General features: G+C 71.8%; 53 protein-coding genes and 1 pseudogene (1 of these 54 only partly in view). 10 read left to right on the plus strand and 44 right to left on the minus strand.

All coding sequences use genetic code 11. The features are described 5' to 3' along the window. From dnaG to dusB, 3 genes are all read right to left on the minus strand, one after another. Positions 1-94, minus strand: the beginning of a protein-coding gene (gene dnaG / locus OVA02_RS12335) for a DNA primase (RefSeq protein WP_056047525.1). Its footprint begins 1,814 nt before the window's first position; 94 of the gene's 1,908 nt are visible here — the first part of the coding sequence; its start codon is at positions 92-94; the stop codon falls past the left edge of the window. Between the two features lie 112 nt (positions 95-206). Beyond that, positions 207-1,478: a deoxyguanosinetriphosphate triphosphohydrolase gene (locus tag OVA02_RS12340; RefSeq protein WP_082460243.1), complete on the minus strand. Its 1,272-nt coding sequence runs from the start codon at positions 1,476-1,478 to the stop codon at positions 207-209. 45 nt (positions 1,479-1,523) lie between these two features. After that, entirely contained in the window at positions 1,524-2,681 is a 1,158-nt protein-coding gene (dusB, locus tag OVA02_RS12345; protein ID WP_267658596.1) for a tRNA dihydrouridine synthase DusB, read from the minus strand. A gap of 15 nt (positions 2,682-2,696) precedes the next feature. Between dusB and OVA02_RS12350 the strand changes: the two genes are divergently transcribed. After that, entirely contained in the window at positions 2,697-3,221 is a 525-nt protein-coding gene (locus OVA02_RS12350) for an aminoacyl-tRNA deacylase (protein ID WP_267658597.1), read from the plus strand. Here the strand turns inward: OVA02_RS12350 and OVA02_RS12355 are convergent. From OVA02_RS12355 to OVA02_RS12375, 5 genes are all read right to left on the minus strand, one after another. Beyond that, positions 3,211-3,408, minus strand: coding sequence for a hypothetical protein (locus OVA02_RS12355; RefSeq protein WP_123570174.1), 198 nt, complete (start codon positions 3,406-3,408; stop codon positions 3,211-3,213). The genes OVA02_RS12350 and OVA02_RS12355 overlap by 11 nt on opposite strands. Further along, positions 3,405-4,073, minus strand: a complete 669-nt coding sequence (locus tag OVA02_RS12360; protein ID WP_267658598.1) for a DsbA family oxidoreductase — start codon at positions 4,071-4,073, stop codon at positions 3,405-3,407. The genes OVA02_RS12355 and OVA02_RS12360 overlap by 4 nt, the downstream gene beginning before the upstream one ends. Beyond that, positions 4,070-5,110, minus strand: coding sequence for a hypothetical protein (locus OVA02_RS12365; protein ID WP_267658599.1), 1,041 nt, complete (start codon positions 5,108-5,110; stop codon positions 4,070-4,072). The genes OVA02_RS12360 and OVA02_RS12365 overlap by 4 nt, the downstream gene beginning before the upstream one ends. Before the next feature lie 577 nt (positions 5,111-5,687). Then, the gene (locus OVA02_RS12370; RefSeq protein ID WP_056045637.1) at positions 5,688-7,073 is read right to left on the minus strand and encodes a glycine--tRNA ligase; all 1,386 of its coding nucleotides are present in this window, start codon (positions 7,071-7,073) and stop codon (positions 5,688-5,690) included. A 78-nt stretch (positions 7,074-7,151) separates the two neighbouring features. Beyond that, entirely contained in the window at positions 7,152-8,192 is a 1,041-nt protein-coding gene (locus tag OVA02_RS12375) for an aminotransferase class V-fold PLP-dependent enzyme (protein ID WP_267658600.1), read from the minus strand. 81 nt (positions 8,193-8,273) lie between these two features. Between OVA02_RS12375 and OVA02_RS12380 the strand changes: the two genes are divergently transcribed. Continuing rightward, positions 8,274-9,230: a LysR family transcriptional regulator gene (locus tag OVA02_RS12380; protein WP_267658601.1), complete on the plus strand. Its 957-nt coding sequence runs from the start codon at positions 8,274-8,276 to the stop codon at positions 9,228-9,230. A gap of 32 nt (positions 9,231-9,262) precedes the next feature. Next, a complete protein-coding gene (locus OVA02_RS12385; protein WP_267658602.1) occupies positions 9,263-9,934 on the plus strand; it encodes a hypothetical protein in 672 nt (223 codons plus the stop codon). Positions 9,935-9,945: 11 nt separating this feature from the next. On the opposite strand, the gene OVA02_RS12390 is transcribed toward OVA02_RS12385, so the two are convergent. Together OVA02_RS12390 and recO are read right to left on the minus strand one after the other, a co-directional pair. Continuing rightward, positions 9,946-10,743 carry an isoprenyl transferase gene (locus tag OVA02_RS12390; protein ID WP_056045644.1) on the minus strand — a complete coding sequence of 266 codons (798 nt, stop codon included), beginning with the start codon at positions 10,741-10,743 and terminating at the stop codon, positions 9,946-9,948. Beyond that, positions 10,740-11,483 carry a DNA repair protein RecO gene (recO, locus tag OVA02_RS12395; RefSeq protein WP_123570177.1) on the minus strand — a complete coding sequence of 248 codons (744 nt, stop codon included), beginning with the start codon at positions 11,481-11,483 and terminating at the stop codon, positions 10,740-10,742. The genes OVA02_RS12390 and recO overlap by 4 nt, the downstream gene beginning before the upstream one ends. Positions 11,484-11,517: 34 nt before the next feature. Here recO and OVA02_RS12400 point away from each other — a divergent pair, with 34 nt between their 5' ends. After that, the gene (locus tag OVA02_RS12400; protein ID WP_056045653.1) at positions 11,518-12,180 is read left to right on the plus strand and encodes a trimeric intracellular cation channel family protein; all 663 of its coding nucleotides are present in this window, start codon (positions 11,518-11,520) and stop codon (positions 12,178-12,180) included. 619 nt (positions 12,181-12,799) lie between these two features. On the opposite strand, the gene leuA is transcribed toward OVA02_RS12400, so the two are convergent. The 13 genes from leuA to hrcA form a co-directional block, all read right to left on the minus strand. Continuing rightward, a complete protein-coding gene (gene leuA, locus OVA02_RS12405; protein WP_056045657.1) occupies positions 12,800-14,560 on the minus strand; it encodes a 2-isopropylmalate synthase in 1,761 nt (586 codons plus the stop codon). A gap of 207 nt (positions 14,561-14,767) precedes the next feature. Continuing rightward, positions 14,768-17,272: a bifunctional lysylphosphatidylglycerol flippase/synthetase MprF gene (locus tag OVA02_RS12410; protein WP_267658603.1), complete on the minus strand. Its 2,505-nt coding sequence runs from the start codon at positions 17,270-17,272 to the stop codon at positions 14,768-14,770. Between the two features lie 145 nt (positions 17,273-17,417). Then, entirely contained in the window at positions 17,418-18,749 is a 1,332-nt protein-coding gene (locus OVA02_RS12415) for an alpha/beta hydrolase (protein ID WP_056045662.1), read from the minus strand. Positions 18,750-18,943: 194 nt separating this feature from the next. Then, entirely contained in the window at positions 18,944-19,636 is a 693-nt protein-coding gene (locus tag OVA02_RS12420) for a response regulator (RefSeq protein ID WP_369794374.1), read from the minus strand. Then, positions 19,633-20,895, minus strand: coding sequence for a sensor histidine kinase (locus OVA02_RS12425; RefSeq protein WP_123570181.1), 1,263 nt, complete (start codon positions 20,893-20,895; stop codon positions 19,633-19,635). The genes OVA02_RS12420 and OVA02_RS12425 overlap by 4 nt, the downstream gene beginning before the upstream one ends. A 136-nt stretch (positions 20,896-21,031) precedes the next feature. Next, entirely contained in the window at positions 21,032-21,970 is a 939-nt protein-coding gene (gene era / locus OVA02_RS12430) for a GTPase Era (protein WP_056045670.1), read from the minus strand. 61 nt (positions 21,971-22,031) lie between these two features. Next, positions 22,032-23,330 carry a hemolysin family protein gene (locus OVA02_RS12435; protein WP_052505052.1) on the minus strand — a complete coding sequence of 433 codons (1,299 nt, stop codon included), beginning with the start codon at positions 23,328-23,330 and terminating at the stop codon, positions 22,032-22,034. A 7-nt stretch (positions 23,331-23,337) separates the two neighbouring features. Then, positions 23,338-23,799, minus strand: coding sequence for an rRNA maturation RNase YbeY (gene ybeY / locus OVA02_RS12440; RefSeq protein ID WP_056045671.1), 462 nt, complete (start codon positions 23,797-23,799; stop codon positions 23,338-23,340). After that, the gene (locus OVA02_RS12445) at positions 23,796-24,788 is read right to left on the minus strand and encodes a PhoH family protein (protein WP_216844210.1); all 993 of its coding nucleotides are present in this window, start codon (positions 24,786-24,788) and stop codon (positions 23,796-23,798) included. The genes ybeY and OVA02_RS12445 overlap by 4 nt, the downstream gene beginning before the upstream one ends. An 82-nt stretch (positions 24,789-24,870) precedes the next feature. Then, the gene (locus OVA02_RS12450) at positions 24,871-25,248 is read right to left on the minus strand and encodes a histidine triad nucleotide-binding protein (RefSeq protein ID WP_056047543.1); all 378 of its coding nucleotides are present in this window, start codon (positions 25,246-25,248) and stop codon (positions 24,871-24,873) included. Positions 25,249-25,298: 50 nt separating this feature from the next. After that, positions 25,299-26,042 (minus strand): 16S rRNA (uracil(1498)-N(3))-methyltransferase, encoded by a 744-nt coding sequence (locus OVA02_RS12455; RefSeq protein ID WP_123570183.1) that lies wholly within the window; start codon positions 26,040-26,042, stop codon positions 25,299-25,301. Positions 26,043-26,044: 2 nt separating this feature from the next. Next, positions 26,045-27,160, minus strand: a complete 1,116-nt coding sequence (gene dnaJ / locus OVA02_RS12460; protein ID WP_159824840.1) for a molecular chaperone DnaJ — start codon at positions 27,158-27,160, stop codon at positions 26,045-26,047. 110 nt (positions 27,161-27,270) lie between these two features. Then, complete coding sequence (gene hrcA / locus OVA02_RS12465) at positions 27,271-28,293, minus strand: heat-inducible transcriptional repressor HrcA (protein ID WP_056045687.1); 1,023 nt, start codon at positions 28,291-28,293, stop codon at positions 27,271-27,273. A 180-nt stretch (positions 28,294-28,473) separates the two neighbouring features. Here hrcA and OVA02_RS12470 point away from each other — a divergent pair, with 180 nt between their 5' ends. Then, on the plus strand, positions 28,474-28,977 hold the full coding sequence (locus OVA02_RS12470) for a DUF4870 domain-containing protein (protein WP_236556798.1): 504 nt from the start codon (positions 28,474-28,476) through the stop codon (positions 28,975-28,977). Positions 28,978-29,129: 152 nt separating this feature from the next. On the opposite strand, the gene hemW is transcribed toward OVA02_RS12470, so the two are convergent. The 5 genes from hemW to OVA02_RS12495 form a co-directional block, all read right to left on the minus strand. Next, positions 29,130-30,356: a radical SAM family heme chaperone HemW gene (gene hemW, locus OVA02_RS12475; protein ID WP_267658604.1), complete on the minus strand. Its 1,227-nt coding sequence runs from the start codon at positions 30,354-30,356 to the stop codon at positions 29,130-29,132. 2 nt (positions 30,357-30,358) lie between these two features. Further along, positions 30,359-31,132, minus strand: coding sequence for a DUF1990 family protein (locus OVA02_RS12480; protein WP_267658605.1), 774 nt, complete (start codon positions 31,130-31,132; stop codon positions 30,359-30,361). 5 nt (positions 31,133-31,137) lie between these two features. Then, the gene (lepA, locus tag OVA02_RS12485; RefSeq protein ID WP_056045691.1) at positions 31,138-32,988 is read right to left on the minus strand and encodes a translation elongation factor 4; all 1,851 of its coding nucleotides are present in this window, start codon (positions 32,986-32,988) and stop codon (positions 31,138-31,140) included. 477 nt (positions 32,989-33,465) lie between these two features. Next, positions 33,466-33,774 carry a DUF4190 domain-containing protein gene (locus tag OVA02_RS12490; protein WP_056045693.1) on the minus strand — a complete coding sequence of 103 codons (309 nt, stop codon included), beginning with the start codon at positions 33,772-33,774 and terminating at the stop codon, positions 33,466-33,468. Between the two features lie 54 nt (positions 33,775-33,828). Continuing rightward, positions 33,829-34,980 (minus strand): pyridoxal phosphate-dependent aminotransferase, encoded by a 1,152-nt coding sequence (locus tag OVA02_RS12495; RefSeq protein WP_159824834.1) that lies wholly within the window; start codon positions 34,978-34,980, stop codon positions 33,829-33,831. Between the two features lie 243 nt (positions 34,981-35,223). On the opposite strand from OVA02_RS12495, the gene rpsT reads away from it, so the two are divergent. Further along, the gene (gene rpsT / locus OVA02_RS12500; RefSeq protein WP_043596189.1) at positions 35,224-35,484 is read left to right on the plus strand and encodes a 30S ribosomal protein S20; all 261 of its coding nucleotides are present in this window, start codon (positions 35,224-35,226) and stop codon (positions 35,482-35,484) included. Positions 35,485-35,601: 117 nt separating this feature from the next. Here the strand turns inward: rpsT and holA are convergent, their stop codons facing one another. The 6 genes and pseudogenes from holA to OVA02_RS12530 form a co-directional block, all read right to left on the minus strand. Next, the gene (gene holA / locus OVA02_RS12505) at positions 35,602-36,636 is read right to left on the minus strand and encodes a DNA polymerase III subunit delta (RefSeq protein ID WP_056047549.1); all 1,035 of its coding nucleotides are present in this window, start codon (positions 36,634-36,636) and stop codon (positions 35,602-35,604) included. Between the two features lie 660 nt (positions 36,637-37,296). Then, positions 37,297-38,730 (minus strand): annotated as a pseudogene (locus OVA02_RS12510) (ComEC/Rec2 family competence protein); the annotation flags it as partial. A 353-nt stretch (positions 38,731-39,083) separates the two neighbouring features. Then, complete coding sequence (locus tag OVA02_RS12515) at positions 39,084-39,788, minus strand: ComEA family DNA-binding protein (protein ID WP_267658606.1); 705 nt, start codon at positions 39,786-39,788, stop codon at positions 39,084-39,086. A gap of 103 nt (positions 39,789-39,891) precedes the next feature. After that, complete coding sequence (gene leuS / locus OVA02_RS12520; RefSeq protein ID WP_420709658.1) at positions 39,892-42,438, minus strand: leucine--tRNA ligase; 2,547 nt, start codon at positions 42,436-42,438, stop codon at positions 39,892-39,894. Between the two features lie 180 nt (positions 42,439-42,618). Beyond that, a complete protein-coding gene (locus tag OVA02_RS12525) occupies positions 42,619-43,575 on the minus strand; it encodes an anthranilate synthase component I family protein (RefSeq protein ID WP_267659703.1) in 957 nt (318 codons plus the stop codon). After that, positions 43,461-44,042, minus strand: a complete 582-nt coding sequence (locus tag OVA02_RS12530; protein WP_267658607.1) for a hypothetical protein — start codon at positions 44,040-44,042, stop codon at positions 43,461-43,463. Before OVA02_RS12530 ends, OVA02_RS12525 begins: the two co-directional genes overlap by 115 nt. Before the next feature lie 32 nt (positions 44,043-44,074). Between OVA02_RS12530 and OVA02_RS12535 the strand changes: the two genes are divergently transcribed. Then, on the plus strand, positions 44,075-44,902 hold the full coding sequence (locus OVA02_RS12535; RefSeq protein WP_267658608.1) for an aminotransferase class IV: 828 nt from the start codon (positions 44,075-44,077) through the stop codon (positions 44,900-44,902). Positions 44,903-44,935: 33 nt separating this feature from the next. On the opposite strand, the gene OVA02_RS18095 is transcribed toward OVA02_RS12535, so the two are convergent. The 5 genes from OVA02_RS18095 to OVA02_RS12555 are packed head-to-tail and all read right to left on the minus strand — an operon-like array spanning position 44,936 to position 50,815. Beyond that, complete coding sequence (locus OVA02_RS18095; RefSeq protein ID WP_324289742.1) at positions 44,936-46,108, minus strand: amino acid ABC transporter ATP-binding/permease protein; 1,173 nt, start codon at positions 46,106-46,108, stop codon at positions 44,936-44,938. Further along, positions 46,000-46,707: an ABC transporter transmembrane domain-containing protein gene (locus tag OVA02_RS18100; protein WP_324289743.1), complete on the minus strand. Its 708-nt coding sequence runs from the start codon at positions 46,705-46,707 to the stop codon at positions 46,000-46,002. The genes OVA02_RS18095 and OVA02_RS18100 overlap by 109 nt, the downstream gene beginning before the upstream one ends. Then, positions 46,704-48,347 (minus strand): thiol reductant ABC exporter subunit CydD, encoded by a 1,644-nt coding sequence (gene cydD / locus OVA02_RS12545; protein WP_267658609.1) that lies wholly within the window; start codon positions 48,345-48,347, stop codon positions 46,704-46,706. The genes OVA02_RS18100 and cydD overlap by 4 nt, the downstream gene beginning before the upstream one ends. A gap of 10 nt (positions 48,348-48,357) precedes the next feature. Continuing rightward, positions 48,358-49,359 carry a cytochrome d ubiquinol oxidase subunit II gene (cydB, locus tag OVA02_RS12550; RefSeq protein WP_267658610.1) on the minus strand — a complete coding sequence of 334 codons (1,002 nt, stop codon included), beginning with the start codon at positions 49,357-49,359 and terminating at the stop codon, positions 48,358-48,360. Between the two features lie 43 nt (positions 49,360-49,402). Beyond that, the gene (locus tag OVA02_RS12555) at positions 49,403-50,815 is read right to left on the minus strand and encodes a cytochrome ubiquinol oxidase subunit I (protein ID WP_267658611.1); all 1,413 of its coding nucleotides are present in this window, start codon (positions 50,813-50,815) and stop codon (positions 49,403-49,405) included. Positions 50,816-50,958: 143 nt separating this feature from the next. On the opposite strand from OVA02_RS12555, the gene OVA02_RS12560 reads away from it, so the two are divergent. Next, positions 50,959-51,627: a DedA family protein gene (locus tag OVA02_RS12560; RefSeq protein WP_267658612.1), complete on the plus strand. Its 669-nt coding sequence runs from the start codon at positions 50,959-50,961 to the stop codon at positions 51,625-51,627. A gap of 90 nt (positions 51,628-51,717) precedes the next feature. Here the strand turns inward: OVA02_RS12560 and OVA02_RS12565 are convergent, their stop codons facing one another. The 5 genes from OVA02_RS12565 to OVA02_RS12585 form a co-directional block, all read right to left on the minus strand. Beyond that, on the minus strand, positions 51,718-52,653 hold the full coding sequence (locus tag OVA02_RS12565; protein ID WP_235452495.1) for an ABC transporter substrate-binding protein: 936 nt from the start codon (positions 52,651-52,653) through the stop codon (positions 51,718-51,720). After that, entirely contained in the window at positions 52,650-53,390 is a 741-nt protein-coding gene (locus OVA02_RS12570) for an ABC transporter permease (protein ID WP_056045720.1), read from the minus strand. Before OVA02_RS12570 ends, OVA02_RS12565 begins: the two co-directional genes overlap by 4 nt. Then, positions 53,387-54,073 (minus strand): ABC transporter permease, encoded by a 687-nt coding sequence (locus tag OVA02_RS12575; protein ID WP_056045723.1) that lies wholly within the window; start codon positions 54,071-54,073, stop codon positions 53,387-53,389. The genes OVA02_RS12570 and OVA02_RS12575 overlap by 4 nt, the downstream gene beginning before the upstream one ends. Next, positions 54,070-54,906 (minus strand): ABC transporter ATP-binding protein, encoded by an 837-nt coding sequence (locus OVA02_RS12580; protein WP_056045726.1) that lies wholly within the window; start codon positions 54,904-54,906, stop codon positions 54,070-54,072. Before OVA02_RS12580 ends, OVA02_RS12575 begins: the two co-directional genes overlap by 4 nt. Before the next feature lie 128 nt (positions 54,907-55,034). Continuing rightward, positions 55,035-55,682 carry a TetR/AcrR family transcriptional regulator gene (locus OVA02_RS12585; RefSeq protein WP_056045731.1) on the minus strand — a complete coding sequence of 216 codons (648 nt, stop codon included), beginning with the start codon at positions 55,680-55,682 and terminating at the stop codon, positions 55,035-55,037. 115 nt (positions 55,683-55,797) lie between these two features. Here OVA02_RS12585 and OVA02_RS12590 point away from each other — a divergent pair, with 115 nt between their 5' ends. Then, on the plus strand, positions 55,798-56,526 hold the full coding sequence (locus OVA02_RS12590; RefSeq protein ID WP_159824822.1) for an SOS response-associated peptidase: 729 nt from the start codon (positions 55,798-55,800) through the stop codon (positions 56,524-56,526). Between the two features lie 62 nt (positions 56,527-56,588). After that, on the plus strand, positions 56,589-57,629 hold the full coding sequence (locus OVA02_RS12595; protein ID WP_056045734.1) for an App1 family protein: 1,041 nt from the start codon (positions 56,589-56,591) through the stop codon (positions 57,627-57,629). Positions 57,630-57,671 lie beyond the last annotated feature (42 nt).

The raw sequence follows: 57,671 nt of genomic DNA on the forward strand, positions 1-57,671 counted from the left end.
CCCCCTTGAGCGTGACGTGGTCGCCGACGATGTCGGCGATGTTGGTGCGCGACCGGACCTCGTCGATGTCGTTGCGTTTGATCAGGCCGGGCACGTGTCGATTGTAGGTCGAGCCACCGACCACGCCGACCCGGGAGGTCGGCCGCGGGAGGACGAGGAGGCGCGGTGCAGCCGGTCGGGACCCGCGCCTCCTCGGCGACCCGCCGTCAGCGGCCGGCGGTGAGCCGGTCGTGCCACGCCATGGCGCTCTGGTCGGTCAGCGAGGCGACCTGGTCGACGACGACCCGGCGCCTCGCGGCGTCGTCGTCCGCCGAGGCCCAGTCGGCGGCGAAGCCACGGTCGAGTTCTGACGGGCCCGCCTGCCACAGGGCGTCGGCGAGGCTCGTCAGGACCTCGCGCTGGCGCAGGTAGATGGGCTGCCGGTTGTCCCGCGTCATGACGAAGGCCGCGACGATGCCCTTGAGCACGGCGATCTCGCCGATCACGTCCGGGGCGACGACCACCGACGCGCCGAAGCGCATCAGGGCGTCACCGGGATAGGACTCACGCGTCGCCTGGGTGGCCGAACCGGCGAAGCGCCCGATCAGCTGGCTCGTGAGGTTCTTGAGACGGGCCTGCGCGAACCGGCTGCCGTCGTACGACTCGAGCCAGAACGGCAGCGCCTGCAACCGGTCGAAGGCCTCGGTCAACTCGTCGCGACTGAGCTCTCCGCCGACCCACTCGTGCATGGCCGTCACGAGCGAGTCGTGGTCGACCCGCGCCCCGAGGGCGGCGACGTCGACGTAGCCGTTGACCACGGCGTCCTCGAAGTCGTGGACCGAGTACGCGATGTCGTCGCTGAGGTCCATGACCTGGGCCTCGACGCACCGCCGTCGACGCGGGGCACCCCGACGCAGCCACTCGAACGCGGCCGTGTCGTCGTCGTAGAAACCGAACTTCATGCGACCGCCCGGGTCGGGGATGCCCTGGGCCGCGGGCCACGGGTACTTGCAGCTCGCGTCGAGGCTGGCACGGGTGAGGTTCAGCCCGAAGCTGCGTCCCGTCGCGTCGATGACCTTCGGCTCGATGCGGGTCAGCAGACGCAGGGTCTGCGCGTTGCCCTCGAAGCCGCCGATGTCGGTCGACCAGTCGTTCAGCGCCCGCTCGCCGTTGTGCCCGAACGGCGGGTGGCCGAGGTCGTGCGCGAGGCAGGCCGTGTCGACGACGTCGGGGTCGAGGCCGAGGCTCGTGGCGAGCTCGCGACCGACCTGCGCCACCTCGAGCGAGTGCGTCAGCCGGTTGCGGGCGAAGTCGAGGCCGGCCGTGGGGCTCAGCACCTGCGTCTTGGCCGCCAGGCGCCGGAGCGCGCTGGAGTGCAGCAACCGGGCCCGGTCGCGGGCGAAGTCGCTGCGCCGGTTGGAGTGCTGCTCGGGCGCCCAGCGCTCGGAGTCGGCGGGGTCGTACCCGGGGGTGGCGCTCGGCAGGGCTTCGGTGGACACCGGGGCCTCTCGGTCGGGACGGGAAGGGATCTCGGGAGGGGGTGCCTAGCCGCCGCTGTGGTGCAGCTCGGCCGCGGCGAGCTCGGCCTTGAAGGCCTCGTCGAGCTCGCGGCTCTCGAGCCACCGGTCGGGCAGGGCGGGCCGCTTCGGGCTGCCCGCACGGCCACGCGGCCCCTCGGCCGCCTCGCCGGGGTACTGCTCGTACGGGTCCATCGTGGCGAGCAGGTCGTCGATCTGCTGCAACGAGTCGGCCAGGGCGAGAGCCGCCCGGACCTCACCGCCCACGGGGTAGCCCTTGAAGTACCACGCGACGTGCTTGCGCATGTCACGGCAGGCGCGGCCCTCATCGCCCGACCAGAACTCGACCATGAGTTCGGCGTGGCGCCGGAAGGCCCGTCCCACCTCGCCGAGCGTCGGCTCGGCCTTGAGATCCTCGCCGCGGAAGGCCGCGGCGAGGTCGCCGAACAGCCACGGCCGACCGAGGCAGCCGCGACCCACGACGACGCCGTCACACCCGGTCTCGTCGACCATGCGCAGGGCGTCGGCCGCCGACCAGATGTCGCCGTTGCCGAGGACCGGCACGTCGGTCACGGTCTGCTTCAGGGTGGCGATGGCGGACCAGTCGGCGGTGCCCGAGTAGAAATCGGCAGCCGTGCGGGCGTGCAGCGCGATGCTCGCGACGCCGGCCCCCTGGGCGGCTCGACCGGCCTCGAGATAGGTGAGGTGGTCGTCGTCGATGCCCTTGCGCATCTTGACGGTCAGCGGGATGTCGCCGGCGGCCTTGACGGCACCCTCGACGATCTCGCGGAAGAGGCCGATCTTCCAGGGGAGGGCCGAGCCGCCGCCCTTGCGCGTGACCTTGGGCACCGGGCAGCCGAAGTTGAGGTCGATGTGGTCGGCACGGTCCTCGGCGACGAGCATGGTGACCGCCTCGGCCACCGTGTTCGGCTCGACGCCGTAGAGCTGGATGCTGCGCGGCGTCTCGGACTCGTGGTGCTGGATGAGGCGCATCGACTCGGGCGTGCGCTCGACCAGCGCCCGACTCGTGATCATCTCGCTCACGTAGAGGCCGGCGCCGTACTCGCGACAGAGGCGGCGGTACGCCGTGTTGGTGATTCCGGCCATGGGGGCGAGCACGACGGGCGAGGCCACGTCGATCGGTCCGATCGAGAGGCCGCGCGAGGGCAGGGTGGTGGTGGACATCGTTACGATTCTCCCATGAGCGACGGCGGGCTGACGAGTGGTGTGGACGACGCGGACGTCGGGGGCGACCAGGGTCGACCCGACGGCACGGACCGGGTGCGGGAAGACGCCGCTGCGCGCGGTCTCGCAATCGAGATCGTCGCGCGCCCCGCGGCCGACTCGCTCGAGGCCGCTGCTGCTCTGCTCGGGCTGCAACCGTCCGACATCGTGAAGAGCCTGGTGGTCAAGCGACACGACGGCTCGTTCCTGTTCGCGCTCGTGCCGGGCGACCGACAGATCTCGTGGGCGAAGCTCCGAGCCGTCGTGGGCGTCAACAAGCTGTCGATGCCGAGCGCCGACGTCGCCCTCGAGGTCACCGGATACGAGCGGGGCACCATCACCCCCCTGGGCAGCTCGACCGCGTGGCCCGTGGTCGCGGACTCCCGAATCGTGGGGAGGCGCGTCGCCCTGGGTGCCGGAGCCCACGGCTTCAGCGCCTTCGTCGAGGCCGACGACCTCGTCGCCGCGTACGACGCGACCGTGGCCGACGTCAGCGACTGACGCCGCGCCTCCCGGGCTCGGCGGCCGGGGACCCGACCGCGGACGTGCCCTCGGCGACCGGGGGGACGACCAGACAGGAGTCCCCCTCACAGGCGACGGCGTCCGGTGCACCGAGCATGGTCAACGGCGCGGACGGCGTCGCGAGCCCGGCCCCCGACCCGGCCCCGGCCTCGCGGGAATCGCTCATCGGGCCACCTCGGAGGCGACCTGCTCGAGGGCCTGGACGAACGTCTCGGGAGCCTGGGCGCCCGAGATGCCGTACTTGCCGTCGAGGACGAAGAACGGGACGCCGGTGATGCCGAAGGCCTGCGCCTGGGCCTGGTCGGACCGCACGTCGTCGAGGTGACGCCCGGTCTCGAGAGCTTCGCGCGCCTCCTGCTCGTCGAGGCCGACCTCGGCGGCCAACGTGACGAGATCGTCGACGCGGCCCACGTGGCGGCCCTCCTCGAAGTAGGCGTGGAGGAGGCGTTCCTTCATCTCGGCCTGACGCCCGTTCGCCTTGGCGAAGTGGAGCAGCTCGTGCGCCTTGACCGTGTTGGTGTGCTGCAGGTGCTCGAAGTCGTAGGCGAGGCCGACCTCGGACGCGATGCCGGCGACGGTGTCGAGCATGCCGCGGACCTGGTCGGCGGGCATGCCCTTGTGCTTCGAGAGGAAGTCGACCTCGTCGCCCTCGAAGTCGACCGGGGTGTCGGGCGAGAGCTCGAACGAGTGGTACTCGACCTCGACGGAGCCGTCGAAACGTCGCACGGCCTCCTCGAACTTGCGCTTGCCGATGAAACACCACGGGCAGGCGATGTCGGACCAGATGTCGACCTTGACGGTCGCGGACGGGGTGGCTGGGTCTGCGGTCACGGCAGGCCCAACCCTCGGCCGTGCCCCGCCATTCCCCGCGCCGTCCCTCCGCCCCCCTCAGGCGCCCCCTCCGGCTCCTCCCCTGTCGGCAACTCCTGCCTTGTGCGCTGCCCGAGTACGGCGAGCCGCCAGTTCCTGCGGCCTCGGGGGCCGAGCACCCGGGGCGTGCAGGAGTTGCCGACACGTGACCTGGGCGTGGGGCCACCCGCCGTGGCCACCAGGGCGTCGATCGCGGCCGAGGTGCGAGCCCACAGGTCACGCACCATGATCGTCCCCGCGCGGAACGGGACGAGCCCGTCCAGAGCGATGTCGGCGTCCTTGAGGCGGTCCTGGTCGAACCGCCTCTCGTGGTGCTCGCGACCGTCGGTCTCGAGACCGACGATGCCGTCGACGAGCATGTCGAGGACCTTGCCCGTGGTGCCGACGGGCACCTGCCGCACGACGTGGTGCCCGGCCAACCGGAGCCGCGTCCCGGCCGCCGACTCGAGGATGCTCTGTGCTCCCCCGTCGCTCCAGGCCACCAGGCCCACGGCATCGGCACGCTTCCGGGCGAGGACCTCGGCGGCGTCCTCGTCGTCGCCGACGAGGCCCATGCTGCGGGCCCAGTCGACCAGGATCACCGCGTCCTCGAGCGATGCCGCCTCGACGACCGCGCGGGCGAGGGCGTCACGTGGGTCCACCATCCAGGTCGAGCCGCGGGCTCCCAGAGCGACGGGGTCCCAGACCACCCGGACGCCCCGTCGACGTCGGAGGCGGGAGGCGGTCTCGGGTACCGAGACCGTGATCCGCGGGCGTCGCCACGACCAGGCGCCGAGTTGGTGCAGGGCAGCTGCCCCGATGAGCCGGCCACCCACGGCGACGGCGACGAACCTCGGGTCGCGGGGCGGCCACGTCGAGTACCAGCCACGTCGGGGACGACGGACCGTGCGGGCGCGCACGGCGACGGTCAGGTGGCGGTCCGTGGCACCCAGCGCGACCAGGTCACGCTTGTGCAGCAGGCCACCGGCATCGGAGACGAGTTCGGCGATCGTGGTCATGCCGACAGCGTGCCGAGCGGTGCCCCTCTCCCGGGGCGGCCGAGGGCGGCTTGGGGACGGTGGCCGCGCGTGGCTCCCCTGGGGCCGAGACCTCGTCGCGGGGACTGCGACTCGGGCGACGGCAACTCCTGCCCCGTGCCTCGTGGGCCCGCGACACGCCACGTGGGCGGCGCGGGTCGCGGCACGAGGCAGGAGTTGCCGACGCATCGCCCCACGAACGGACCGGGCGCGGAGGCGCAGGGCGGCACGGGTCGACGCGACCGGGCGCGGGGCGGCACGAGGGTGCGCGGAGTCCCCGGGCGATCGGCCGAGCACGGCGGGGCACGGAGGTAAAGGGCAATCGGCTGAGCACGACGGAGCGCGGAAGTGCACGGCGATCGGTTGAGCGCGAGGGGGTGCGGAGGCGCTGGGCGGTCGGCAACTCCTGCCCCGTGCCTCGTGGATCAGCGACACGCCACGTGGGCGGCGCGGGTCGCGGCGGGAGGCAGGAGTTGCCGACGACAGACGGGCCCCCGTCGTGCAACGCGTGCACGACGGGGGCCCGTCGCGGAGGGGCGGGCGCGAGGCGCCCCGGCGGCTACGCGCCGAGCAGCTGCTCGGCCAGGTAGGCGCGCAGCCCGGCCAGGGGGATGCGCTGCTGGGCCATGGTGTCGCGCTCGCGCACGGTCACGGCGTCGTCCTCGAGCGAGTCGAAGTCGACCGTGACGCAGAACGGCGTGCCGATCTCGTCCTGGCGGCGGTAGCGACGGCCGATGGCGCCCGCGTCGTCGAAGTCGATGTTCCAGTACTTGCGGAGGTCGGCGGCGAGCCCGCGGGCCATCGGCGACAGCTGCTCGTTGCGGCTGAGCGGCAGCACGGCCACCTTGATCGGTGCCAGGCGACGGTCGAGCTTCAGCACGGTGCGCTTGTCGACGCCGCCCTTGGCGTTCGGCGCCTCGTCCTCGGTGTAGGCGTCGACGAGGAACGCCATGAGCGAGCGGGTGAGACCGGCCGCGGGCTCGATGACGTAGGGGGTCCAGCGCTCGTTCTTGGCCTGGTCGAAGTAGGTCAGGTCTTTGCCCGAGGCGGCGGCGTGGGTCTTGAGGTCGTAGTCGGTGCGGTTCGCGATGCCCTCGAGCTCGCCGAACTCGCCGCCGGCGAACCGGAAGCGGTACTCGATGTCGACGGTGCGCTTGGAGTAGTGCGAGAGCTTCTCGGCCGCGTGCTCGTAGAGGCGCAGGTTCTCGGGGTCGATGCCGAGGTCGACGTACCACTGGAACCGCTGGTCGATCCAGTACTGGTGCCACTCTTCGTCGCTGCCGGGCTCGACGAAGAACTCCATCTCCATCTGCTCGAACTCGCGCGTGCGGAAGATGAAGTTGCCGGGCGTGATCTCGTTGCGGAAGCTCTTGCCGATCTGGCCGATGCCGAACGGCGGCTTGATGCGCGACGACTGCAGGATGTTGTCGAAGTTGGTGAAGATGCCCTGCGCGGTCTCGGGTCGCAGGTACGCCATGCCCTGCTCGTTGTCGACCGGGCCGAGGAATGTCTTGAGCAGACCGGAGAAGTTCTGCGGTTCGGTCCACGAGCCGGGCTGGCCCGTGTCGGGGTCGCGGACGTCGGCCAGGCCGTTCTCGGGCGGGTGGCCGTGCTTGGCCTCGTACGCCTCGAGCAGGTGGTCGGCGCGGTAGCGCTTGTGGGTGTGCAGCGACTCGACCAGCGGGTCGCTGAAGACCTCGACGTGCCCGGAGGCCTCCCACACCTGGCGCGGCAGGATGACCGCCGAGTCGAGGCCGACGACGTCGTCGCGGCCCTGCACCATGGTCTGCCACCACTGACGCTTGATGTTCTCCTTCAGGGCGACGCCGAGGGGCCCGTAGTCCCAAGCCGAGCGCGAACCGCCGTAGATCTCTCCCGACTGGAAGACGAAGCCGCGGCGCTTGGCCAGGGCGATGACGGAATCGAGACGGTTGGGTGCTGCCACGTGTGATGCTCCGATGAGTTGAGGCCCGAGCTGGGTGCCCGGTCGGTCGAGGTACCCGGCAACTCTACCGGCGGTGCGTCACCGGCCGAGCGCGACGGCGACGGCCTCGACGTCGCTCTCGTCGTTCCAGAGGTGGAAGGCCACGCGGACGCGACCGGCGCGCCCCGAGACCACGAGACCGGCGTCGCCGAGGAGGCGCTGGTCGCGTCCGTCGGGATCGGCCCAGGTCACGATCGCGCGGCTCTGCGCCTCGATCCCGAGCCGCGAGCAGAGCGCGTCGCCCGACCCGGCGGCGTGCGCCCAGGTCTCGTCGGGGTCGAGCGCGGCGAACGTCGTGAGCGCGGGCAGCGCCCCGGCCCAGGCCTGCCAGGCGGGCGACACGTCGAAGGCCCGCGCGTCCGTGGCGAGGCTCATGTCGGGGCCGTAGCACGAGGCCCACACGTCGTCGCCCGCGTACCAGCCGGCCTGGGCCGGGACCATGGCCTCCTTTAGCCGCTCCCCCACGGTGAGGAACGCCACCCCTCGCGGGCAGCACAACCACTTGTAGGCATGCGTGACGCTGGCGTCGTACCGCGAGGCGGCGACGGGCCGCACGCCGGCCGCCTGCGTGAGGTCGCACAGCGTCAACGCCCCGTGTCGGGCCGCCGCGGCGACGATGGCGGCGTCGTCGGCGACCTCGCCGGTGGCGGACTGGACGGCCGACCAGGCCACGAGGTGCGTGCCGGGCCCGACGGAGCCGGCCAGCTCGGCCAGCGGGACGCTCCGCACCCGGATGCCCCGCGCCTCCTGCACCACGAAGGGGTAGACGATCGAGCTGAAGTCGCCCGTGGGCACCAGCACCTCGGCGCCGTCCGGGACCGAGGCCGCGATGACGGCGACCATCGCCGACGTCTGCGACGCGATGGCCACGCGGTCGACGCCGACCCGGGCCAGCCGCGCGAAGGCCGCGCGCGCCTCCTCGACGACGGCGCCGTAGGCGGCCGGGCCGGCCCGACCGGACGACCACCGGTCAAGGTCGGCGCGCGACGCCTCGATCGTGGACCGCATCGGCAGGCCCATGGTGCAGGCGGCGAGGTAACCCGGTGCCGGGGCGAAGAGGTCGGGTCGGGGCGCGGTCATGTCCTCAGGCTCCCCCCGTCGAGACCGGAGGACAACCACCAGTGTCTGAGGCCGATCATCACCGCGGCTTATGATTCGACCGTGCCCGACGACCTCGACCTCGCGTCCCTGCGCGTCGTCCGCGCCGTGGCCGACACCGGCAGCATCACGGCGGCGGCCGCCCTGCTCGGCTACAGCCAACCCGCCGTCAGCCAGCAGCTGCGTCGAGCCGAACGCCAGGTCGGGCAACCGCTCGTGCTCCGCGCCGGGCGCGGCGTCGCCCTCACCGAGGCCGGGCACAGGCTCGCCGCGCACGCCGTCCACGTGCAGGCGGCCCTCGACGCCGCACGGCAGGACCTCGACGACCTGGGCGGCGTCGCCACGGGCCACGTCACCCTGGCTGGGTTCCCCAGCGCGTCGTCGACGATCGTCCCCGACGTGCTCTCGCGCCTGCGCGACCGGCACCCGGGCCTCACGGTCGACTACGTCGAGGCGGAACCCCCGGAGGCGCTGGCACGACTGCGCGACGGCTCGGCGGACGTCGCGGTCACCTTCCGTCACGGGGGCGACCCCGGGGGCGAACGCGACCTCGACGGTCTGCTGCACCGCGCCTCCTTCGTCGACCGCACGGTGCTCGCCGTGCCGTCGGCCCACCCGTTCACGCGAGGCGACGACTTCGGCGGCCTCGCGCACGAGAGGTGGATCGGCGGATGCCCCCGCTGCCGGGGCCACCTGCTCGCGACCTGCGCCGCGTCCGGGTTCGAGCCCGAGATCGTGCTCGAGACCGACAACGCCCTGGCCGTGCTCGGCCTCGTCGCGGCGGGCCTCGGCGTCGCCCTGCTCCCGGGGCTCTCGCTCGTGTCCGCCGCCGTGCCTCGCGGGGTGCGGGTGGTGGAGCTCGACGACGGCCTCGCCCGCGTCGTGCACGTGGTCCACGGGCGTGGCGGCGACCGCGTGCCGAGCGTGCGGGCGGTCCTCGACGCCTTCGAGCAGGTGGACGGCGACGCGCTGGGCCTCGTGCCGGTGCCACGGGGCGAGCCGTCCACGGCGCCGGGTTAGGCTGGCCCGACGAACCAGGAGAGGTGCAGGTCGTGCGCACAAGACTGACCGTCGGCATCGCCGTCTCGGTGCTGGCCCTCGTCGGGCTGACCGGCTGCTTCCCGAGCCTCGACGACCTCACCCCGGCCGGTGCGGGCGGATCGGCGACGACCCCCGGCCCGGGAGCCACCGGCGCGCCGCAGCCCCAGGTCACCGGGGCTCCCGGCACCGGCGGCGGCACGGGGTCGCAGCCCGACGCCCTCGCCCCCGGGGGCACGCTGCTCGGCCAGGTCAACTACAAGGACCTCACCATCTACGTCTACGGCGTCGGCGAGCTGACGACCTCGGCGCCCTCCATCTACGCGCGCCCCGACGGCACCGACCCCTACCCCGCGGGCACCGACGTCGAGGTCACGGCCTACGTGCTGACGAACAACTCGCAGCGTCGGCTCGACCTGACCGACCTGAGCGCCGACTACTCGTCGTACGGCAACGACCTCGCCACGCAGGACGTCTTCGCCGGGCAGGATCTGTTGACCCAGCTGGGCTACGAGACCTCGCTCGAGTCGAAGTTCCCCGCCGACAGCGCGAACTGGTACCTGCTGCCGGGCGAGTCGACCGTCTTCGCCAACGCCTGGTTCCACCGGGCGAGCGACGGACCGCTGACCCTGCAGTTCCTGTGGCCGGCCGAGCGGATCTTCCTGGGCGCCAACATCCAGTTCTGACGGGCGTCCGGTCAGGCCGGACCGGGGGCGTCCACCGCTCCCCCGAAACGACGGGTGCGCGAGGCGTAGGTCTCGACGGCCTGCCAGAGGTCGGTCCGGGTGAAGTCCGGCCACAGCCGGTCGAGGAACACCATCTCGGCGTAGGCGGACTGCCAGAGCATGAAGTTGCTCGTGCGCTGCTCGCCCGAGCTGCGCACGAAGAGGTCGACGTCGGGCAGTTCGGGAGCGTACAGCCGCTTCTGGATCAGCTTCTCGCCGACGGCCGAGGGCTTGAGCCGACCGGCGGCGACGTCGTCGGCGATCGAGCGCACCGCGTCGGCGATCTCGGTCCGCCCGCCGTAGTTGACGCACATCGTCAACGTCAGGACGTCGTTGCCCTTGGTCAGCTCTTCGGCGAACTGCAGTTCCCTGATCACCGACCCCCACAGCCGCGGCTTCCGCCCGGCCCAGCGGACCCGCACGCCCCAAGCGTTCAGCTGGTCGCGACGTCGGTGCAGCACGTCACGGTTGAAGCCCATCAGGAAGCGCACCTCGTCGGGCGAGCGCTTCCAGTTCTCGGTCGAGAACGCGTACACGCTGAGGTGCTTCACGCCGATCTGGATCGCCCCGGCGACCACGTCGAGCAGCGACATCTCGCCGGCCTTGTGGCCCTCGACGCGGGTGAGCCCGCGCCCGTTCGCCCAGCGGCCGTTGCCGTCCATCACGATCGCGACGTGCTCGGGCACGGCGCCCCGCGGCATCTCGGGCGGGTGGACGCCCGTCCAGTCGAGGGGGCGGAAGTCGGCGGCGTCGCGGTGGGTCTTCTTCACGGTCTCTCTCTTCCGGGCACCCGGTCGACGTGCTGCAGCGATCGCAGTCCCCGTTCGAGGTGCCACTGCGTGTAGGCGGCGACGACGCCGCTCGCCTGGTTGCGGGTCGCGTCGGGTGCGTCCTCGGCGTGGTCCCAGTCCCCCGTGAGCAGCGCGCCCAACAGGGCCAGCGCCTCCTGCGTCAAGCGCGGAGCGCCGGGAGGCGCGTGCGAGTCGGCCACCACGCCACCGAGCTGGACGACGAAGGCCGAGTGCGGCCCGGGGGCACCGGTCACGGCGCAGTCGCCGAAGCTCGGCGACCAGCCCGCGATGCTGAGCGCACGCAAGAGGTACGAGTCGAGCGTGAGCTGGGGCGCGTGCTCGTGCCGCGCGAGCGAGCGGAGGGCCCCGACGAGCAGGAGGTACTGCTGCAGACCCGCCTCGGCCTCGGTCAGCTTGTCGGCCGTCTCGACCATCACGCTGCCGGCCGTGTAGCTCTCGTAGTCGGCCGCGATCACGGCACCGTACGAGCCGAGCGACTCGGCCTGCTGCACGATGTCGAGCGAGCGGCCCTCGTAGAGCTGCAGGTCGGCGACCATCATCGGCTCGAGGCGCGCCCCGAACTTCGACGCCGTGCGTCGGACGCCCTTGGCCACGGCCCGGATCTTGCCGTGGTTGCGGCTGAGCATCGTGAGGATGCGGTCGGCCTCACCCAGCTTGTGGGTGCGCAACACGACGCATTCATCACGGTAGACGGGCACCGACCAAGCATCGCACGCGTGGTACAAACGTCAGGTGCACGCCACAGCCTTCGCCGTACCCCTGTGGGTGGACCTCCTCGCCGTCGGCATCGGCAGCCTTCAGGGGGCGATGTTCGCGTCGGAGTACAAGGACCGCCGTCTCGACCTGCTCGGCATCGCCATCATCGGGATCGCCACCGGGCTCGGCGGCGGCGTGCTGCGCGACGTGTTGCTCGGCGAGGTGCCGCGCGCCATGTCGAGCAACTGGTACCTGCTCGTCGCCGTCGCCGCGGCGATCGTCGGCATGGCGCTCCAGCGCGTGTTCACCCGGCTGGCCGGGGTCATCACCGTGCTCGACGCGCTGACCATAGGCCTGCTCGGCGCGATCGGGTCGACCAAGGCGCTCTCGCTCGGACTGCCCGAGATCCCGGCCGTGTTCGTCGGGGTCATCGCGGCCGTCGGCGGCTCGGTGCTCCGCGACCTGCTGATGAACCTCACCATCGCGATGATGCACGTGGGATCGCTCTACGCCGTGGCGGCGGCCGGCGGCACCGTCGTGCTGGTCGTGGCCGTGACGCTCGGCGCACCCGTGGCCGTCTCCGCGATCGCGGGCACGTCGATCACCCTGGTCATCCGCATGCTGGCGGTACGGTTCGGCTGGACCCTGCCCGAGCAGCGCGCCCTCAGCCGGCTGCCCCGCTGGCGTCGTCCGCGCTGAGTCCGGCTGCCCGGTCTCGACGCCCGGTCTCGACGCCGGGCCCGTCGCCGGGCTCGGCGTCGGGCCGGTTGCCGGGCACGTCGCCCCTCGTCGGGCCCGTCGCCCCTCGTCCCTCGTCGCTCGTCGGGCCCGTCGCCCCTCGTCGGGCCCGTCGTCCTTCGTCGGGCCCGGGCCGCACCCCTCGGCAACTCCTGCCCCCTGCGCCAGCGCACCCCGACACGCCGCACCCCCGCACCCCCGCGCGACACCGGGCAGGAGTTGCCCGCACCCGTCGCCAACTCCTGCCCCCTGCGCCAGCGCACCCCGACACGCCGCACCCCCGCACCCGCGGGCAACACCAGGCAGGAGTTACCCGCACCCGTCGGGAACTCCTGCCCCCTTGCGCCAGCACACCCGGACACGCCGCACAGCCGCGCCCTCGCGCGGCACCGGGCAGGAGTTGCCCGCACCCGTCGTAAACTCCTGCCCCCTGCGCCAACACACCCGGACACGCCGCACTTCGGCGCCTGCGCCCTACACGAGGCAGGAGTTGCCGACACCCGCAGGCGCGACACCGCCGGCACGACGACGCCCCCGGCACCGCGAGGGCACTGGGGGCGGGTCGGGTCGGGGCGGCCGCTCAGACCGACGCGAGCTCGCGCACGTCGGTCGTCGTGCGGATGGCGCGGTTCACCGCCGAGACGATGGCCTTGAGCGACGCCGTCGAGATGTCGGCGTCGATGCCGACTCCCCAGAGCCGCGTGCCGTCGACGTCGAGCTCGACGTAGGCCGCAGCCTGGGCGTCGCCCGAGGCGCTGAGGGTGTGCTCGACGTAGTCGTACAGCTTGACCTGGACGCCCTGCTCGGCGAGGACGGCGATGAAGGCCGCGATGGGCCCCGTGCCCCGGGCCGACGTCGACTCGACCGTCTCGCCGACCCGCAGGTCGACGTCGAGGACGGTCTCGCCCGACATGTCGCTCGCGGTGCTCGTCCGGGTCAACTCGAAGCGACCCCACTTGTCGTCGGCCGCGTCGGCGGGGAGGTACTCGTCCTGGAAGATCGACCAGATGTGGGCGCTCGTCATCTCGCCCCCCTCCTGGTCGGTACGCGACTGCACGACGCCGCTGAACTCGATCTGCAGCTTGCGCGGCAGGTCGATGGCATGGTCGGCTTTCAGCAGGTAGGCCACGCCGCCCTTGCCCGACTGCGAGTTGACGCGGATGACCGCCTCGTAGCTGCGTCCCAGGTCTTTGGGGTCGACCGGCAGGTACGGCACCGCCCACTCGAGCGCGTCGACGTCGACCCCGCGCGAGGCCGCGGTCGCGGCCATGGCCTCGAAGCCCTTCTTGATGGCGTCCTGGTGCGAACCGGAGAACGCCGTGTAGACGAGGTCGCCGGCCCAGGGGCTGCGCTCGTGCACGGGAAGCTGGTTGCAGTGCTCGGCGGTGCGCTTGACCATGTCGAGGTCGCTGAAGTCGATCTGCGGGTCGATGCCCTGGGTGAACAGGTTGATGCCCAGCGCGACGAGGTCGACGTTGCCCGTGCGCTCGCCGTTGCCGAAGAGGCAGCCCTCGATGCGGTCGGCACCGGCCAGGTAGCCCAGCTCGGCGGCCGCGATGCCGGTGCCCCGGTCGTTGTGCGGGTGCAGCGACAGGATGACGCTGTCGCGGCGGGCCAGGTGACGGTGCATCCACTCGATCGAGTCGGCGTAGACGTTGGGGGTCGCCATCTCGACGGTCGCCGGCAGGTTGACGATCACCGGTCGCGAGGGCGTCGCGTCGAAGGCCTCGATCACCTGGTTGCAGATGTCGAGCGCGAAGTCGAGCTCGGTGCCGGTGTAGCTCTCGGGCGAGTACTCGTAGAACACGGCCGTCTCGGGGATGGTCTTCTCGGCCTCGAGGCACAGGCGGACGCCCTCGAGCGCGATGTCGACGATGCCCTGCCGGTCGGTGCGGAACACGACGTCCCGCTGCAGCACGCTCGTCGAGTTGTACAGGTGGACGATGGCCTGCTTGGCGCCGGCGATCGACTCGTAGGTGCGGGCGATCAGGTGCTCGCGCGCCTGGGTCAGCACCTGGATCGTCACGTCGTCGGGGATGGCCCCCTCGTCGATGAGGCTGCGGACGAAGTCGAAGTCGGTCTGCGAGGCGCTCGGGAAGCCGACCTCGATCTCTTTGTAGCCCATGCCGACCAGCAGGTCGAACATGATGCGCTTGCGCTCCGGGCTCATCGGGTCGATCAGCGCCTGGTTGCCGTCGCGCAGGTCGACGGCGCACCAGCGGGGTGCCTCGGTGATGCGCTTGGACGGCCAGGTGCGGTCGGGCAGGTCGACGGCGATCTGCTCGTGGAAGGGCCGGTACTTGTGGATCGGCATGGCCGAAGGCTGCTGTGCGTTCTTCATGTCCTGTGGTCTCTCTCGCCCTCGAGGGGCTGCTCTTCGCGGGGGTGTCGGCCGACGACGAACTCCGCGACGAGGGGGGCCTGGGTCAGGACTCGCCGCGGCAGCTAAGGAGGAGCAGGCCGGTGAACACGTGACGAGGCTAGCACCGACCGAGGAGGCGCGGGTCGTCGCGGGCCGGCACCGCGCCTCCTCGGCTCCCCCGCCCGATCAGACCACCGTGCGGACGAGCCGCACGACGGCCCCGACCGAGAGGTCGGGCAGGTAGGCGCGGCCTAGCGCCGTGCCGATGGCCGGGAGCTGCACCGGATCGGGGAACGCCATGACGAGCGGGACGAAGTCGGGCTGGAACTTCTTCTTGAACGCCAGGAGGGTGCGGAACCCGTAGGCCGGCTCCAGCACGCGCCCGAGGAAGGCGAGCACGCGCTCCGTCTGCGTCGACGGCCCGTCGGACGGCGCACCGCTCGCCAGCGGCGCCGCCGACAGGCTCAGGAACTCGACGCCCTGCTCCTTCATCGCCAGGGCCGACGAGGCGATGACGAACTCCATGACGCCGTTCATGCTGTCCGGCCGACGCCGCATGAAGTCGAGCGTCCAGCCGACGACGACCCCGTCGCGCCACGAGGGCAACCAGCTCGTCACGGCCTGGACCGAGTCGTCCTCGTCGAGGGCGAGCATCAGCGCCACGTCGGGGTCGCGCAACTCGTCGACGCCGCCGAGGGTGAAGCCCATCTCGGGCAGGTCCTTCTCGGCGACCCACTGCTCGCTGATCTCACCGATCTGACGGGCGACCGCGGGCCGGAGCTCCGCGTAGCGGGTCCACTCGGCCCGGACCCCGTTCTTGGTCGCGCGGTTGATGCTCGACCGGACGTCCTGCCACTTCTTGCCCGTCATCGCGAAGGTGGCCGGGTGCAGCACCGTCTCCTCACCGACGGGCAGCGTCGCCCACCCCATCTCGTCGTAGAGAGGCGAGAGCACGCCGCGCACGCTGTAGAAGACCGGGGTGAGGCCCTGGTCGTCGCACCACCGGGCGAACTCGCGGGTCACCTCGCCGAGCCGGTCGGCCGCACAGAGCGGCTCGCCCGTGGTGATCGCGATGCCCGCGACGACGCGATAGGCGACCGCGGCGAGGCCGTCCTCCGTGAACCAGTACCGGTTGCCCTCCCAGAGGGCCATGTGCGACAGCGTGCCGGGGGTCCCCCGATGGACGATGTCGCGCACCTGGGTGCGCGCCGCGTCGGGACGGACGTCCCCCGGCCGGGTCGCGCCCACCCCGAGCCCGACCAGGACGACGAGCCACCAGACCGGCCCCACCCACTCGAAGGCGGCCCGGACGAGCCCGCCGTCCGGCACCGGTCCGATGCGGGTGAGCCCGACGAACCCGACCGGCACGAAGCGTTCGGGCACGTCCAGCAGCAACGTCCACGGTTCGATCGTCGGGACGAAGGAGGCGCGCCCCAGCCACCCGACGACGGCGAACGTCACCGCCAGCACCAGACCCGACAGCACGACGACGAGCGCGAACCGCGGTCGTCGCGTCCCCTCGGCACCGACGCCGAAATGACGGCGCAGGAGGAACAGTCCGAGGGCCACCGCGGCCGGCACGGCGACCGCCAGCCCGGCGAGCACCACCCTCTCGACCACGTGTCGGGGCTGGTCGACCACCGGATCGGTCGTGACGGGCAGCACCACGTAGTACAGACCGGCGAAGAGGGCGAGGAGCCCGTTGACCGCGACGGCCACGTCGAGGGCGAGGCGACGACCCCGCCGCAGGTACCAGGCGCAGAGCAGCAGCACGGCCAGCGGCAGCAGGCTCAGCAGGACCGTCGGGACGGTGTCGATGCCGGCGAGGGCCGCGGCGCGCGCGCAAGCTCCGATCGGAGGCGCGTGCCGGTCCGGTGCGCCCTGTCCCGCGGCCGCGCACGCGGCCGAGAGCGATCGCCCGGGGAGGACGTCGCGGAACAGCATGCCGAGGGGCGAGAGGGCCCCGATCGGGCTGCGGGTGAGGAGGGTCAGGACGGGACCCAGCGCGGTCACCGCGACGATGGTCGACGCGAGGCGGCGTACCTCGTGGTGCGAACTGCGCGACCAGCCTCGTTCGGCGGGGCGACCGGTCAGCACCACCCCGAACGCGAGCCCGACGAGGGCGCCGATCAGCGCGTAGAGACCGGCCGGGTGCCCGTCGTAGAGCACGAAGGCGAACACGCACGAGAATCCGACCAGCCGGATGCGCCGTCGCCAGAGGGGTCCGGAGAACGCGCTGCCGGTCATGATCGTGCCGAGGGCGGGGGTGAGCGGGTGGAGGGTGGACTCGGCCGCCACCTCGAGGGCCCAGGTCTCGCCGACCGCCTGCCCCAGGGCCTGCACCGCCACGCCGACCCCAGTCGCGACGACGGCCGTCACCAGGTAGGCGGCCACCGTGCGGGACCAGCCCATGCGACGCTCGGCGGTGCCCACGAGGACGAGCACGCCGACCACGGCCAGGACGAGCTGCGCGGGACTGCCGGCGAAGAACACCGAGCCGACGACGAGCAGCCATGAGGTGCGGTCCTCGAAGGGGTCGAGCCCTGCTCCGACGAGGTCGCGCAGCCGCTCGCTCGGCGCATGCGTCACGCTGCCCGAGGCGAGCGCGAGCACGACGAGCAGCAGCGCGAGGGTGAGACTGACGGGACGGCCGCCGACGAACGCCACCACGCGGGTCGCGACGCCGTCCACGAACCGGCGCGCACGCCCCGGCTCGTGGGGGTCGGGCTCGTGGGGTGCCGGCCCGGGGGTGCCGTCGTGGAGGCCGTCGGCACCGTCGGTGCGCCGGCGCCGGCGTCGGCCCCGGCACCGGCGTCGGCTCCGGCCAGCTCGCCGCTCACGGTGTCTGCACCGTCGCACTCAGGCCGAGGCGCGGGTAGAACTGTCCGATGCCGTGGGCGAAGCCGTTCGTCGCGGTCGTCCAGTCGTGCCCGCTGCCCGGGGACACGTAGCGCGTCACCGTCATGCCGGCCTTCGCCGCGGCCGCCGAGTTCGCGGTCATGATCTGGCCGTACCGACCGTCCGTGGCACCGACGGCGAAGAACGCCGCGGTGTCCGCGTAGGGCCCGTGCGCGGCCATGATCGCCTGCGGTCGGGCCGCCTCGTAGGCCGCTCGGTTCCCGGCGAAGCCCTGGTCGATCGTGGTCTTCTCGTCGCCGATCGAGGGGCCGAGCTCACCCGACACGTCGATGAAGGTCGAGAACAGGTCGGGCCGCGCCGACGCGAACTGGATCGAGCAGGTGCCCCCCTGCGAGAACCCACCGATCGCCCATGCCCGTGGCCCGGTGGCGACGTGGAAGTGACTCGTCATGTAGTCGACCACATCGGTGGTGATGTAGGTGGCGCTGTTGCCCAGGGCGCCGTCGACGCACATCGGGTTGTGGGCGTCGGCGCTCAGCTGGTCGGGCACGACGACGATCGGCGCGAGCCCGTGGTTCTTCGCCGCGAAGGCGTCCAGGGTCTCGACGAGGTGGCCGGCCGTGATCACCGAACTCGGTTCGGCCGGTTGTCCCGAGAGCATGATCATCACGGGAAGGGCGGGGGCGTCGGCCACGAGGGCCGCCGGGGGCAGGTAGACGACGGCGTCACGGGCGGGGAAGTGCGAGACGGCGCCGGGGATGGCCACGCTGCCGTACCGTCCCACGGCCGGGAGGTCGGCGGGGGCCTTCCAGGTCGACCAGAGGGTCGGGTCGAACTCCGTCGAGCCGGGCGAGGCGGACGGAGGCGCGGCGGCGGTCGCCGGGAGGGCGGGCACCTCGTCCCGACCGAGCGCCTGGGACAGGTTCTGGTAGACGCTGCCGTCCCGGTTCAGGGCGAGGCCCCCGGACAGGGCGAAGACCAGGACGGACAGGACGGCCACGATCTTCCGCCACCACCGGGTGCGGAACAGGTTGACGACGACGACAGCGACGCCGGCGACCACGGCGGCGACCCAGAGGCGATCCACCCAGGTGGGTGACAGGCCCAGCACGTCGCGTACGTCGCCGAGCCACCAGGTCGCGAGGGCGCCGAGGCCGGCCCCGAGCAGGACCGCGAGGGCGATCCACCGCCACCACGTGCGTCGGGTCCGCGGGCGGACGAGGAGCCCGACGGCGACGAGGGCGGCGACGACGTCCACCGTCAGCAGCATCGTCGTGGACAAGAGCGGAACCGACAGCAACCAGTCCATGCGAGAGCTTCTTTCGGCGGAGGATCGGGGTGATGGCCACCCAGGTGACACTCTGCCGCCTCGGAGTCTCTCGACACGAGCCGTGCCGCCCGGTCTCAGCAGCCTCATCAGGTGTGATCAGCCACCACACGGCACCGACACGTCGCACCGGGGCGCCCCGTCGGCGACGGCCGTGGCAGCCCGCTCCAGCCGAACTACTCGGCGAGCCCGTGTTCGTACGCGTAGACCACCAGTTGCACCCGGTCGCGCAGGGACAACTTCGACAGGACCCGACTGATGTGGGTCTTGACCGTCGCCTCGCTGAGGAACTCCCGCGACGCGATCTCGGCGTTGCTGAGGCCCCGCGCCGCGAGGTCGAAGATGTCACGTTCCCGGGTGGTCAGGGTGCCGAACGACGCGGGCACGGCCCGGGCGCGTGAGGCCCGGCCGTCGAAGTGCTCGAAGAGTTCACGCGTGGCCGACGCCGCGATCACGGCGTTGCCCGCGTGCACGGTGCGGATCGCGGCGAGCAGGAACTCGGGGTCGGCGTCCTTGAGGACGAAGCCGCTCGCGCCTCCCCGGATGGCGCGGGTGGCGGCCTCGTCGAGGTCGAAGGTCGTCAGCACGATGATGCGCGGCGGGCGACGGGAGGCCGTCTCGGCCTGCGCCAGGACGGCGGTGGTGGCCGCGATGCCGTCCATCACCGGCATGCGGATGTCCATGAGGACGACGTCGGGAGCGGTGCGCCCGACCATCGCCACGCCCTCCTCGCCGTTGCTGGCCTCGCCGACGAACTCGAGGTCGGGCTGCGAGCCGACCAGCATCTTGATGCCTGCACGGAACAGGGCCTGGTCGTCGACCAGGGCGACGCGGATGGGTGCCGTCGAACGGCCGGGCATGTCGATCATCGGATGCGTACCTCTTGGGTCAGTGCCAGGGTCGGCACGATGGCGTGGACGACGAAGCGTCCGTCGGCGTTCTGGGTGGTGAGCGAGCCGCCCGCCAGGGTGGCGCGCTCCCGCATGCCGTCGAGCCCGTGGCCGCCCCGCCGCTCGTCGCCGGACGTGTCGAGCGGACGCGTCGGCGGCCGCACGACGTTGGAGATCACGAGGTGCAACGCCTCGTAGCGCCAGTCGAAGTGGAGGCCGACGGGCTGGTCGACGGCACCGTGACGCAGGACGTTGGTCAGGCTCTCCTGCACGATGCGGAACACGGCGAGCTGCCGGTTGGTCCCGAGGACCTGCGGTTCGCCGGTCACGAGCAGGTCGACCGTGAGACCCGACCCGCGCATCTGGTCGAGCAGACGGTCGAGGTCGCCGAGGGCGGGCTGGGGCGCCTCGCCCTGGCTGTGCCGCAGTTGACCCAGCAGCACCCGGACGTCGCCGAGGGCCTCCCGCGCCGTCGTGGCGATCGTCGTGAGCGCCCCGTCGACCGAGGTCGGGTCGACCCGGGCGGCGTACCGGGCCCCGTCGGCCTGGGCGATGACGACGGCCAGCGAGTGGGCGACGACGTCGTGCATGTCCCGGGCGATCCGGTTGCGTTCCTGCTCGACGGCGATGTCCCGCTCGGCCCGGGCGGCCTCGCGTTCGGCCCGCGCGGCGTCGTTCTCGGCCCGGGCGGTCTCGCGCTCGGCGATGAGCCGCGCCTCACGGCTGAGCCGCTCGGACCATCGCGCCCGGGCCAGCAGTCCCCCGGCCCAGGGCAGACCGAGCAGGGCGAGGAATCCAAGGAGGCTGATCCCCAGCTGCAGGAGGATGCGGACGACGTCGGTCACCGCATAGATGTCGTAGTCGACGCCGAACAGGCTCTGCTGCACGAACGAGAGGTAGAAGGTGCCCAGGAGGGCCCCCACGCCCACGGAGACCAGGCCCGACCACTTCACCCGGTTCGTCCCGTACGCCGCCGTGGAGTACAGCACCGCGCAGATCGCGAGGTTCGTGACACCGGGCGTGCTGCCCGTGATCATCTGGGACGCGGCGACCAGCCAGGCGAGGGTGAGGGCGAGCCCCGGCGACAGGCGGCGCAGGGCGAACGTGACCGTCATGCCCAGCACAACGAACGGGGTCGTCACGACGCCGTCGGACAACACCAGGCCGACCACGCCGAGCAGGAACGCCGCCGACAGGTCGACGGCGACCTGGTAGGGCGCGAGGCGTCGGAAGATCACCCGACCACCGTACGACCTACGGCGGCCCGACCGGGGCGGCCGCCGTGCGCGAACGACCTCGGGACCACCACGATCATCCGCAGGGACGAGGACGACCCTTTAGCCCGGGACGGGGCCGGACGACCGCGAAGGGGCGTCAGAACCCCAGTCGACCGAGCTGCTTCGGGTCGCGCTGCCAGTCCTTGGCGACCTTCACCCGGATCGAGAGGAACACCTGCTTGCCGACGAGCGGCTCGATCTGCGCGCGGGCACGCTCGCCCACCTCGCGCAGGCGCTGACCGCCCTTGCCGATGACGATGGCCTTCTGGCTGTCGCGCTCGACGAAGAGGTTGGCGTAGATCTCGAGGAGGTCCTTGTCATCACGCTCGACCATGTCGTCGATGGTCACCGCGAGCGAGTGCGGCAGCTCGTCCTGCACGCCCTCGAGCGCGGCCTCGCGGACGTACTCGGCCACCCGGTCGGTCAGGCCTTCTTCGGTGACCGCATCGGACGGGTAGAGGGGCTGTGACAGCGGCATGAGCTTGATCAGCTCGGCCGTGAGGACGTCGAGCTGCACGTCGCTGACCGCGGACAGCGGGATGATGGCCTCCCAGTCGCGCAGACGGCTGACCGCGAGCAACTGCTCGGCGACGGCCGGCCGCGACGTGGCGTCGGTCTTGGTGACGATCGCGACCTTCTTGGCCCGCGGGTACTGGTCGAGCTGCTCGTTGATGAACCGGTCCCCCGGCCCGAGCTTCTCGTCGGCCGGCACGCAGAACCCGATCACGTCGACGTCGCCGAGGGTGGTCTGGACGATGTCGTTGAGCCTCTCGCCGAGCAGCGTGCGCGGACGGTGCATGCCCGGGGTGTCGACCAGGACGAGCTGGCCGGTCGCCTGGTGCACGATGCCGCGGATCGCTCGTCGAGTCGTCTGCGGCTTCGACGAGGTGATGGCCACCTTCTGCCCCACGAGGGCGTTGGTCAGCGTCGACTTGCCGACGTTGGGCCGCCCGACGAACGAGACGAACCCCGCGCGGTAGGTCGACCCCCGAGGAGGCGCGGCCGAGGGGGTGAGGTCGTCTCCGGTGGTCGACATGGGGGCCTTTCGTGAACGTGCGGGAACGGGTGGGAGGTGGAGGGTCGCGACGACCGGACGCTCAGTCGTCGCGAGCGGCGTCGGCGAACGCGGCCTGGGCGTCCGCGAGGTCGGGATCGCGCTCGACGAGCACGGTCTGCAGGTCGTGCCGACGCCCCTCGGTGCGGTCGGCCGTGAGGACGAGGCCCGACACGCGGACGACCGAGCCCTGCTCGGGCAGGCGTCCCAGGACCTTGGTGAGCAGCCCTCCCACCGAGTCCACGTCGTCGTCGTCGAGTTCGAGGCCGAAGAGATCGCCGAGCTCGTCGACGGGGAGACGGGCACTCACCCGGAAGACCCCCGCGGAGACCTCGCGTTGCGGGGCGACCTCGCGGTCGTACTCGTCGCTGATGTCGCCGACGAGTTCTTCGATGAGGTCCTCGAGCGTGACGAGGCCGGCGATGCCGCCGTACTCGTCCACGACCATCGCGAGATGGTTCTTGTCGAGCTGCATCTGCCGGAGGGCGTCGTCGGCCTTCTTGGACTCGGGCACGAAGACGGCCGGGCGGGCGAGCGTCGTCACCGGGGCCGAGTCGTCGCCGCTGTGCTCGTGCAACCGCCGGGCGAGGTCGCGCAGGTAGACGATCCCGACGACGTCGTCGGAGTCGCGACCGACGACCGGGACCCGCGACACGCCACGACCGAGGAAGAGGCTCATCGCCGAACCGACCGACGCGGTGGCGTCGAGGGTGACCATGTCGGTGCGGGGCACCATCACCTCGCGGACCACCGTGTCGCTGAACTCGAAGATCGAGTGGATGAGCTCGCGGTCGTCCTCTTCGAGGACGTCGAGCTCGGTGGCTTCGTCGACCATGCTGAGCAACTGCTCTTCGGAGGAGAACGACGCGCTGCGCGGACGTCCGGGGGTCACCCGGTTGCCGACCGCCACCAGGGCGTCGGCCAGGGGCCCGAGCACGACCCGGACGAACCGCACGAGACCCGAGGTCAGACGCACGAGGCCGCGGGCGTGGGCCCGACCGACGCTGCGCGGACTGGAGCCCACGAGGACGAACGACACGACCGTCATGATGAGAGCCGAGAGCAGCAGGGCCAGCCACCACGGCTCGACCGAGAAGGCGAACGACAGCGACACGAGGACGGCCGCCGACGTCTCGGCGAGGATGCGCACGAAGTTGACGGCGTTGACGTGCGCCCCGACGTCGGCGGCGATGGCGGTCAACGCCGTCGCGTGACGCGGATCGTCGTCCGCCTCGTCGAGGAGGTCCTGGCGGCTGAGGACGCCGAGTGCGGAGTCGGCGGCGGCCAGGAGGCCGCCGAAGACCACCAGGAAGACCGCCACGACGACGAAGACCGTGACCATCACGGCGTCACCGACTCGTGTCGGACGCGGCGAAGGCCGCGAGGATCTCGCGCTGCAGACCGAACATCTCACGCTCGTCGTCGGGTTCGGCGTGGTCGAAACCGAGGAGGTGCAGGATGCCGTGACAGGTGAGGAGCAGCATCTCGTCGAGCGGGCTGTGCCCGGCCGTGGCGGCCTGGGCCACGGCCACCTGCGGACACACGACGATGTCGCCGAGCAGGCCGGCCGGCGTGGGTTCGTCTTCGGTGCCGGGGCGCAGTTCGTCCATCGGGAAGCTCAGCACGTCGGTCGGACCGGGTTCATCCATCCACTGGACGTGGAGCTGCTCCATCGCCGCCTCGTCGACGAACACGATCGCGAGTTCGGCCTCGGGGTGCACGTGCATCTGGTCGAGCGCGAAGGTGGCCAGACGTTGGATCGTGGCCTCGTCGACCTCGACGGCGGATTCGTTGGCGACCTCGATGCTCACCGGGTTCCCTTCTTCGGCAGGCGGTCGCGAGCGTCGGCCTGCTGGTCCGCCGCCTCGAGACGGCGGTGCTGCTGGGCCTGACGCTCGGCGTCGTAGGTCGTGTACGCGTCGACGATGCGGCCCACGAGCGTGTGCCGCACCACGTCGTCGCTGGTGAGACGGGCGAAGTGGATGTCGTCGATGTCGTCGAGCACCGTCGTGACGAGCTGGAGGCCGCTGGCACCGGTGGGCAGGTCGACCTGGGTGACGTCGCCCGTCACGACCATGCGCGAGCCGAATCCGAGACGGGTGAGGAACATCTTCATCTGCTCGGGCGTGGTGTTCTGCGCCTCGTCGAGCACGACGAACGCGTCGTTGAGGGTGCGACCGCGCATGTACGCGAGAGGGGCGACCTCGACGGTGCCGGCCGCGAGCAGCTTGGGCACGATCTCGGGGTCCATCATCTCGTTCAGAGCGTCGTAGAGCGGCCGGAGGTACGGATCGATCTTGTCGGTCAGCGTGCCGGGCAGGAAGCCCAACCGCTCGCCGGCCTCGACCGCGGGGCGCGTCAGGATGATGCGCTGGACCTCGCGGCGCTGCAACGCCTGGACGGCCTTGGCCATCGCCAAGTAGGTCTTGCCGGTGCCGGCCGGGCCGATGCCGAAGGTGATGGTGTGCTGGTCGATCGCGTCGACGTAGTCCTTCTGGCCCCGAGTCTTCGCCCGGACCCCCTTGCCGCGGCTGGTGACGATCGGCTGCCCGAAGACCTCGGACGGGCTGCCCTGCCCCGAGTCGAGCAGACGGGCCGACGTCGCGACCTCGGCCGGGCCGAGGTCGTGACCGCCGCGGACCATCGAGACGAGCTCGTCGACGAGGCCCTCGGCCCGGCCGACGGCCGACGAGGGCCCCTCGAGGGTGACCTCGTTGCCGCGGACGAGCACGCGCACGTCGGGGTACTGCTTCTCGACCGCACGCAGCAGGCGGTCTTGCGGGCCCAGGAGCTGGACCATGGCGACGCCGTCGACGGTCACGTCGACGCGACGGACGTCGTCACCCGTCGTCGGTGTCGAGGGGCCGGTGGCGTTCGTGTCGCTAGTGGGCAAGGGTGCCTTCCTCCAGGGGTCCACCGAGCACATGGGCGTGCACGTGGAACACGGTCTGCCCGGCGGATGCGCCGGTGTTGAAGATCAAACGGAACTCGGACCCGGAGTGTTCCCCGAACGCTGCCGGGTCGGCCGCGAGCCGGGAGGCGGTCGCCACCAGTTCGGCGAGCAACGCCGGGTCGCCCGCGGCGAGTTCGACGACGTCGCGGTACGCCTGGGTCTTGGGCACCACGAGCAGGTGGACGGGTGCCCGGGGCGCGATGTCGCGGAAGGCGATGACCGCGTCGCTCTCGAAGACGATGTCGGCGGGGATCTCGCGCGCGACGATGCGGCTGAAGACGGTGGGCTCGTCGGAGGTCTCGGACATGCTGCCCATCGTAGCGACGACCGCCGACACGGCCCCGGGGGGCGTCGAGGTCACCAGCGACCGAGTCGCGCGCTCAGCACGGACAGCGCGGCGGGCCCGGCCGTGGAGGTCCGCAGGACGGCGTCCCCGAGGCGCACGGCGCGGGCACCCGCCTCGGCGAGCTGGTGCAGCTCGGCGGGCGACACCCCGCCCTCGGGACCGACGACCACGACGACGCGGCCGGGCACCGCGCCTCCTGCGGTCAGGTCGACCGCCGTGAGCGCCTGCTCGGCCGACGGCTCGAGCACGAGGACGAGATCGCGGGAGGCGCGCTCGGCCAGCTGCCGCGTCGTCGCGAGCCCCGAGACCTCGGGCGACCAGGGACGGATCGACTGCTTGGTCGCCTCGCGCACGATCGACGACCAGCGGGTGAGGCCCTTGGCGACCTTGGGGCCCTCCCAGCGGGAGATGCTGCGCGCCGCGGCCCACGGGACGATCTCGTCGACGCCGAGCTCGGTCGCGGCCTGCACGGCGAGTTCGTCGCGGTCGCCCTTGGCCAGCGCCTGGGCGAGGACCAGCCGCGTCGTCGGCGGTTCGTGCCGGACGACCCGGGTCGCGAGCAGCACCAGCCGCTCGGGGGCCGCCTCGGACACCTCGCCCTGGACCACCAGCCCCCGTCCGTTGCCGAGGGTCAGCGGCTCGCCCACCCGCACCCGGCTGACCGTGACCGCGTGTCGGGCCTCGGAACCGGTCAGCTCGACGCTCGAGCCGACCTCGGCGGCGGCCAGGTCGTCGACCAGGTAGAAGTGCGCCACGATCAGAAGTTCAGGAAGCGGTCGCGCAACTTGCCGAAGAGACCCTGCTGGAAGTGCGACAGCTCGGGCGCCGGGGAGCGGCGACCCGAGGCGAACTTCTCGATCAGCTCGCGCTCCTTGTGGCTGAGCTTGGTCGGGGTGACCACCTGGACGCCGATCTTGAGGTCGCCGCGACCCGTCCCGCGCAGTCTGGTGATGCCGCGGTCCTTCACGGTGAGGATGTCGGCGCTCTGGGTGCCGGGCTTGATCTCGACCTCGATCTCGCCGTCGAGCCCGGTGAGCGTCGTCGACGTGCCGAGGATGGCGTCGGCCATCTGCACCTCGAGCGTGGCCAGCAGGTCGTCGCCGTTGCGGCTGTAGGTGTCGTGGTGACGCACCTTGACCTCGAGGTACAGGTCGCCGTTCGGGCCACCGGCCTGGCCGACCTCGCCCTGACCGGGCAGCTGGAGCCGGAGCCCGGTGTCGACGCCCGCGGGGATGTCGATGGGGATCGAACGTCGCGCCCGGACGCGCCCCTGGCCCTGGCACGTCGGGCAGGGGTTGGGGATGACGGTGCCGTAGCCACGGCAGGTCCCGCACGGGCTCGACGTCATGACGTTGCCGAGCAGCGAGCGCACGGTGCGCTGGATCTGGCCGGAGCCACCGCAGATGTCGCAGGTCTGGGGCGAGGTGCCGGGTGCGCAGCACGAGCCGCTGCACGTGTCGCAGAGGACGGCCGTGTCGACCTCGATGTCGCGCTGCGTGCCGAAGACGATGTCCTCGAGGTCGACCTCGAGGCGCAGGAGCGCGTCCTGCCCGCGTTCCCGCCGGGACCGCGGACCCTGACGCTGGCCCTGGCCACCGCCGCCGAAGAACGCGTCGAAGATGTCGCCGAAGCCGGCGGCCCCGCCTCCGCCGCCGCCGCCGAAGCCGGGCTGGGGGCCGAGGTCGTAGCGTTCGCGCTGCTGCGGGTCGCTGAGCACGTCGTAGGCGTGCGTGACGTCCTTGAACCGTTCGGACGCGTCGGGGCTGGGATTGACGTCGGGGTGAAGCTCGCGGGCGAGCTTGCGGTACGCCTTCTTGATCTCTTCCGGGGTCGCCTGACGGTCGACTCCGAGGACGTCGTAATGATCTGCCACTGGTTCTCGTCTGCCTCTGGTGTGGTGTGGTGGTCTTCCCGGCGGGGCCGGGCCCGGCGGACCGGGACGGGGATTGGGGGTCGTGGGACGGCCGGGGCCGTGGTGGTCGGCTACCGCTCGGTGAGCAGCGACGACAGGTACCGCGCGACGGCACGGACCGCCGCCATGTTGGTCGAGTAGTCCATGCGCATGGGCCCGAGCACGCCGAGCCTCGCGATCTCGCTGCCCTGCGTCGAGTACCCGCTGGCCAGCACGGACGCCTGGGACAACCCGAACGACGCGTTCTCGCGGCCGATGCTCGCGGCCACGTCGACGGCGTCGAGTTGCATCTCGCCGAAGAGCCGCAAGAGGGCCACCTGCTCTTCGATCGCCTCGAGCACGGGGAAGAGGTCGCCGCTGAAGTCGTCGCCCGTGCGCACCAGGTTCGCCGCACCGGCCATGACGAGGCGGTCCTGACGTCCGGCGGCGATCTGCTCGGTGAGGCTCGCGACGACCACGCCGACGACCGCCGCGAGGTCGGGACGGAACCGCGCCGGCAGGTCGGTGAGGGCGGTGGAGGCCTCACCCAGGGGCCGACCGCCGACCGCGGCGTTGATGGCGGCCCGCAACTCGGACAGGAAGGACTCGTCGACGGCGGTGCGGATGTCGACGACCCGCTGCTCGACCTGGCCGCTGTCGGTGATCAGCACCGTCATGACGCGACCGTCGCCCAGGCTGACCAGCTCGACGTGACGCACGCGGGCCCGGGAGAAGGTGGGGTACTGCACCAGGGCCACCTGGTTGGTGAGTTGCGACAGGAGCCGGACCGTCCGACCGAGCACCTCGTCGAGGTCGGTGGAGTCGCCCAGGAACGTCTCGATGGCCTGCCGCTGGGCCGCGCTGAGCGGGCGCAGGTCGGCGAGCTGGTTGACGAAGAGCCGGTAGCCCTTGTCGGTCGGCACGCGTCCCGACGAGGTGTGCGGTGCCGCGATGAGCTCTTCTTCTTCGAGCAGCGCCATGTCGTTGCGGATGGTCGCCGCCGAGACGCCGAACTGGTGTCGCTCGACGATGGACTTCGACCCGACCGGCTCGCGGGACGCGACGTAGTCGTGCACGATGACGCGAAGCACTTCGAGACCGCGTTCGGAGACCATGACGCACCTCTCTTCGCTCGACGTCCCCCGGGTCGTCCGCACGCCGGGCGACCGGGCCTGGCACTCGACGTGCCGGACTGCCAATCGTACGACACCTCCGTCGCGAGGCCTACTCGGGCCGCACCCGGCTGCCCTAGGGTGGCGGGGACATCCGCAGGACACTCACGAACAGGTGCAGCCATGACCGAGAACCCTCCCGCCCAGCCGAACGGCCCGCAGAACGGCCAGCCCGGCCAGAACGGTCAGCCCGGCCAGCCGTACGGGCAGGGTCTGCCCGGCCAGGGTCAGCCCGGCCAGGGCCAGCAGTCCGGCCCCGGCTTCGGCCAGCAGCCCGGCTACCAGCCGCAGCCCGTCCAGCCGATGCGCCCCGAGGACGAGAAGCTCTGGTCGACGCTCATCCACCTCGGCGGGATCCTCTTCGCGTTCGTCCCCGCCCTCGTCGGTTACCTCGTGTTGAAGGACCGCGGCCCGTTCATCCGGGAGCACACCAGGACCGCGCTGAACTTCCAGATCACGGTGGCCATCGTCTACGTGATCTCGGCGATCCTGTCGATCATCGTCATCGGAGGGGTGCTCGCCCTCGTCGCCGGCATCCTCGTGATCATCTTCTCGATCATCGCCGCCGTCGCGGCCAACAAGGGCGAGTGGTACAAGTACCCGCTGACCATCGAGTTCGTCAAGTAGACGGTCGACCGGCCCGGACGGGCACGACGCGAGGCGCGACTCCCCCCGGGAGCCGCGCCTCCTGCGTTCCGGGCCCGCGCCTCCTGCGTTCCGGGCCCGCGCCTCCTGGTCGCCACCGCGGGTCGCCGCGGCGATCAGGACGATCGGGACGCTCAGTCGGGCAGCAGACGCCGCACGACGGCGTCGGCCATGAGCCGCCCCTCGCGCGTGAGCACGACACGACCCCGCAGGGCCGGACGCCCCTCGACCCAGCCGTCGGCGATGAGGCCACCGACGGCCCGGCGTCCGTCGTCGTCGAGCTCGGAGGTGGGCAGCCCCTCGCGGATGCGCACCCCGAGCAGGACGCGCTCGACCCGACGGGTCTCGTCGTCGAGGGTCTCGCGCCCGGCGGCCGGCGACTCACCCGCGGCCATGCGCTGCTGATAGGCGGCGGGGTGCTTGACGTTCCACCAGCGGACGCCACCGACGTGACTGTGCGCGCCCGGGCCGACGCCCCACCAGTCGTGGCCCTGCCAGTACGCCAGGTTGTGGCGGGAACGGTGCGCGACGCCACGCGACCAGTTGCTGACCTCGTACCAGTCGTAGCCCGCGCCGGCGAGCCGGTCGTCCGCGATCTCGTACATGTCGGCCGCGGTGTCGTCGTCGGGCATCGGGACCTCGCCCCGCTTGATCTGGCGGGCGAGCTTCGTGCCGTCCTCGACGATCAGCGAGTACGCGGAGAGGTGGTCGGGCTCCTGCTCGAGGGCGACGTCCAGGGAACGCCTCCAGTCGTCGAGGGTCTCGCCGGGCGTGCCGTAGATGAGGTCGAGGCTGACGTCGAGCCCGGCGTCACGGGCCCAGCGCACCACGAGCGGGATGCGCTCGGGGTCGTGCGTGCGCTCGAGGGTGGCGAGCACGCTCGGGACGGCCGACTGCATGCCGAAGCTGACGCGCGTGAAGCCCGCGTCGGCGAGCTGCCGCAGGTATGTGGCGTCGACCGAGTCGGGGTTCGCCTCGGTCGTCACCTCGGCGCCGGGCTCGAGACCCCAGGTGTCGACCATCGCGTGGAGCATCGACGTGAGGTCGCCCGAGGGCAGCATCGTCGGGGTGCCCCCGCCGAAGAACACCGAGGAGGCGCGGCGCGGCGGGAGCCCCGCCTCGCGCAGCACCCGGCCCCCGAGCTCGATCTCGGTGACGGCCTGCCCGGCGTAGTCGTCGCGACGAGCGCCTCGCAGCTCGTCGCCCGTGTAGGTGTTGAAGTCGCAGTACCCGCAGCGCACGCGGCAGAACGGGACGTGCAGGTAGACCCCGAAGTTGCGGTCGTCCGCGCCGACGGCGACGGTCTCGGGCAGGCGTCCGTCGACGGGGGCGGGATCGCCGAGGGGAAGGGCTCCGGGCACCGTCAGGCGCCGGTTCCCGCGGCGTCGCCGCGCGGGCCGGTCGGGGGGCGCTCGTCACCGCGGGGGTCGCCGACGCCGGCCTCGGTGTCCTCGACGACGACGACCTCGTCGGTCTGCTCGCCCTTCTCGTTGAGGCTCAGTGCCCGCAGGTACCGCTTCGTGTACTGCGCCTGCGTGCGTCGCAGGAACGGTGCCACGACACGCCACTTCGCGCTCGACGGCTTCGAGAACGACCGGATGGAGAGCCAGACCGAACCGTCGTCGGTCTGGTCGACGATCCAGGACTCCTCGCCGCTCTCGGGGTGGCCGTCGAGGGTTCCGTACGCGAAACCCTTGCGCTTCGGTTCGTCGATCACGTAGACGACGCGCACCGGGGCCTCGACCGTGCGCCCGTAGGCCTCGATGCTCAGCGTGGCCGTCGTGCCCGCCGTGAGGAAGGGCGTGCCGTCGGGCGAGTAGCGCGACTCGTCACGCGCGGTCGCCCACTCGGCGGCGTCGACCGGCTGCCCGTGCTCGTCGAACTGGACGGGCGTGTACTCGCTCTCGTCGGCCGGCGGCACGCTGTCGACCCGGACGCGGATGCCGCTGCGCTCCTGGATCTGCCAGGTCATGGTGGCGATCCAGGCCGCGGCGAAGCGGGCGTCGCCGTGGCCGACGCGAGCCCGGTACTCGGCCGGCTTGAACCCCTTCGGCGGGTACTGCATGAGGTCGGGGGCCTGCGTCGCCCCGACCTCGCCGTAGGTCGTGCGGGTCTCGGTGTGGGTGGCTCGACGCATGGACCCTACTTCTTGTCTTTCTTCTCGACGTCGCCGCTGAGGGCGGCGATGAAGGCCTCTTGGGGCACGTCGACCCGACCGATGGTCTTCATGCGCTTCTTGCCCTCTTTCTGCTTCTCGAGGAGTTTGCGCTTGCGCGAGATGTCGCCGCCGTAGCACTTCGCCAGGACGTCCTTGCGCATGGCCCGGATGCTCTCGCGGGCGATGATCCGGGCACCGATGGCGGCCTGGATGGGGACCTCGAACTGCTGCCTCGGGATGAGTTCGCGCAGCCTGCCCGTCATGAGCACCCCGTAGGCGTAGGCCTTGTCGCGGTGCACGATCGCGCTGAAGGCGTCGACCTGCTCACCCTGCAACAGGATGTCGACCTTGACCAGGTCGGCCTCTTGATCGCCGATGGGCTCGTAGTCGAGGCTGGCGTAGCCCGCCGTCTTCGACTTGAGGCTGTCGAAGAAGTCGAACACGATCTCGCCGAGGGGCATCGCGTAACGGATCTCGACCCGGTCCTCGCCGAGGTACTCCATGCCCAGCAGGGTGCCGCGGCGTTGCTGGCAGAGCTCCATGATCACCCCGACGTAGTCCTTGGGCGCGAGGATGCCCGCCTTGACCATGGGCTCGCTGACGCTCGCGATCTTGCCGCCCGGGAACTCGCTCGGGTTGGTGACCGTGACGGTCTTCTTGTCTTCGGTGGTGACCTCGTAGATGACGCTCGGGGCCGTCGTGATGAGGTCGAGGCCGAACTCGCGGTCGAGTCGTTCGGTGACGATCTCGAGGTGGAGCAGGCCGAGGAACCCGCAGCGGAAGCCGAAGCCGAGGGCCACCGAGGTCTCGGGCTCGTACACCAGCGCGGCGTCGGACAGCTTGAGCTTGTCGAGGGCCTCACGGAGGAGGGGGTAGTCGCTGCCGTCGATCGGGTAGAGCCCCGAGAACACCATCGGCAGCGGTTCGGTGTACCCGCTCAGGGCCTCGGTCGCTGGCTTGGCCGACGTCGTGACGGTGTCGCCCACCTTCGAGAGGCGGACGTCCTTCACGCCGGTGATGAGGTAGCCGACCTCGCCGACCGAAAGCCCCTGGCTCGGGACGGGTTCGGGTGACGAGACGCCGATCTCGAGGATGTCGTGGGTCGACTTCGTCGACATCATCTGCACCTTCTCGCGAGGGTGCAGGGTGCCGTCGATCATGCGGATGTACGTCACGACGCCGCGGTAGCTGTCGTAGACCGAGTCGAAGATCATCGCGCGGGGCGGTGCGTCCTTGACGCCGACGGGAGAGGGGATGCGGTCCACGACGCGGTCGAGGAGCTCTTCGACGCCCATTCCGGTCTTCCCGCTGACCCGCAGCACGTCGGCGGGGTCGCCGCCGATCAGGCCCGCCAGCTCGGCGGCGTACTTGTCGGGGTCGGCCGCCGGGAGGTCGATCTTGTTGAGCACCGGGATGATCTCGAGGTCGTTCTCGAGCGCCAGGTAGAGATTCGCCAGGGTCTGCGCCTCGATGCCCTGCGCCGCGTCGACCAGCAGGATCGCCCCCTCGCACGCGGCCAGCGAGCGGGATACCTCGTAGCTGAAGTCCACGTGGCCGGGGGTGTCGATCATGTTGAGCGCGAAGGTCTCGCCGTTGCGCTCCCACGGCATGCGCACCGCCTGGCTCTTGATCGTGATCCCGCGCTCGCGCTCGATGTCCATGCGGTCGAGGTACTGGGCACGCATTGCACGCGACTCGACCACACCGGTGATGCCGAGCATGCGGTCGGCGAGGGTCGACTTGCCGTGGTCGATGTGCGCGATGATGCAGAAGTTGCGGAGGGACTCGGGCTCGGTCGACGCCGGCTCGAGTGCGCGGGTTGCTTGGGGACTCACACGATCCTCTGGGGGTGGTGGGCGGGGGTACCGCACGATTCTCCCACGCCCGGGCGACGGATCGGGCGTCGGCCCGCGCGGGGTCGCCCGTCGGCAACTCCTGCCCGGTGTCGCGACCGGCACCGCGCCTCCCCCGGTCGGCGGCTCGCGCCGTGACGGTGGGCAGGACTTGCCGACACCGTGGCCGCACCGGATGCCGTGCGCGCGGGACGCCGCGGGGCGGGCGAGCGGGTGGGCCGGTCGGCGGGTGGGTCAGAGGGGGATGCGAGCCAGAGGGGCGGTGCGGGCAACTCCTGGCCGGTGCCGCTCGGGCGGTCGGACTCCCCGGCGTCGCGTCGGGCGTGCGACGGCAGGCAGGAGTTGCCGACGCGGGAGGCGCGAGCCGGGCCGCGGGATGAGCGCGGGACGAGCGCGAGCGAGGGAGGCGCGAGCCGGAACGCGGGACGGGACCGCCGGGCGGGACTGCCGGGCCGAGGGTCAGGCGGCGGTGCCGGGAAGGAGCGCGAGGACGCCGGCGCCCCCGACGACGGCGAGGCCGATCGCCAGGGCGATCAGCGTGCCCACGAGCATGACGGCGGACGAGACGATGCCGACGAGCGCCATGGTGCGACCCTCGGGCTCACGGCGGCGGGACAGGATGCCGAGGACGAGGCCGGCGATCGGGACGACGAAGGTGAAGCCGAAGCCGATCGAGGCGAGGCCGAGGACGAGGCTCCAGACGGCGAGGGGCGAACGGACGCCGGTGGTGGAGGCGGAGAAGGTCGTGTGCACGGGTTGATTCGTCATGTTCCGAGCCTAGGAAGCCCCTCGCGGCGACCCCAGGGGGCTGACCCCCGGATCTCAGCGGGGGTCGCCCGGCGCCGGCAGTTTGCCGAGCCCCCGGGTGATCACCTCGGGTGACGACGCGAGGCAGACGCGGATCCACCCCTCGCCGCTCCGGCCGAACGCACTGCCCGGCGCGACCGCGACACGCTCCGACAACAGGAACCGCTCGGCCCACGCCGCCACGTCGCCCTGCGAGGCGTGGCTGACGTCGATCCAGAGGTAGAAGGCGCCGGTGGGCTCGAGGTACCGGATGCCCCGCTCGTCGAGCAACGTCGTGGCGAGGTCGAGGTTGCTCCGATAGTGCTCGCGGGCGTCGGCCACGGGCTGGTGGTCCCCCACGACGGCGGCGAGGGCGGCGTGCTGGTCGGGCTCGGCGACGCAGCTGATGGCCGCCTCCTGGACCGTGCGCATCGTCTCCGCGAGGCCCTTGGGCGTCACGAGGTAGCCGACCCGCACGCCCGTCATGGCATAGGTCTTGCTCATCGAGAAGACGCTGAACACCCGGTCGTCGCCGTCGAGCGACGCCAGGCTGACGTGCTTCGGCCCGTAGGTGAAGTACTCGTAGACCTCGTCGCTGATGACCCAGAGGTCGTGCCGGCGGGCGAAGTCCAGCAAGCGCCGCAGCGTCTCCTCCGGATAGACGACGCCGAGCGGGTTCGACGGGCTGTTCACGATGAGGGCACGGGTGCGGTCGCCGACGAGGTTCTCGAGTTCGTCGAGGTCGGGGTGGAAGCCGAGCTCGGGGGCCAACGTGTAGGGCACGGGCACGGCGTCGAGCATGTGGGCGTTCATCGTGAACGTCGTGTAGCCGGGGTCCGGCACCAGCACCTCGTCGCCGGCCGCGAGCAGCAGTCCCATCGTCTGGTGCAGGGCCTGCGTCCCCCCGACGGTGACCCAGACCTGCTCGAGGTCCACGTGCACGTCGTTCTCCCGGGCGAGTTTGTCCACGAGCGCCTCGCGCAGGGCCGGGATGCCGCCGTTCGGCGTGTAGTCGGTGCGGTCGTCGGCCCAGGCGCGGCGTGCGGCGTCGGCGATGTGGCGGGCGACGGGCACGTCGGGTTCGCCCACCACGAGCATGTCGACGCCGTCGAGCTGCGCCGCGAGCTCGTAGACCCGACGGATTCCGGAAGCGGGCACGGTGGTCATGTGGGGTGCGAGCTGAGGCATGATGGCACGGTACCCCGCACGACACGGCACGCCGACCGGTCGACGTTCGTTGAGAGTCGGGCTCGCTGCTGGTAACGTTGCCTGTTGGCTTGCGCGTTACGTCTGCAGTGGCGGAACGCGATCGCAGCCGAGAGCCGCTCCGGTGGCCATCACCGGCGGCAGCACCGGGTCGACCGATTCACGTCGGTCGGACGCTCGGCTGGCGCACATCGTCCGATACTCAGAATCCAGAAAGTAGTTCACGTGGCAAACATCAAGTCGCAGATCAAGCGCATCGGCACCAACAAGAAGGCCCAGGACCGCAACCGCGCCGTCAAGAGCGAGCTCAAGACCGCCGTCCGCGCCACCCGCGAGGCCATCGCCGCCGGCGACAAGGACAAGGCCACCTCGGCTCTGCTCCTCGCGTCGAAGAAGCTCGACAAGGCCGCCAGCAAGGGCGTCATCCACCAGAACCAGGCCGCGAACCGCAAGTCGTCCATCGCGAAGCAGGTCGGCGCCCTCTAGGCTCCCCTCCCCCGAGCCCCCGGGCTCGACGACGAAGGCCCCGTCTCGATCGAGACGGGGCCTTCGTCGTCGCGGTTCGCCCGCAGGACAGGCGACCGGACGGTCAGGAGGCGCGACTCACGACAGCAGCGAACCGCGCGTCGAGATCATGGTCACCATCCGCTCGAGCGCGTACACCGGATCGCGCTCGGCGCCCTTGACGGCCGCGTCGGTCTCGGCGAGCAGCTCGATGCACCGGCCCAGCCCGTCCTCGGTCCAGCCCCGGAGGTCTCGTTGTGCCCGTTCGACCTGCCACGGGGCGAGTCCGAAGCGCGAGGCGAGTTGACCCGAGCCGCCGTAGGAGCCCTGCACCTTGGCCATGGTGCGGATCTTCATCGCGAACGCCGCCACCACGGGCACGGGATCGGCCCCGGTCGACAACGCGTGGCGGAGCAGGACCAGAGCCTCGCCCTGCTGACCCGCGATGGCCGCGTCGGCCACCTTGAAGGCGTTGGTCTCGACCCGACCCGAGTAGTACTTCTCGACCGTGGCCTCGGTGATCTCGGCCGCGGCGTCGCTGATCAGCTGCTGGCACGCGCTGGCGAGCTCGGCCAGGTCGTCGTTGAAAGCCGTCACGAGCGCCCGGAGGGCCCCCTGCGAGATGCGACGCCGTTCGGCGGCGAACTCGGCGGCCGCGAACTCGAGCTTCTCGGTGTCTTTCTTGAGCTCGGCGCAGACGACCTCGAGCCCGCCGCCGGTGCCGCCCCGGACGGCGTCGAGCAGCTTCTTGCCGCGGACCCCGCCACCGTGGCGCAACACGAGGGTCGTGTCGTCGGCGGGCGTGTCGAGGTAGCGCAGCGTTTCGGTGAGGAAGGCGTCGGTGCACTTCTCGACGTTCGAGACGCGGATGAGACGGGGCTCGGCGAAGAGCGACGGGCTCGCCAGCGTCACGAGCTCGCCGGGCTGGTAATGGTCGGCCTCGAGGTCGTGCACCTCGAGGCTGGGGTCTTCGGCGACGAGCTGGTCGCGCAGCTGGCGCGAGGCACGGTCGGCGAGGAACTGCTCGGGCCCGCTCACGAGCACCACGGCCGCGGGGCGGATCTTGTCCCACCCGACCTGGTCGATCGCGACCGAGGCCTTCTTCGCCGTCTTGCCACTCGCTCGCGCTGCCATGCTGCCTCTCGGACGTCGTCCCACGGACGCGGGGCCCGCCGCGCCTCCTCCGATGCTAGAGGACGCCACCGACGTGTCGGACGCGCGATCTCGACCCGCGGACCCCGCGTGCTCCCGCCAGATCCGCAGGCCGACGTCGCCGCCGTCACGGCCGACGGGCGTGACGGCGGCCTGACCGGCCTCGTCGCTGCGGACCACGACTCCCCCGCCGTCCCGGACCAGGTCGAGCGCGACGTCGGTCGGGTGCCCGTAGGAGTTGTCGGCCCCCACGCCGACCAGGCCGACGCGGGCCGACACCCGCTCGTACAACTCGGCGTGCTGGTCCGCCGACCCGTGGTGCGAGACCTTCAGGACGTCGACCCGCCCGAGCCCCTCGTCGCCGTCGGGTGACGAGGCCAGACGGCGTTGGGCGGTCTCACCGAGATCGCCGAGGGCCAGCAGGGAGAGGCAGCCGACCCGGCAGGACCCGCCAGGGTCGAGGCGCACCACGAGGCTGGCGTCGTTGCCCGCCGGGGTCGCGGAGGGCGGCCAGAGGAGCCGCCACGTGTGGTCGCCGAGGCGTCCCCGGGTGCCGACCCGCGCCTCCTGGACCTCGGCGCCACCGCCGCGCAGGGCGGTCACGACCTCGGCGTCGTCCGAGCGCCCCACGGGCCCGACGAGGGCCGTGCCGACCCGGCCGACGACCGAGCCGATCGCCCCGACGTGGTCACGGTCGAAGTGGGTGAGCACGAGCAGGTCGACGTGGCGCACGCCGAACGTCGAGAGGCAGCGGTCGACGGCGGCCTCGTCGTCACCCACGTCGATCAGGGCGACGGCCCGCGCGCTCCGGACGAGCACGGCGTCGCCCTGCCCCACGTCGCACTGGGCGACGACCCAGTCGTCGGGAACGGAGGCGCGGGTCACCACGGTGCGCCCGCCCACCACCCCGACGGTGGCCACCAGCACGCCCACCAGCAGCGTCGTCGCGACGGCCCGCAGGCGGCCGCGGGCCCGGGCCACCACGGCGACCACGACGAGGGCCGTCACGCCGACCAGGGAGGCGACGCCGAGCGCCGAGGCGTCCCACCCGACTCGCGTGCCCGGCCAGGTCGACGCCGACCGGGCGACGGCCGCGACCCAGGACGACGGCAGCCACGAGGCCCACGCGACGGCCGCGGCGGTCGCGGGCGCCCAGGGCGCGAGCACGCAGACGACGAGCCCACCCACGGTCGCCACCGGAGCCGCCGGGCCGGCCAGCACGTTCGCGGCGACGCCGTGCAGGGCGATGCTCGGTTCGAGGGCGAGCAGCACGGGCTGGCAGGCGAGCTGCGCGGCCGTGGGGACGGCGAGGGCCGCCGCCACCGGTGCGGGCACGAGGCGCGCCAGCAGGGCGGTCAGCGGCCCTCCGAGCACGACGAGCCCCGACGTCGCGAGGACCGACAGGACGAAGGCGAGGTCGCGGGCCAACCACGGGTCCGCGAACAGCAGCCCGGCGACCGCCAGCGCGATCACGGGCACACCGGCGATCGGCCGGGCGACGGCGAGGTGCACGAGGACGAGCACCGCCATGACGGTGGCCCGGACGATGCTCGGCTCGGGCGTGACGAGCACGACGAACGCGACCAACACGACGACGGCCATCGCGAGTCGCAGCAACCGCGGGACCCTCAGCACCGACCCGACGAGCACCACGAGTGCGACCAGCACGGCGCAGTTCGAGCCCGACACGGCCGTCAGGTGGCTGAGCGACGCCTGCGTCATGACGTCGTCGAGGTCGTCGGGCACCCCCGACGTGTCGCCGATCGCGAGCCCGGGCAGCAGGGCCCCGCCGTCACCCGGCAGGTCTGCGGCCACGGCACGGAAGGCCGAGCGGAGCCCGTTCGACCAGGCCGACGTCCGCCCGGGCTCGGCGCGGACGCCGAGCGGCTCGACCGCCCGCCCCTCGAACGCGACCGACTCGCCGTACCTCACCGGGCCCAGGACGAGCCGGGCCGACACCCGGGCCCCGATCTCGGCCGACCGGCGACCGTCGAGGCGCGCCCCGAACACCCGCACCGGGACGCGGTCCCCGAGGGCCACGGTCCCCGCGCCGACGTCGAGTCGGTCGACCGACATCGTCAGGACGTCGGACCGCGCCTCGACCCGGTCGAGCAGGCGCCCCTCGACGGTGACCGCGTGCCCCACCGACGTCGTGAGCCCCGACGGGTGACGGCGGTCGTCGCGCACCGCCGCCTGGCCCGTGAGCCCGGCACACGCCCCGGCACTCAGGGCCACCACCAGCAGGACCTGCCCGGCGGCGAGGGCGCCCACCCGCGCCACGAGCACGAGCCCGACCGCGACGACGCAGACGACGAGGGCGACGGCGGCCACGACGGGCGACAGCCCCGGCCGGGTCGAACCCACGGCGAGCCCGACCCACGCCACGGCCACCGGCACCCCGAGCCGCAGGTCGAGGGCGCGACCGGGCGTCACACCCGCACCCGCTCGCGCAGTGCCTCGAGCGTCTTCGGACCGATGCCCGGCACCCCCAGCAGGTCGTCGACGCTGCGGAAGCGTCCGTTCTCGTCACGCCAGGACAGGATCGCCGCCGCGGTCGCCGGCCCCACCCCGGGCAGCGTCTGCAACGCGGCGTCGTCCGCGAGGTTGAGGTCGACCGTCCCGCCACCGGTCGCCGTCCCGCCACCGGTCGCCGTTCCCCCCGCGGCCGGTCCACCCGCCGCCGCGTCACCACCACCCGCCACCCCGTCGTCCGCGGTCTCACCGACGGCCGGCACCCGCAGCTGCTCGCCGTCGACCAGCACCCGCGCGAGGTTGACCGCCGCCTGGTCGGCCTCGTCCGTGAACCCGCCGGCCGCCGCGACCACGTCGACGACGCGGGCGCCGTGCGGCAGTTCGTACAGACCGGGCGCCGCCACCCGGCCGTGCACGTGCACGAAGACGACCGAGGCACCCGCGGGAGATGCGGTGCCGGCCCCTGCCCCGGCCTCGGCCCCGGTGCCCGGCTCGACGGTCACGAGCTCGTCCGCCGCGCCTCCTCGGGTGGCGAAGGCCGACACGGCGACGCTCACCGCCAGCACGACGAAGAGCAGGACGACGACCGCCCCGACCCCCACGCGCCACCGCGGACCACCCGGCTCGGACGGGTCGACGGCGGTGCGGAAGCTGACGGTCATGACCCGTCACGGTACGAGCGCCCATCGCGCCGCACGGACGACGACGGCCGCCCTGGGGAGCCAGGGCGGCCGTCGACGAGTGGGGACGAGACGCCCCGAGTACCTACTTCACCGCGATGTTCACCAGGCGCGGCGCCCGCACGATGACGTTGACGATCTGCTTGTCGCCGATCGCGCGCTGCACGGCCGCCGAGTCGCGGGCCAGCGCCTCGAGCTCGTCGGAGGCGATCTTGGGCGACACCTCGAGCCGGTCGCGCACCTTGCCGTTGACCTGGACGACCGCGGTGACGCTCGTCTCGACGAGCAGCGTCGGGTCGGCCTTCCGCCAGCCGTACGTGGCGAGGGCACCGCCGTCGTAGCCGAGCTTCTCCCACATCTCGGAAGCCGTGTAGGGAGCGAACAGCGACAGCCCCAGCGCGACGGTCTCGGTCGCCTCGCGCACCGCCGGGTCGGACGCGCCGGGACCCGAGTCGATCGCCTTGCGGACGGCGTTGGTGAGCTCCATCAGGCGAGCGACGACGACGTTGTACTTGAACGCCTCGCTCAGCCCCGGGGCCTCGGCGAGGAACCGGTGGGTGACCCGGCGCAGGGCCTGGTCGCCGTCGGCCCACACCACGTCGCGCGAGCTGTCGACGTCGCTCGAGAGACGGAACGCCCGGGCCAGGAACTTGGCCGAACCGGCGGGAGAGACGTCGGCCCAGTCGATGTCGTCCTCGGGCGGGCCGGCGAAGGCCATCGTCAGGCGGATGGCGTCGACGCCGTGCTTCTCGATCTCGTCGGAGAGGCTGACGACGTTGCCCTTGCTCTTGCTCATCTTGGCGCCGTCCTGCAGCACCATGCCCTGGTTCAGCAGCGCGCTGAAGGGCTCGGTGAAGTCGACGTGGCCGAGGTCGAAGAGCACCTTGGTGATGAAGCGCGCGTAGAGCAGGTGCAGGATGGCGTGCTCGACGCCTCCGACGTACTGGTCGACCGGCGCCCACCTGCTGGCCTGGGCCGGGTCGAAGGCCCGGTCGGCGTCGGTGGGATCGAGGAACCGCAGGAAGTACCACGAGCTGTCGACGAAGGTGTCCATCGTGTCGGCGTCCCGACGCGCGGGCGACCCGTCGCGCGGGTCGGGCACGTTCACCCAGTCCTCGGCCGCGCCGAGCGGCGAGCTGCCCTTCGGCTTGAGGTCGAGGCCCTCGGTCGACGGCAGTCGGACCGGCAGCTCGTCGTAGGGCACCGGCACCTCGACGCCGTCGGCCCCGTGCACGATCGGGATGGGCGTGCCCCAGAAGCGCTGGCGCGAGATCAGCCAGTCGCGCAGACGGTACGTCTTGGCCGCCCCGCCGTCGCCGGACGCCTCGAGCAGTTCGACGACGCGCTTGATCGCGTTCGACTTGCTGAGGCCGGTCAGGGCGCCCGAGTTCATCAGTCGGCCGTCGCCGGTCAGGGCCACGCCCGTCTCGCGGGGGTTCAGGTCGGGCAGGTCGTCCGGCAGGATCGCCTGGCCGTCCTCGTCGAGCTCGAGCTTGGGGATCACGCCCGTGACGGGCGCGTTCGTGTCGACCACGACGCGCACCGGGAGGTCGTACTTGCGGGCGAAGTCGAGGTCGCGCTGGTCGTGCGCGGGCACGGCCATGACCGCGCCGTGGCCGTAGTCGGCCAGCACGTAGTCGGCGGCCCAGACCGGCATCGGGTCGCCCGTGAGCGGGTTGACCGCGACCCGGCCGAGCGGCACGCCCGTCTTGGGGCGCTCGCTCGACTGGCGCTCGATCTCGGTCGCCTTCTGCACCTCGACGAGGTACTCGGCGAAGGTCGCCTTGACGTCGTCCGTCGCGTCGGCGACGAGTTCGGCGGCGAGGTCGGAGTCGGGCGCGACGACCATGAACGTCGCACCGTAGAGGGTGTCGGGACGCGTGGTGAAGACCGTGACCTTCTCGTCACGGCCCTCGATGGCGAAGTGCACGTCCGCACCGATCGAGCGGCCGATCCAGTTGCGCTGCATGTTGAGCACCTTGGTCGGCCACCGGCCCTCGAGCTGGTTGAGGTCGTCGAGCAGGCGATCGGCGTAGTCGGTGATCTTGAAGTACCACTGCGTCAGCTTCTTCTTGACCACGACGGCACCCGACCGGTCGCTGGTGCCGTCGGGCAGCACCTGCTCGTTGGCGAGCACGGTCTGGTCCACCGGGTCCCAGTTGACCCAGCTGTCTTTGCGGTAGGCCAGGCCCTTCTTGTACATCTCGAGGAACAGCCACTGGTTCCACTTGTAGTACTCGGGATCGCTCGTGTGCAGCACCCGGCTCCAGTCGAACGACGGGGCGTAGAGCTTCATGCTCTGCTTCTGCTGCTCGATGTTCGCGTAGGTCCACTCGCGGGGGTCGACGCCGCGCTTGATGGCCGCGTTCTCGGCGGGGAGCCCGAAGCTGTCCCAGCCGATCGGGTGCAGCACGTTGAAGCCCTGCTGGCGCCAGTACCGCGTCACCATGTCGCCGAGGGCGTACTGCTCGGCGTGGCCCATGTGCAGGTCGCCCGAGGGGTAGGGGAACATGTCGAGGATGTACTTGCGCGGCCGCTTGTCGTCGGGGTCGACGACGAACGGCTGCTCGGCGTCCCACCGGGCCTGCCACTTCTCTTGCAGGCGGGCGACGTCGTACTCGCGTTCGGGCACGCCGTCGTGGGGCGGGATGGCCGAGGAGGCGTCGGTCGCGGTCGTGTCGTGCTCGTGTGCCACGGGGCTCTCATTCACTGCTGGCAGTCGGTGCGGTGGGGGTGGACCGTCCGTGCGAGGGCACGGCGACGTGCGCCGGGCTCGGCGATCCTCGCCAAGGCTACCGAACGGCACGCGCCGTCACGACATGCGGACCAGGGCCCCGTCGGCGTCACGGACGCCGAGCACGGCGAGCAGGGCCGCCGCCTTGAGCTCGACCTCGTCGCGTTCGTCGACCGGCACCGACGAGATGGTGATGCCGCCGCCCACCCCGACGCGAGCACCCGCCGGTCGCGCGGGCCGTCCCGCACCCGCCGCCCGGGCCCCGTGGACGACGATCGAGCGGATGGTCATCGCCAGGCTCGCCGAGCCGTCGCGCCCGAGCCAGCCGGTCGCACCCGAGTAGACCCCCCGGGGCGCTCCTTCGAGGTCGGCGAGCAGTTCGACGGCCCGTCGCTTCGGGGCACCGGTCATCGACCCGGCGGGGAAGGCCGCCTCGACGACGTCGGCCGCGGTGCACCCCGCCCCGAGACGGGCCCGCACCGTGCTGACGAGCTGGTGGACGTGCTCGTACGAGTGCACGGCGAGCAGCTCGGACACCTCGACCGTGCCGAGCAGGGCCACCCGGGCGAGGTCGTTGCGGACCAGGTCGACGATCATGACGTTCTCGGCGCGCTCCTTCTCGCTCTCGACGAGCTCGCGCGCGAGCACCGTGTCGTCGGCGCCCGACCCGCGGCGTCGCGTGCCCTTGATCGGCGCCGACGACACCCGGCCGTCGGCCGTCACCTCGACGAACGACTCGGGCGACGCCCCGACGACGGCCACGTCGCCGATGCGCACGAACGACGCGTGCGGCGCCGGCGAGGACCGACGGAGGCGCGCGAAGGCCTCGAGCGCGTCCACCGGCCCCACGACGTCGACGGCCGTGGTCAGGCAGAGCTGGTACGCCTCGCCGGCCGCGATGGCCCGCCGACACCCCTCGATCAGGTCGAGGTACTCGTCGGGGCGGTGCCGCCAGCGGGCGATGGGCGGGGCGGCGCCCCCGAGGAGGCGCGGGTCGGCCCGGGCACCGGAGGCTCGGGCGGCACGTCGGCCCAGGTCTCGACCAGGGAGGACGCCCACGGGTCGCCGGCCCGCGCGACGGCCTCGACCGAGCGTGCGGCGTGGTCGAAGACCAGGGCACGGTCGACGTCGAGCAGGGCGAGGTCGGCGGGGTCCCCGTCGGCGGCAACGGTGGAGGCGGTGGCTGCCCGCCGGTGCCCCTCGGTGGCGTCGCGGTCGAGCAGCCGGCAGCCGAAGCCGTAGCCGAGCCAGCCGGCCCAACCGAGGGGATGGCTGTCGGGCTCGACGTCGAGCAGGTCGTCACGCACCGCCTGCCAGAGCCGGTCGGCGCCGCCGTCGCGGACGTCGCCCGTCGCGGCCCGACCCCACCCGACGACCGAGCGGCCCCGCACGGCGCCCACCCCGGCGTCGCGCCAGACCACGTCGCCGGTCGCGGCCAGGTGCCGGACGACGGCCTCGGGGTCGCGCCACGGCAGGGAGGAACGGACGACCGCGGGACGCATACCCTTGATCCTATGAGCGGAGACCCGACCCGATGAGTGGCGAGCGGCCGGGTGGTGACGTGCTGCACGTCTGGCAGGGCGACGAGCTGGCGACGCGCGGGGGCGGAGGGGCGGCGGACGCCGACCCGCGCCTCCTCGTGGCGGACTCGTGGCTGGTCGACGACGGCTCGGTGCTGGCCCTCGACGTGCACCGCGACCGGTTCGCCGGGTCGGTCGCCGAGGTGCCCGGGTCGCCCGACGCGGACGAGGTGTCGGCGTTCTGGACGGCGGCCCTCGCGGTCCTCCCCCGGACGGGAGCCTGGTTCCCCCGCGTCGAGCTCGGCGCAGGCGACGGAGCCGAGGACGGCGACCGGGCACGGCTGCGGCTGCGCCTCCGTCCCGCTCCCCCGCGCCACCGCTCGGTCGTCCTCGCCACGGCCGACCGGGACCCCCGCACGCGACCGACGGTCAAGGGGCCCGACCTCGCCGCCCTCGGCTCGCTCGTCTCCGAGGCGCGGTCCCGAGGGGCCGGCGAGGCCGTGCTGCTCTCGCCCGAGGGGCACATCGTCGAAGGCGCCTGGAGCTCGATCGTCTGGTGGCGCGGGGACGCCCTCTGCCTCCCGTCGGACGACCTGCCGCGCCTCCCGGGCGTCACGGTCCGCAGCCTGACGACGCTGGCCGCCGTCCTCGGCGTGGACGTGCTGCACGACCGCACCCGGCCGGACGAGCTCGACGGGTTCGAGGTCTGGAGCCTCGGCGCACTGCACGGCATCCGCATCGTCACCGGCTGGATCGACGGCCCCGCACCCGCCGAGGAGCCGGGGCGCCTGGCGCTCTGGCGCGGCCGACTCGACCGCCTGCGACGACCGGTCGACGGCTGACCCCCACCGGGACGCGATCGGTGCCTCGACGCGTCAGGCGCCGGCCCCGTCGTCGGGCGTGACGTCGGACCCGACCTCGGACCCGACCTCGACCTCGACCTCGACCTCGCCGAGGCGGCCCGCCTCGAGGCGCACGCGCCGCGTCACCAGCTCGGCCGGCACCTCGACGTGCGAGATCACGACGACCGTCGAACCGTCGTCGCGGGCGGTGGTCAGGACGTCGTGCACGAGCCGACGGGAGGTCTCGGCGTCGAGTCCGGCCGTCGGCTCGTCGAGCACGAGCACCGGGAACCCCCGCAGGAGGGCACGCGCGAGCGAGATGCGCTGGGCCTGACCGCCCGAGACGAGGACGCCGCGCTCGCCCACCGGTGCGTCGAGCCCGCCGCGCTCGGCGGCCCAACGGCCCAGCCCGACACGGTCAAGGACCGCGAGCAGGTCGTCGTCGGTGGCCGTGTCGCGGGCGAAGAGCAGGTTCTGCCGCAGGGACTCGTCGAAGAGGTAGGGCGTCTGCTCGATCAGGCCGACCGTGGCCCGGACGGCGGCCGGGGCGAGGATCGCCGTGTCGACTCCCCCGACCTCGTAGCGACCCGTGTGCTCGACGAAGCGGGCCAGCACCCACGCCAGCGTGGTCTTGCCGGCGCCGCTCGGCCCCTCGACCACGAGGCGGTCGCCGACGGCCACGTCGAGGTCGACGCCGCGGAGCGCGGGGCCCGCCGCCCCCGGCCAGGTCGCCGAGACTCCCCGCAGGCGAAGCGCGGGCACGGAGGCCGGCACGGCGGGCCCGTGGGCTCGGAGAGGGTCGGAGGCGGTGACGTCCGCTCCGCCGGACACGTGGTCGTCGTCGACGACGCCGGCCGGCACGTCGACCGGCACCGCCGAGTCGACGCGGTCACCGCTCGCCCGCACGCGACGCCAGGCCAGCACGGCCGTCGGGACGGCACCGACGACCTCGAAGACGGCGAGGGGCACGAGGGCGACCAGCGCGAAGGCGGGACCGGTCAGCCCGCCCGAGGCGACGTCGGGCGCCACGACGGGGATCGTCGCAAACACGGCGGCACCCGACAGCGCCGAGAGCACGGCGGCGACCACGCCCCCGGTCAGGGCCCGACGCGAGGAGGCGCGGCGCAGGTCGTCGTCGAGTCGAGCGACCCGGGCGAGCTGGCGGTCCACCGCCTCGAACGCGACGAGCACGTCGAGGTTCTGCACGAGGTCGACGACGGCGGCCGAGAGCGCCCCCGCCGGTCGGCGAAGGTGCGTTCACTGCGGCGGGCGAGCCGGTCCGCGGCGACGCAGCCGACGACGAACGCGACGACGAGTGCGCCTGCCAGGACGACCGCCGCCATCGGCGACACCAGGGCGACGCCGATCACCGCGACGACCGAGGTCAGGCCCGACACCACGAGCGGCTGCACGACCCGGAGGGGAAGGTCCTGCAGGGCGTCGACGTCACCGACGACCCGCGCCAGCAGGTCGCCGCGATCGGTGCGGCCGAGACCCGCCGGGGCCACGCGGATCAGTCGGCGGTAGAGCTCGGTGCGGACCACGGCCAGCTGACGGAAGGCCGCGTCGTGGCTCGACAGCCGTTCGAGGTAGCGGAAGACCGCGCGGGTCAGGGCGAACGCGCGGACGCCCACGACGGCGAGCGAGAGGTACAGGATCGGCGGCTGCTCGGCGGCCCGCGTGATGAGGTACGCCGACGCCGCGAGCAAGGCCACCGCCGAGAGGGCGCTCAGCGACCCGAAGACCAGGCCGGGGGCGGCGCGGCGCCCGGCGGGCTGAGCCGTGCGGAGCAACGAGCGGGTCACGAGGGGCCTCCGATCGGGACGACGACGTCGGCCGCGTCGCTCACGGCGCGGCGGTGCGTGACGACGACCACGGCGACGCCCGTGGCCGCGATGCGACGGAGGCCCTCGACGACCCGGGCCTCGGTGACCCGGTCGAGGGCGGACGAGGGCTCGTCGACCAGCAGGAGGCGCGCCCCGACCCGGTCGAGCCGGTACAGCGCCCGGGCCACCGACACCCGCTGCGCCTGGCCGCCGGACAGCCCCTCGCCGCCGGCCCCGAGCACGAGCGCCGGGTCGAGGCCGGCCGCGCCGGCCAGGTCGAGGGCGCGGACGACGGCCTCGGTGTCGGGCCCGTCCTCGTCGCCGAGGCCGACGTTCTCGGCGACGGTGCCGGACGACAACTGGGCGGACTGGCCCGACCAGGCGATCTCGTGGCGGGCGGGCGCGCGGCCCGACGAGCGCCAGACGGCCCGTCCCTCGCACGGCTCGAGCCCCAGCACGGCGTCGAGCAAGGTGGACTTCCCGGCACCGCTCGGTCCGACGACCGCGGTGACGCGACCCGTCTCGGCGACGAAGGAGGTCTCGGCCAGCCGCACCGCGCCTCCTCGGCCGACCGACACCCGGTCGACGACGAGCGCGTCGGCCTCGGGGAGGGCCGCGGCCGGATCGGCGTCGGTCGTCGCCCGGGACGACCGGGGCGTGACGTCGCCGTCCTCGTCGTCGAGCAGCTCGAAGACGTCGTCGGCCGCCGCGACCCCGTCGGCCGCGGCGTGGTAGTTGGCTCCGACCTGGCGGAGGGGCAGGTAGGCCTCGGGGGTGAGCAACAGCACGAACAGCCCGGCGGTCAGCCCCAGCGACCCCTCGACGAGCCGGATGCCGATGGACACGGCGACGAGTGCGACGGACAGCGACGCCGCGAGCTCGAGCACGAAACCGCTGAGGAACGACACGCGCAGCACCGTGACCGTCTCGACCCGGTAGTCGTCGGTGATGCGACCGATCCGCTCGACCTGGCGCCGCTCGCGACCGAACGCCTTGAGCGTCGACGCCCCGCCCACGGCGTCGGCGAACGACGAGGCGAGGTGCGTCAGGCGGTCCCACTGCCGGGTCTGGGCGGCCCGAGTGGTCCACCCGATCAGGACCATGAAGACGGGGATCAACGGCAGGGTCAGCACGACGATCAGGGCCGACAACCAGTCGTGGAGCGCCATGACGACGATGAGCAGCGGCGTCGCCAGGGCCGTCAGCACCAGCTGCGGCAGGTAGCGCGCGAAGTACTCGTCGAGGGCGTCGAGCCCGGGGCCGACGAGCGTCGCGACGCGCGCCGAGGAGTGGCGGTCGACCCAGGCGCGCCCCCGGTCGGCGACGGCGCGGACGACCCGGGCCCGCAGCTGGCTCTTGACCTGCGCCGCGGCCCGCGCGGCCGTCACCTCGAGGGCCCAGGCGACGAGCGATCGTGCCGCCACCGAGACCCCGAGCCCCAGCAGGGTGGTCGAGAGACCGGAGACGCGCCCGTCGACGACCTGGACCACGGCCGTCGTGGTGAACCAGGCCACGGCGACGATCGCGAGGGTCTGCGCGAGGCCGAGCACGGCACCGAGCCCCAGGAACACCCGGGCGGCGGAGGCGTAGCGCAGGAGGCGCGGGTCGAGCGGCTTCACGGACGTCGCCTCAGTGCGCGGCCGGGATGGTCGCCCGGGTGATCCGCTTGCGGAAGATCCAGTAGGTGAAGCCCTGGTATCCGAGGATGAGCGGGACGAAGACGAGGGCCACCCAGCTCATGATCGTCAGGGTGTAGGTCGAGCTCGACGCGTTGGCGATCGTGAGACCGTTCGCCGGATCGTTGCTCGCCGGCATCACCCAGGGGAAGAGCGCGGCGAACAGGCTCGACACCGCCAGGGCGATCGTGAGGGCCATGAGGCCGAAGGACCGGCCCTCGCGACCGCGCAGGTTCGCGACGAACGAGGCGATCAGGCTGACGGCGGCCCCGGCCGAGAGGACCACCGAGGCGAGGGTCCCGTGCATCAGCGAGGTCAGGACCAGGAAGGACGCCGCGACGACGATCGTCACGAGCCCCGCGCGGGTGGCCAGGCGCCGGGCCCGGTCACGGATCGCACCCTCGGTCTTGAGCGTGACGAACACGACGCCGTGCGTGAAGAAGAGCAGCAGGGTCGTGAGACCGCCCAGCAGGGCGTAGGGGTTCAGCAGGTCGACCAACGTCCCGGTGTAGTTGTACCCCTCGTCGAGCGGCACGCCCTGGACGACGTTGGCGAACACCAGGCCCCAGACGAACGCCGGCACGGCCGAACCGACGACGATCATGAGGTCGAAGCGGCGCTTCCACGAGGACTCGGGACGCTGGTGGCGGTACTCGAACGAGACGCCCCGCGCGATCAGGGCCAGCAGGATGAGCAGCATCAAGAGGTAGAAGCCGCTGAACAGCGTGGCGTACCACTCGGGGAAGGCCGCGAACAGGAACGCACCGGCGACGATGACCCAGGTCTCGTTGAGGTCCCAGACCGGACCGATGGTGTTGATCAGCACGCGCCGGTCGGTGTCGTCGCGACCGAGGAAGGGCAGGGACATGCCGACCCCGAAGTCGAAGCCGTCGAGCACGAAGTAGCCGACGAAGAAGAACCCGAGGATCACGAACCAGAGGGTGGGGAGGTCCATGGTCAGAGCCTTTCTCGCATCGGTTCGGTGGGGGTGGTGGGCATCAGTAGACCGTCGCCTCGTGGCGGATCTCGCCCGACACGGGGTCGGGCTCGGGGGCGTCGGCCGGCCCCTTCTGGGCGGCCCTGACGATGAGCTTGAACTCGACGACCGCGAGCGTGCCGTAGATCAGCGTGAAGGCGACGAGCGAGATGAGCACCGTCAGGCCGGTGACGCCCGGCGAGACGCCGTCCTCGGTCTTCAGCAGCCCGAAGACGAGCCAGGGCTGTCGACCCATCTCGGTGAAGACCCAGCCGACGATCATGGCGAGGAGGGGCATCGGGTAGCTGAAGACCGCGGCCCGCCAGACCCACCTGTTCTGCGGCAGTCGCCCCTTGCGGGTGATCCAGAGGCCGACGAGCGAGACGAGCACGCTGACCATGCCGAGGCCCATCATCCAGCGGAAGGACCAGTAGGTGACCCAGATGATCGGGGTGTAGTCCCCCGGACCGTAGAGCTGCACGTACTGCGCCTGGAGGTCGTTGATGCCCTCGACCGTGCCGTCGAAGGTGTGCGTCGACAGGAACGACAGCAGGTACGGCAACCGGATGCTGAAGAGCTCGTGCACCCCGTCGGGCGTGCCCAGGGTGAAGATCGAGAACGAGGCGTCGGCGCCGGTGCTGGTCTTGTACAGGGCCTCCGCGGCCGCCATCTTCATCGGCTGGGTCTCGACCATGGCGAGACCCAGCTGGTCGCCCGTGACGAAGGTGAGCGCGCCGGCGGCCACCATCGTCCAGAGACCGAACCGCAGGGCCGGTCGCATCGTCTCGAGGTGCTGGTTGCGCGAGAGGTGCCAGGCGGCGACGGCGACGATGACCGCGGCCGAGACCATGAAGCAGGCGAAGATCGTGTGCGGGAACGCGGCGAGGGCGACCTTGTTGGTCAGCACCTCCCAGATGCTCGTGAGCTCGGCCCGCCCCTTCTCCTCGTTGATGTCGTAGCCGACCGGGTTCTGCATGAAGGCGTTCGCGGCGATGATGAAGTACGCCGAGAGGATGCTGCCGACCGTCGCACCCCAGATGCTCAGCAGGTGGAGCTTCGGCGGCACCTTGTCCCAGCCGAAGATCCAGATGCCGATGAAGGTCGCCTCGAGGAAGAACGCGAGCAGGCCCTCGAGCGCGAGCGGGGCGCCGAACACGTCGCCGACGAACCGCGAGTAGTCGGACCAGTTCATGCCGAACTGGAACTCCTGGACGATGCCGGTCACGACGCCCATGGCGAAGTTGATCAGGAAGATCTTGCCGAAGAACTGGGTCAGCTGCAGGTAGTGGACGCGGCCGGTGCGCACCCAGGCCGTCTGGAAGACCGCCACCGTGAAGGCCATGCCGATCGTGAGGGGCACGAACAGGAAGTGGTAGATCGTGGTGAGCCCGAACTGCCAGCGGGACAACAGCAGCGGGTCGAGCAGCTCGTTCATCGGGATGTGCCTTCTCCCTCGGATGGTGGTGGTGGTCGTGCGTCGCACCGTCGGGACGTGTCGAGCCTAGATCCGGAGATGAACGACACCTGTCGTTTAGGGCACCCGGGCGCCGTGCACTCGCTGTGAATAGGCTCGGGCGGGTGAACGACGTGCTGACGACCCTGCTCGACCTGGTGCAGTCCGTCGATCCCGTGCTGAGGACGGTGCTGGCCGGCATCGCCATGGTGCTCGAGACGTCGGTGCTGCTAGGCCTGATCGTGCCGGGCGACACGGTGGCGATCGTGTCGGCCACGGCGGTGGGGTCACCCTTCGAGTTCGGTGCGCTCGTGGTCGCCCTCGTCCTCGGCGCCCTGGTGGGCGAGAGCGTCGGGTTCGCCCTCGGCCGGTTCTTCGGACCGAGGATCCGCGCGAGCGCGCTCGGACGACGCCTCGGCGAGGCGAACTGGGTCCGGGCCGAGAACTACCTCGCGCGACGGGGCGGCATCGCCGTCTTCGTCTCGAGGTTCCTGCCGGTTCTGCACTCGCTCATCCCGTTGACGGTGGGCACGAGCCCCATGCGCTACCGGACGTTCCTCACCTGGACGGCCCCCGCCTGCCTCCTCTGGGCCCTCGCCTACGTCTCCGTCGGCGCGGCGGCCGCGGGCGGCTACCGCGAGCTGGCGGACCGACTGCACCAGGCCGGGTACGTCTTCGTCGGCATCATCGTCGCGTTCGTCCTGCTGGTCGTCGTCGTGAAGAAAGTCCTGCACCGCCGCGAGGAGCGCCACATGACACGCCCCGACGGGGACGCGGGCGACGGGACGTCCTGACCCGCGCCTCCTCGGGGTCGCCCTCCGGGCGGGGCCCGGACGACGGAGAGCCCCGTTCCGCGAACGGAACGGGGCTCTCGACGAGGGGGCCTAGATGTCGAGCAGGCCCTTCTCGGTCAGGTAGTCCTTGGCGATGGTGGCCGAGGACTCCTTGTCGGTCTGGCTCTTCGAGTTGAGCTTCTGCAGGTCGGAGGCGCTCAGGACCTCGTCGACGCTGTCGATGACGTCCTGGGCGTCGGAGTCGACCTTGTCGGACACGATCGGCACCACGTTCTGCGGCAGGATCATGTTCTCGGGGTCTTCCAGGGTGACGAGGTCGTTCTCGGCGATCAACGGGCTGGCCGTGTAGATGTCGGCCAGCTGGACGCTGCCGTCGGTCAGGGCCTTGACCGTCAACGGGCCACCGCCGTCGTCGATCGGCGTCGAGGTGACGTCGACACCGTAGATGCTCTTCAACCCGGGAGGGCCGTAGGGACGTTCGGCGTTCTCGGGCGGAGCACCCAACGTCAGCGTGCCGGAGTAGTCCTTGAGGTCGGCCAGGCTCGTGATGTCGTTCTCCTCGGAGAACTCCTTCGTCACGTTGTAGCTGTCCTGGTCGGACGCCGCGGCGGCCTTCAACGCGGTCAGACCGGAGGGCAACGCGGCGGCGAGGGCCGTCTCGACCTCTTCGGGCGACTTGGCGGTCTCGTCCTTGTCGTAGTACTGCAACAGGTTGCCGGTGTACTCGGGGAAGACGTCGATCTTGCCGGACTCGAGCTCGGGCAGGTAGACCTCGCGCTGACCGATCTGGTACTGACGGTCGACCGTGTAGCCCTTGGCCTCGAGGGCCTGGGCGTACAACTCGGCGATGATCTCGTTCGAGTAGTACTGCTGCGAGCCGATGACGAGCGTGTCGCCGTCGCTCGACGCCGACGAGTCGCCGGAGCTCAGCGGGTCGCTCGACGCGCACCCTGCCAGGGCCACCATGGCCCCGATCGCGACTGCGCCGAGAACGGTGAGCCGGCCTTTCTTGTTCGCTGTGATCACTGTGTGCCTTTCGTGAGGGGTGTTGCCGTGACCGCCCCGGGCCGGACGGCCCTGGAGCGGATGTCGGTGGGGCGCCCGGCCGTGACCCCGGCGGGGACGACGAGACGCTGGACGATCGAGAAGAGGATCTCGAGGACGACCGCGAGGGCGATGACGAGGATGGAGCCCGCCAGCATCTTCGGGTAGTCGTTCGCCCGGAGGCCCGTGATGATGTAGCTGCCGAGACCGCCCGCGCCGACGAAGGTGGCGAGGGTCGCCGTCGCGACGACCTGGAGGACGGCGGACCGGATGCCGCCGATCAACAGGGGCAGGCCGAGGGGCATCTCGACCTTCGTCATGATCTGCCACTCGGTCATGCCGACGGCCCGTGCGGCGTCGACGGTCTTGCGGTCGACGGCCTCGAACCCCGAGTAGGCACCGGCGAGCACCGACGGGATCGCCAGGATGACGAACGAGATGATCGGCGCGGTGAGGCCGATGCCGACGGACAGGGCGATCAGGGTGATGACGCCGAAGGAGGGCAGGGCACGCGCGCCGCCCGAGATCGAGACGGCGATCGAGCGACCACGGCCGGTGTGTCCGATGAGGTACCCGACGGGAACGGCGATCACCGAGGCGATCACCACCGAGAGGGCGCTGTACCAGAGGTGCTGGCCCAGCCTCGTGGGGATGCCGTCGGCACCCGTCCAGTGGATCGGGTCCGCGAGCCAGGCGAACGCCTCGACGAAGAAGTTCACGGCAGCACGACCTTCTGGCGGTCCTGGAGGGGAGCGACGGGCTTGATCTTGGCGTCCTTGCGGCTCCAGGGCATGAGGACCCGCCCGAGGAGCACGAGCAGGAAGTCCAGCACGAGGGCCATGACGATGGTGAGCACGATCCCCGCCACGATCTCGGCGGTGATGTCGCGCTGGAAGCCGTCGATGAAGAGGAGTCCCAGACCGTTGACGCCGAGCACCCCTCCGACCGTGGCGAGGCTGACCGTGCTCACCACGACGACCCGCAGACCGGCGAGCATGACCGGACCCGCCAGGGGGAACTCGACCCTCCAGAACCGTTGCCAGGACGAGTAGCCCACGGCCGTCGCCGACTGCGTGACGTCGGCCTCGACGGCGGCGAGGGCGTCGGCCACCGATCGGACCATGAGGGCGATGCCGTAGAGGGTGAGGCCGATGACGATGTTGACGGGACTCCGCAGCGAGGTGCCGAAGACCACCGGCAGGGCGATGAGGAGGGGCAAGGACGGAATCGCGTAGAACAGACCGGCGACCGTGAGGATTCCCCTCGACACCCGGTAGCGGTTCGCGAACCAGCCGATGGGCAGCGAGATGACGAACGCCAGGATGACCGGCGGCACGCTCAGGCCGAGGTGCACGATCGTCTTGTCGAGGATGTAGTCGCTGTTGGACCAGATCCAGTTCACGACGCCTGCCCACCTCGGACCGACTCGGTCAGCACCCCGGCGGTGCGCCCGTCGCCGTCCACCACCACCTGCCCGGTCGGCGTCTGCTCGACGTGGAGGGCACGCTTGCCCCGGTTGGCTCCGATGAACTCGGCGACGAAGTCGGTGGCGGGTGCCGAGAGGATCTCGGCGGGGCTGCCCTGCTGGGCGATCTGGCCGCCCTTCTCGAGGATCACGACCTGGTCGCCGAGGTAGAAGGCCTCGTCGATGTCGTGCGTGACGAAGACGACGGTCTTGTCGAGTTCGCGCTGCAACCGGATGAGCTCTTGCTGCAGGTCGGACCGGACGAGCGGATCGACGGCACCGAAGGGCTCGTCCATGAGCAGGATGTTCGGGTCGACGGCGAGGCCACGGGCCACGCCGACGCGCTGTTGCTGCCCTCCGGACAGCTGGCTCGGGTAACGCTGGGCCAGGTCACGGTCGAGACCGACGGTGTCCATGAGCTCGAGGGCGCGGTCGCGGGCGACCTTCTTCGACGTGCCCTTGAGGACGGGGACGGTCGCGATGTTGTCGACGACCTTGCGATGCGGAAGGAGGCCGGAGTTCTGCATGACGTAGCCGATGCTGCGGCGGAGCCCGACGGGCTCGAGGTCGCCGATCGACTTGCCGTCGATCTCGATGACACCGGAGGTCGGGTCGACCATGCGGTTGATCATCCGCAGGATCGTCGTCTTGCCGCAGCCGCTCGACCCGACGAAGACCGTGGTCTTCCGGGACGGGATCACCAGGCTGAAGTCGTCCACCGCCAGGGTGCCGTCGGGGTACTGCTTCGTCACGGAACGGAACTCGATCATGGGTGGCTCATTCCTCGTGGGCAGCACGAATCGACACTTGCCAGGGCGTTCACCCAACCACAGATCCCGACGAAGCGTCACCGACCCCGCCGGGGCCCCCGACGCCGGCCGTCACACGGCCGACGAGGTCAGTGCGCGCCGACGAGGGGCTCGAGGTAGCCCGTCAGGACCGTGCGGCACTGGTCGACGAAGCGGCCGTCGCCCTCGGCGTCGTCGATGAAGGCGCGCGCCAACAGGGCGTTGGCGATCTCGACCGCCACCTGGAGGCCCAGCTCGAGCTCGTCGGTGCGCGGCACCGAGCAGTGGTCGACGAGCACGGCGAGCAGCTGCTCGGCCAGGGGGCTCGTGTACTGGCGCGTCTCGGGCGTGCGCACGTCGGGTGCGTCGCCGAAGCGGATGGCCCGGAAACCGGGCTCGCTGCGGTACATCTCGGCCTTGGCGTCGACGAACAGGTCGACGGCACGACGCCAGTCGGTGACGGCGTCGTCGGACACGGCCTCGTCGACCCGGACGGTCAGACGCTGGACGGAACGCAGGGCGAGCGCGTCGACGACGGCGATGCGGTCGGGGAAGTAGCGGTAGACCGTGCCGATCGAGGCGCCCGCCCGCTCGGCGACCATGGCCGTCGTCAGACGCTCGTAGCCGATCTCGTCGATGATGGCCGCGGCCGCGTCGAGCAGCCCGGTGAGCCGCGCGGAACTGCGAGCCTGGACCGGCTCGTTCCTCAGCAGCGGTGAACCCCCGGGCAGTGCGTCATTGACGTCGGTGACGAGCAACGTTTCTCCGTTTCGTGGCGATGCCTCGACGGGGTCGGGCACGGTGCGATGACGTCGGAAGGGGGACCGTGGTGGCGGTCACCGGATGTCGGCGGCTGCCACCAGAATGGATCGCATGTGCGGACGATTCGTGATGGCACGCGCCTCGAGCGACCTGGTGGCCCTGTTCGACGTCGATGTATCAGGAGACACTCTCCCAGAGCCTTCCTGGAATATCGCTCCGACCCGGCCGGTGAGTCTGCTCGTCGACGCGGCTCCTCGGGGCGAGGACGCCGGCGGCCCGCCGGTCCGACGGCTCGCCGCGGCGCGGTGGGGTCTCGTGCCCGGTGGCTCGGCAGGGCCCGACTCCGGTCCCCCGCTGTTCAACGCGCGGTCCGAGTCGGTCGCCGAGAAGCCGTCGTTCCGCGACGCCGTGGTCTCGCGCCGCGGCCTGGTCCCGGCCACCGGGTGGTACGAGTGGCAGACCCTGCCCGACGGCTCGAAGCGCCCCGTCCTCGTGCGGCTGCCCGACGACGAGGTGGTGCTGTTCGGCGCGCTCTACGAGTGGTGGCGAGACCCGTCGGCCGAGGTGGGCGCCCCGTCTCGGTGGCTGTTGTCGACGACCGTGTTGACCCGCGCCTCCTCGGGTCCGGTGTCCGAGGTGCACGACCGCATGCCGGTGCTCGTCGGCACCGACGTCATGGACGACTGGCTCGACCCCGAGACCGAGGGCGACGACGACCTGGTGCAGGGCATCGCCGGCCTCAGCGACGAGATCGCCGCGCGCCTGCTGCACCACGAGGTCGGCCCCGAGGTCGGCTCGTCGTCGGTCGACCACCCCGGTCTGCTGGCCCCCGTCGGCTGATCCGGTCCGCCGGCGGTCCGTCCGTCCGTCCGTCCGACGACCCATCGTGCGAGACTGACCGGATGCCCGACACCCGCAAGGCACCGCCCGCCGCCGTCGAGCCCTTCCTCCACCGAGCGGCCCGCATCGAGAACTCGGTCCACCGTTTCCGCGAGAAGCGAGCCCGACGCCGCGGCCTCCTGCCCACCGTCGTGCCGTACACCGGCTACGGCGCTCCCGGATGGGCGCGGGTGCTGTCCCGGGTCCTGCTCACCCGGACGGGCACACTGTCGGGCGTGGACCGCCTCAACGTCCGGGGGTGGCGCAGCTTCACCAGCGTGCCCGTCGAGAAGGCCCTGGTCGAGGTCTCGCTCGGCGGTCGCGTCCAACGCGTCCAGGCCGACCGCGGTGGCGTGCTCGACGCGCGCATTGCCGTCGACCTCGAACCCGGCTGGCACGTCGCGACCCTGAGCACCGAGGGGTCCGTGCCGGTCGAGGCGCCGATCTTCGTCATCGATCCGGAGGCGCGGTTCGGCATCGTCTCGGACATCGACGACACCGTGATGGTCACCTCGTTGCCCCGGCCGCTGCTCGCGGCCTGGAACACCTTCGTGCTCAACGAGCACGCCCGGCGCCCGGTGCCCGGCATGGCCGTGCTCTACGAGCGCCTGAACGCGGCGAACCCCGGGTGCCCCGTCATCTACCTCTCGACGGGCGCCTGGAACGTGGCGCCGACGCTGTCCCGCTTCCTGTCCCGCAACCTGTACCCGAGCGGCGCACTCCTGTTGACCGACTGGGGCCCCACCCACGACCGGATCTTCCGCAGCGGTCGCCTGCACAAACAGGAGTCCCTGCGCCGCCTCGCCGACGAGTTCCCCGAGCTCAAGTGGCTGCTCGTCGGCGACGACGGGCAGCACGACGAAGAGCTGTACGGCACGTTCCTGCACGACCACCCCGAGAACGTGGCCGCCGTGGCGATCCGTCAGCTGTCGCCGAGCGAGGCCGTGCTGGCCGGTGGACGGTCGCGGTCGGAACACGCCGAGGGCAGCGACGTCGTCTGGGTGTCGGCACCCGACGGCGCCGGCCTGTGGGAACAACTCCTCGACAACGGCGTGATCGACTGACCCTGGTAGCTCGTGGTGGTCCTGTAATAGTGGGATAGTCCT

It is taken from the genome of Frigoribacterium sp. SL97 (assembly GCF_026625765.1).
Lineage (GTDB): Bacteria > Actinomycetota > Actinomycetes > Actinomycetales > Microbacteriaceae > Frigoribacterium.

Excerpts from the sequence above, each read along its gene's own strand:
- OVA02_RS12495 (WP_159824834.1), bottom strand. The coding sequence starts at position 34,980 with ATGCCTCAGCTCGCACCCCACATGACCACCGTGCCCGCTTCCGGAATC.
- OVA02_RS12415 (WP_056045662.1), bottom strand. The coding sequence starts at position 18,749 with ATGGACTGGTTGCTGTCGGTTCCGCTCTTGTCCACGACGATGCTGCTG.
- OVA02_RS12595 (WP_056045734.1), top strand. The coding sequence starts at position 56,589 with ATGCCCGACACCCGCAAGGCACCGCCCGCCGCCGTCGAGCCCTTCCTC.
- OVA02_RS12515 (WP_267658606.1), bottom strand. The coding sequence starts at position 39,788 with ATGACCGTCAGCTTCCGCACCGCCGTCGACCCGTCCGAGCCGGGTGGT.
- OVA02_RS12435 (WP_052505052.1), bottom strand. The coding sequence starts at position 23,330 with ATGGTCACGGTCTTCGTCGTCGTGGCGGTCTTCCTGGTGGTCTTCGGC.
- OVA02_RS12580 (WP_056045726.1), bottom strand. The coding sequence starts at position 54,906 with ATGATCGAGTTCCGTTCCGTGACGAAGCAGTACCCCGACGGCACCCTG.
- OVA02_RS12420 (WP_369794374.1), bottom strand. The coding sequence starts at position 19,636 with ATGATCGACATGCCCGGCCGTTCGACGGCACCCATCCGCGTCGCCCTG.
- holA (WP_056047549.1), bottom strand. The coding sequence starts at position 36,636 with ATGGCAGCGCGAGCGAGTGGCAAGACGGCGAAGAAGGCCTCGGTCGCG.
- era (WP_056045670.1), bottom strand. The coding sequence starts at position 21,970 with ATGTCGACCACCGGAGACGACCTCACCCCCTCGGCCGCGCCTCCTCGG.
- OVA02_RS12350 (WP_267658597.1), top strand. The coding sequence starts at position 2,697 with ATGAGCGACGGCGGGCTGACGAGTGGTGTGGACGACGCGGACGTCGGG.
- dusB (WP_267658596.1), bottom strand. The coding sequence starts at position 2,681 with ATGTCCACCACCACCCTGCCCTCGCGCGGCCTCTCGATCGGACCGATC.
- OVA02_RS12535 (WP_267658608.1), top strand. The coding sequence starts at position 44,075 with ATGAGTGGCGAGCGGCCGGGTGGTGACGTGCTGCACGTCTGGCAGGGC.
- OVA02_RS12445 (WP_216844210.1), bottom strand. The coding sequence starts at position 24,788 with ATGGTCCAGCTCCTGGGCCCGCAAGACCGCCTGCTGCGTGCGGTCGAG.
- OVA02_RS12530 (WP_267658607.1), bottom strand. The coding sequence starts at position 44,042 with ATGCGTCCCGCGGTCGTCCGTTCCTCCCTGCCGTGGCGCGACCCCGAG.
- OVA02_RS12375 (WP_267658600.1), bottom strand. The coding sequence starts at position 8,192 with ATGACCGCGCCCCGACCCGACCTCTTCGCCCCGGCACCGGGTTACCTC.
- OVA02_RS12365 (WP_267658599.1), bottom strand. The coding sequence starts at position 5,110 with ATGACCACGATCGCCGAACTCGTCTCCGATGCCGGTGGCCTGCTGCAC.
- OVA02_RS12480 (WP_267658605.1), bottom strand. The coding sequence starts at position 31,132 with ATGCGTCGAGCCACCCACACCGAGACCCGCACGACCTACGGCGAGGTC.
- OVA02_RS12450 (WP_056047543.1), bottom strand. The coding sequence starts at position 25,248 with ATGTCCGAGACCTCCGACGAGCCCACCGTCTTCAGCCGCATCGTCGCG.
- OVA02_RS12555 (WP_267658611.1), bottom strand. The coding sequence starts at position 50,815 with ATGAACGAGCTGCTCGACCCGCTGCTGTTGTCCCGCTGGCAGTTCGGG.
- OVA02_RS12490 (WP_056045693.1), bottom strand. The coding sequence starts at position 33,774 with ATGACGAATCAACCCGTGCACACGACCTTCTCCGCCTCCACCACCGGC.
- OVA02_RS12470 (WP_236556798.1), top strand. The coding sequence starts at position 28,474 with ATGACCGAGAACCCTCCCGCCCAGCCGAACGGCCCGCAGAACGGCCAG.
- leuA (WP_056045657.1), bottom strand. The coding sequence starts at position 14,560 with ATGAAGAACGCACAGCAGCCTTCGGCCATGCCGATCCACAAGTACCGG.
- OVA02_RS12355 (WP_123570174.1), bottom strand. The coding sequence starts at position 3,408 with ATGAGCGATTCCCGCGAGGCCGGGGCCGGGTCGGGGGCCGGGCTCGCG.
- OVA02_RS12590 (WP_159824822.1), top strand. The coding sequence starts at position 55,798 with ATGTGCGGACGATTCGTGATGGCACGCGCCTCGAGCGACCTGGTGGCC.
- cydB (WP_267658610.1), bottom strand. The coding sequence starts at position 49,359 with ATGGACCTCCCCACCCTCTGGTTCGTGATCCTCGGGTTCTTCTTCGTC.
- hrcA (WP_056045687.1), bottom strand. The coding sequence starts at position 28,293 with ATGGTCTCCGAACGCGGTCTCGAAGTGCTTCGCGTCATCGTGCACGAC.